The sequence below is a fragment of the Pseudonocardia oceanicola genome (assembly GCF_047200735.1).
Classification (GTDB): Bacteria; Actinomycetota; Actinomycetes; order Mycobacteriales; family Pseudonocardiaceae; genus Pseudonocardia.
Map to the genome: position 1 here is coordinate 55,658 of NZ_JBJZON010000016.1, position 56,386 is coordinate 112,043.

The window sequence follows — 56,386 nt, forward strand, 5'->3', positions numbered from 1 at the left end:
GAGCCGAAGTAGTACGTCGTCGAGGCGAGCGGGAGCCCGGCCCGCTCGGCGACCGCACGGTGCCGGACGGCGTCGAACCCGCCCTCGCGCAGGAGCTCGCCCGCGGCCGCGGCGAGCGCGTGCTTGCGGCGCTCGCCCTTCTCCGTGGTCACGCCCCCAGTCTGCCCGGGCGCGTCCGGGTTCAGAGCCGGGGGCCGAGCGCCTCGGCCAGCGCGGGGACCCGGTCGGCGAAGGGGACACCGCCGGAGTCCGCGGCGCCGCGCGAGGTCACCACCACGGTCCCGCCCGAGGCGGTCGGCGCCTTCGCGGTGGCCCAGCCGACCGCGGTCCCGGTCTGGACGGGCGGCTCGCCGCGCGGGGTGTAGACGACCGTGAACAACCCGGTGAGCGCGGCGTCGGTCACCTCGAGGTTCACCTCGCGGCCGCCGGCCGGCCGGCAGATCATCGTGGTCGGCGCCTCCCGCGCGGCGGCCAGCGCGGGCAACGCCTCGTCGACCAGCGCCCGCAGCTGCGGGTCCTGCGGGTTCACGCAGTCCCCCGCGGCCGGCCCGAGCGGGTCTCCCGGCGGTGCGGCCGCCGCCCGGGGCACCGCCGCGTCCGCGGCCGAGCCGCGGCCGGCCTGCTCCGGCGCCGCCCCGTCGGGAGCCGGGACGGCCTGCAGGGCGCCGGGCACCGGTGCCGCCTCATGGGCCGGGGCCGCCGCCAACGTCAGGGCGCCACCGTCACGGCTGAGCACGACCCCGGTCGCTCCCCCACCGGCCAGCGCGATCACCGCCGCGGCGACACCCCCCGTGACCAGCCTCCGGCGCCGGGCGAGCCGTCGGGAGCCGGCGAGCACGTCCGCGTGGTCGGAGCCGGCCACGGGCGGGTCCTGCACGGCGGCCCGTTCGGCGGCGTCGTCCACTCCCTGCCCTCCCTCCCGACCGTCACCACCCGGACGGTCCGCACGGTGACCACGGTTGCACCCGGGCCCGGAACTCACCCGTCCGGCCCAGCGTCGTGACCTTTCCGTGACCCGGCGGCACCCTACGTGGCAGGAAGTGACAGAATCCCCGCTCGATGCGGACCCCGACGCGACCCCGGCGCCCTGCGGCGAGAGCCGTGACCCCGGCCGTCTCCTCGGCCCGGGCCACGGTGGACAGACCGGGCCCGGACGCCCCGATCGACCTCCGGTCGGACACGGTCACCCGGCCCACCCCCGAGATGCGCGCGGCGATGGCCGACGCCGAGGTGGGCGACGACGTCCTCGACGGCGATCCCACGATGCGCGAGCTGGAGGAGCGGGTCGCCGAGCTCCTCGGCGCCTCCGCCGCGCTGTGGACGCCCAGCGGCTCGATGGGCAACCTCATCGCGCTGATGGCCCACCTGCAGCGGGGCGACTCGTTCCTCGCGCCCCGGGGCGCGCACGTCCTCGACGCCGAGCTGGGCACGGCCGCGTGGCTGGCCGGCGGCATGCCCCAGCCTCTCGAGCACGACGCCGGCCCCGGCGCGGTCTCCGCCGGCGCGGTGCGCCGGGCCGCGGGCACCGCCGGGCCGTACTACACGCTACGCACCCGGCTGCTGTGCCTGGAGAACACGCACAACGCCGCGGGCGGCACGGTCACCCGTCCCGAGGAACACGCCAGGGTCGCCGGAGCGGCCAGGACCGCCGGTCTCGCGGTCCATCTCGACGGGGCGCGCCTCTGGCACGCGGCGGTGAAGCTCGGCGTGCCGCCGGGCGCGCTGACGGTCGGGTCCGACACCGTGCAGGTCTGCCTGTCGAAGGGGCTGGGCGCACCGGTCGGCTCCGTCGTCGCCGGCTCCGTCGAGTTCGTCGAACAGGCCCGGCGGCTGCGCAAGATGCTCGGCGGCGGGGTGCGGCAGGGCGGGGTGCTGGCCGCCGCGGGGCTGGTCGCGCTCGGCCGGATCGACCGGCTGGCCGAGGACCACGCCCGGGCCACCGCGCTCGCGGCCGGCCTGCGCGAGCGCGGCTGGCGGGTGCAGGAGCCCGAGACCAACATCGTCCTGGTCACGGTCGCCGACCTGGCCGGGACGCTGACCCGCTTCGCCGAGGCCGGGGTCCGGGCCAGCGCCATGGCCGGCAAGGTCCGGTTGATGACCCACGCCGAGGTCGGCGACGCCGACGTCAGCGCCGCGCTCGACCGGATCGGTCCGCTGGAGCCTCGTCCGACGAGCGTTCCAGCTCGTCGAGGCGCGCGTTGAGCCGCCGCACCTCGCCGAGGAGCAGGTCGAGCTTCCGCTCGTTCGCGTCGATCTCCTGCTCGGTCCGCTCCGAGGACTGCCGCAGGTGCTCGACGAACCAGCTGGCGATGGACGCGGTCACCACACCGAGCAGCGCGATCCCCGCGATCATGAGCGCGGAGGCCACGATCCGGCCCTCGACCGTCACCGGGTAGCGGTCGCCGTACCCGACGGTGGAGATCGTGGTCAGGGTCCACCAGAGCGCGCCGCCGAAGGTCGTGATGGACGAGTCGGGTGCGTCGCGCTCCGCGTCGAGCACCGCCAGCGACGCCACGAACCCGACCAGGACCACCGTGCCCGCGACGTAGACGGTCACCCGGCCCCGGAAGTCCTCGCGCAGCTGCCGGTTGAGCACGCTGATCACCGTGACGATCCGCAGCACGCGCAGCTGCCGGAACATCGGCAGCAGCAGGACCAGCAGGTCCAGCAGATGGGCCCGGACGAAGCGACCGCGCCGGCGGGCCAGCGCGAGCCGGACGAGATAGTCCGCGCCGAAGATCGCCCAGATCCCGGTCAGCGCGATGTCGATCCTCGTCTCGGTCGTGGCGGTCTTCGTCGTGTCGAGCACGTCCCAGGCGTAGAGGCCGAGGAAGGCGACCGCGAGGCCCGTCAGCGGCCAGTCGAGCCGGCGGTTCCAGCGCGCGATCCGGGGTTCGTCGGCGTAGGGGTCGTGCGGCGCAGCCATCCCGCGCTCACCTCCGTCGTGCCACGAACGGCTGCAACCGCTCGAGCGCCTCGGTGATCGGTTCCGTCGCACCGGCGAAGGACAGCCGCACGTAGCGGTGGCCGTCCACCGGGTCGAAGTCGACGCCCGGGGCGACCGCGATCCCGGTCTCGTCCAGCAGCTCGTAGGTCAGCCGCATCGAGTCGTCGGTGAGGTGCCCGACGTCGGCGTAGACGTAGAACGCCCCGTCGGCCGGCGCGAGCCGCTCGATCCCCAGCGCGGGCAGCCCGCGCAGCAGCAGGTCCCGGTTCACCGCGTAACGCTGCACGTGCGAGTCCGCCTCGGCGTAGGACTCCGGGGTGAACGCGGAGACGGCCGCGTGCTGCGGGAGCGCCGGCGGGCAGACGGTGAGGTTGCCCGCCAGCCGGTCCACCGCCCGCCGCAACCGCTCGGGCACCAGGAGCCAGCCGAGCCGCCAGCCCGTCATGGAGAAGTACTTCGAGAAGGAGTTGACCACGATCGCCTCGCGCGAGGTCTCCCAGGCACACGCCGTCGCCGGCGAGCCCGGATAGCCGATGCCGTGGTAGATCTCGTCGCTCACGAACCGGATCCCGCGCTCCTCGCAGTGCCGCGCGAGCCCGGCCAGCTCCGCCGGGTCCAGCACCGTGCCCGTCGGGTTCGCCGGGCTGGCCACGATCAGGCCCTGCACGGGCTCGTCGAGCTCCTCCAGCATCTCGACCGTCGGCTGGAACCGGGTGGCCGGCCCGCACGGCAGTTCGACGACCTCGCAGCCCAGGGCGGTGAGGATGTTGCGGTAGCAGGGGTATCCGGGGCGGGCCATCGCGACGCGGTCCCCGGCGTCGAACGCGGCGAGGAAGGCGAGCAGGAAGCCGCCGGATCCCGCGGTGGTGACGACGACGTCGTCGGGCTCCACGACGAGGCCGTGGGCGTGCCCGTAGTGGCCGGCGATGCCCGCGCGCAGCTCGGGGATGCCGAGGGCCACGGTGTAACCGAGCACCTCGGTCTCCAGCGCCGCCGCGGCGGCAACCCGCACGGGGGCGGGCGCGGGGGTGGAGGGCTGGCCCGCGGACAGGTTGATCAGGTCACCGCGGGTGCGCTGCCGCTCGCCGGCCGCCGCCCAGACGTCCATGACGTGGAAGGGAGCGATGCCGGACCGCGCCGAGGGGCCGGCGATCCCGGGGTTCACGGAGGTCACGCCCGCGAGCCTACGAAACCCGGACCCGGGGGGGTGCGGGGCGGCACCGCCACTCGTGCCCACGTCCGGCCGGGGACCGTGCGGCCGGACGCGTGGGGAAGCCCGGGCCGGCGCCGGGCGGGTCGTCGGGGGACCCGCCGGGCGCCGGGACGACCGGGCCGGACGGCGGTCAGGGGCGGTCCGCCGCCCGGCCCTCTCGCCGATCAGCTCTCGAACTGGCCCGTCAGCACGCCGACGACGTCGAAGACCTGCTTGTCGGTGGCGGCGACGCTCTCGTCGACGTACTCGAGGGCCGGCTCCAGCGGCGGGGTGCCGTAGGTGACGTTCTCGTCGAGGTAGGCGCCGACCGGCGCCAGCTCGGCCGCCGAGGCCGGCCCGGCGACCGCGAGCATCGCGGCCGGGGCGGCGACGGCGGCGAAGCCGACCTTCGCGAGCGTCGGGCGGGTGGTGCGGGGAGCGTGCGAACCCATGGGATCTCGCTTTCGGGGGGACGGATTCTCTCGGTCCGCCGCGCACGACGACGGGCGCGGCGACGGGGGAACCCTGTCCGCCCGGCCCCTGATGATCAACCCGCGGCGGCCCGCTTTACCCGCTGTTTGCCTGCCGACAACCAGGGCTGAACGGATCGGCCGACGGATCCGAACGGCCTAACCGCAGCTCAGGTGCCGTCCGGCAGGTGGGCCGGATCCGGGAGACGACGAACGCCCGTCGGCAACGGGCGGGCAACCCCTCGGAAACCTGCACCACGGGGGTGTGAAGCGAAGATCACCGGCCGGGGATCGAGATCTCGCCCTTCTCCGCGCGGAGGGCGATGTCGGTGCGATGGTGCGAGCCGGGGAGGTGGATGCCCTCGACCCTCCGGTAGACGTCGGCGCGGGCCGCGGCGAGGTCCGGGCCGGTGCCCACCACGGACAGCACGCGCCCACCCGCCGAGACCACCGCACCGTCGTCGCGCCGCCGGGTGCCCGCGTGCAGGACGCCCTCGGCCTCGGCCCCGGTGACGACGTCGCCGAGCCGCGGCGTGCCGGGGTACCCCTCGGCGGCCACGACGACGGTGACGGCCGCGCCGTCGCTCCACTCGAGTGCGGGATGGTCGGCGAGCGTGCCGGTGGCGACGGCGTGCAGCACCCCGGCGAGCGGGGTGCGCAGCAGGGCCAGCACGACCTGGGTCTCCGGGTCGCCGAAGCGGCAGTTGAACTCGATGACCGCCGGCCCGTTCGAGGTCAGTGCGAGGCCGGCGTAGAGCAGGCCGCTGAAGGGCGTGCCACGCCGCGCGAGCTCGTCGGCGACCGGCTGGACCACCCGCGCGACCAGCTCGTCCACCAGGCCCTCGCCGGCCCACGGCAGCGGCGCGTACGCACCCATGCCGCCGGTGTTGGGCCCGGCGTCGCCGTCGCCGACCCGCTTGAAGTCCTGGGCGGGCACCAGCGGCACCACCGTCGTGCCGTCGACCAGGCAGAACAGGGAGGCCTCCGGGCCGTCCAGGTAGGCCTCGAGCAGCACCGGGTGGCCCTCGTCGAGCAGGTGCATGGCGTGTGCCCGCGCGACGTCCAGGTCCTCGCTGACCACCACACCCTTGCCGGCGGCCAGCCCGTCGTCCTTGACGACGTAGGGCGGGGTGAAGCGGGCCAGCGCGGCGTCGAGGTTCGCGGGGGTGTCCACGACGACCGACGTCGCCGTCGGCACGCCCGCGGCGGCCATGACGTCCTTGGCGAACTGCTTGGAGCCCTCGATGCGGGCGGCCGCGGCACCGGGGCCGAAGACCGGGATGCCCGCCTCGCGGACGGTGTCGGCCACGCCGGCGACGAGCGGCACCTCGGGCCCGATCACCACCAGCCCGGCCGCCCAGTCCCGGGCGAGCGCCACGACGGCGGCGCCGTCGCGGACGTCCAGCCCGTGCTGCTCGGCCACCGCGGCGGTGCCCGCGTTGCCGGGGGCGCAGGCCAGCGCCGTCACCTGGGGGTCCTGCGCCAGGGCGAGGACGAGGGCGTGTTCTCGGGCTCCGCTCCCGACGACCAGTACGCGCACGGGGCACGAGCCTAGGCCGTGTTCGGAAAGTCCTGGTCGATGGGCTTCGTGATCCAGGTCGTGTCCGGCAAGGCGCCGTCCCGGCCGCATGACCCCCCTCACCCGTCCGGGGCGTTCCGGCCGTCCGCGTGGGTAGCCTCGCGAGCCCCCGCCCGGCGTTCACCGGATCGACGCCCGGCGGACGCGTCCCCGACTCCCCCTCCGCGCAGGCTGGCAACGAGCCGTTTCCCCGCGAAAGGACACCTCCCCGTGCCCACCGCGCTGCTCACCGCCCCGGCGACGTACGCCCCCCTCGTCATCGCCCACCGCGGCGCCTCCGGCTACCGGCCCGAGCACACGCTCGCCGGCTACGAGCTGGCCGCCCGGATGGGCGCCGACTACCTCGAACCCGACCTGGTCAGCACGGCCGACGGCGTGCTCGTCGCGCGGCACGAGCCGATGATCGGCGACACCACGGACGTCGCGGCGCACCCGGAGTTCGCCGGCCGGCGCACGGTTCGCCAGATCGACGGGCGCACGGTCGAGGGCTGGTTCGCCGACGACTTCACCCTGGCCGAGCTGCGCACCCTGCGGGCGGTCGAGCGGTTGCCGCACCTGCGCCAGGAGAACACCGTCTACGACGGGCTGTTCACCGTGCCGACCCTCGACGAGATCCTCGAGCTGCGCGCCCGGCTCTCCGCCGAGCTGGGCCGGGAGATCGGCGTCTACCCGGAGACCAAGAACCCCACGTACTTCGCGGGGCGCGGGCTGCCCTGCGAGCCCGCGCTCGTCGCGGCGCTACGTGCGCACGGGCTCGACCGCGCCGACGCGCCGGTGTTCGTGCAGTCCTTCGAGACCGCCAACCTGCGGGCCCTGCACGAGCAGGTCCCGGTGCGGCTCATCCAGCTGCTCGACGACGCGGGGGCCCCCGCCGACCTCGTCGCAGCCGGGGACCCACGCACCTTCACCGACCTCACCCGGCCCGGCGAGCTGGCCGCGATCGCCGAGTACGCCGCGGGCATCGGGCCCGCCAAGGAGCTGGTGATCCCGCCCGACCGCGGGCCGACCACCCTCGTGGCCGACGCCCACGCGGCCGGCCTGCTCGTGCACGCCTTCACGTTCCGCAACGAGAACTCGTTCCTGCCCGACGGGATGCGGCGGGCGGGGCGCGAGGCGGACCACGGCGACGTGTTCGCCGAGTACCGCGCCTTCCACGCGGCGGGCGTCGACGGCGTGTTCACCGACTATCCCGACACCGCGGTGGCGGCGTTCAGCCTCTGAGCTGCCCCAGTATCGCCCCGGTCGTCGCGTCCGGACGCTCCTCGTGCGGGAAGTGCCCCGTCCCGGGCAGGACGTGGTGGGCGAACGGTCCGACGACCCAGCGGGACGAGGCCCGCGCCGTCCGCTCGAGCAGGCAGCGGTCGTCCGCGCCGTGGATCTGCAGGACGGGCACCTCCGCGGGCCGGGCCACGGCGGCGGCGAACCGGCGGCCCTCGGCCCGGAACTGGGAGCGCAGCGCCCAGCGGTAGTACTCCAGACAGCAGTGCGCCACCGTCGAGATCTGCATGGCCTCGCGGTTGCGCCGGGCCGCCTCGGCGAAGTCGGCGGTCCGCACCCAGTCCGGGCCCGACCACGCCCGCATGATCCGCTCGACCCGGGCGCCGTCGTCGGCGCGCAGGGAACGCTCGGGATGCCGCGGGAGCTGGAACCCGAGGGCGTAGCCGGCGGTCGCGCGAAGCTGGCCGCGGGGGTCACGCACCGTGGAGGAGCGGATCGCGAGCGGGTGCGGGGCGTCGACCACGGTGAGCGTGCGGACCAGCCGCGGGTGCAGCGCGGTGAGCGTCCAGGCGATCAGGCCGCCCCAGTCGTGCCCGACGACGTGCGCCTTCGGCTCGCCCGACGCCCGGATCAGGCCCGCGACGTCGCCGGCGAGGGTCCACAGGTCGTAGCCGCGGGGCGGTTTGTCCGAGTCGCCGTAGCCGCGCAGGTCCACCGCCATCGCGCGGAAGCCCCCGGCGGACAGCGCGACCAGCTGATGCCGCCAGGACCACCAGAACTCCGGGAAGCCGTGCAGGAGCACGACGAGCGGGCCGTCGCCGGCCTCCACGGTGTGCAGCCGGATCCCGTTCGCGGACACCGACCCGTGACGCCAGGGGCCGGGGACCCGGACGGACGACGGGTCGGGCCGCGGGCCACCCCGACCCATGCGGCTCAGCGGGCGGTGCCGCCCAGCTGGGGAGCACCGTCGGACTGGGCCCTCCCCCGGTTCTGCAGCACCTCGGCCGTCTCCTTGAGCGAGGAGATGGTGCGCTCCGGCTTGCGGATCTTCTTCACCCGCCGGTAGCCGATCAGCGCCGCCACGCCGGCGGCGAGGAGCATGATGCCGAACACGATGCCGAACGCCGCGGCCCGGTTCAGCCAGATCGACAACAGCTCGCCGATGGCGAAGAAGAAGAAGAACAGGCTGAACAGGGCGATGACCAGCGCGACGATGAAGAAGACGCTGCCCTGCACGCCCTTCTTGACCTCGGTCGTCACCTCGGCCTTGGCGAGCTCCACCTCGGAGCGGATCAGCGTCGAGACGTGCGTGGTGACGTCGCGGACGAGGGCGCCGATCGACTGCTCGCCGGAGCCGGGTGCGGGCTCCTTCGACAGCGGGATCGATGGCAGCACGGGCGGAACGTCCGTGCCGCTGGAGCTGGTCGGGGTGGCCACCGCGGTCCCTCCTGCGTTGTCGAGCGGGTCCTCCGCACCGGCGGGGCCGGTCGGCGAATGGTCATCGTGCCACGGCGACCGGCACCGTGCCTGGGCGGATGCGCGGTCCACGGTGGTCGTCCCCGGATCGTGGCCCGCCGCCCCCGCGGTCACTCCTCGGGGCGGGACCGCAGCCTCTTGACGGCACCGCGGCGGATCTTCGCGTCCACCCGGCGGCGCTGCGAGCCCTTCGTCGGTCGCGTGGGGCGCCGCGCCGGCGGGTCGGCCGCGGTGGCGGCACGCAGCGCCCGGGTGAGCCGTTCGCGGGCCGCCTCGCGGTTGCGGAGCTGGCTGCGGTGCTCGCTCGCGACCACCGTCAACACGCCGTCGACCAGCCGCCCGCCGAGCCGGTCCACAGCCCGTTCCCGCAGGTCGTCGGGCAGGCTGGGGGAGCCCCCGACGTCGAACGACAGCTCCACGCGCGAGTCGGTGGTGTTCACGCCCTGCCCGCCGGGCCCGGAGGAGCGGGAGAACCTCCACCGCAGCTCGCGTGCGGGCACGACGACCCCGCGGCGTACGACCACGCCGCCCTCGAGTTCCCCGCTCTCCGTCACGGAGCCAGCATGACCCATCCGACCGTCGCACGAACGGCACTCTTGTGCGGACCTACCGCACGAACGGCACTCTCGTGCAGCTCACCGCACGAACGGCACCTTTGTGCGGACCTACCGCACGAACGGCACTCTCGTGCGGGTCGGCCGCACGGGAGTGCCGATGGCGTCGGGGTTCAGTCCTCGCCCTCGCCCTCCTTGAGGCCGGTCTGGATCAGGTCCATGACCGCGGAGTCGGCCAGCGTCGAGACGTCACCGACCTCGCGGTTCTCCGCCACGTCCCGCAGCAGGCGGCGCATGATCTTGCCGGAACGGGTCTTCGGCAGCTCGTCCACGACCATGATCTGGCGCGGCTTCGCGATCGGTCCGATCTCCTTCGAGACGTGGTTGCGCAGGGCCGCGATGGCGTCGGCGCCCTTCGCCTCGTCCTGGGCCACGTTCCCGCGCAGGATGACGAACGCGACGATCCCCTGGCCCGTCGTGGGGTCCGACGCGCCGACGACCGCGGCCTCGGCGACCGTCGGGTGCGAGACCAGGGCGGACTCGACCTCGGTGGTCGAGATGCGGTGGCCCGAGACGTTCATCACGTCGTCCACCCGGCCGAGCAGCCAGATCGCGCCGTCCTCGTCATACTTCGCACCGTCGCCGGCGAAGTAGTAGCCCTGCTCGGCGAAACGCGACCAGTAGGTGTCGCGGTAGCGCTCCTCGTCGCCCCAGATGGTGCGCAGCATCGACGGCCACGGCTTGTCCAGCACGAGGTAGCCACCCTGGCCGTGGCCGACCGGCGTGCCGTTCTCGTCGACGATCGCCGCGCCGATGCCGGGCAGCGGGCGCATCGCCGAGCCCGGCTTGGCCGCGGTCACGCCGGGCAGCGGCGAGATCATGATCGCCCCGGTCTCGGTCTGCCACCAGGTGTCCACGATCGGGCAGCGCTCGCCGCCGATGACCTGGCGGTACCACATCCAGGCCTCGGGGTTGATCGGCTCGCCGACGGAGCCCAGGACCGCGAGCGAGGACAGATCGTACTTCTCGGGGATCTCCTTGCCCCACTTCATGAAGGTGCGGATCAGCGTCGGCGCGGTGTAGTAGATCGTGACGCCGTACTTCTGCACGATCTCCCAGTGCCGGCCCTCGTGCGGGGTGTTCGGCGTGCCCTCGTACATCACCGACGTGGCGCCGTTGGCCAGCGGCCCGTACACGATGTAGGAGTGCCCGGTGACCCAGCCGATGTCGGCGGTGCACCAGTACACGCTCTCGCCCGGCTTGTGGTCGAACACCACGTCGTGCGTGTAGGCGGCCTGGGTCAGGAAGCCCCCGGAGGTGTGCAGGATGCCCTTCGGCTTCCCGGTGGTGCCCGAGGTGTAGAGGATGAACAGCGGGTGCTCGGAGTCGAAGTCCTCCGGCGTGTGCCGGTCCGAGGCGGCCTCGACGGCGTCGTGCCACCAGACGTCCCGGCCCTCGGTCCACGGCACGTCGGTCTCGGTGCGCTTGACCACAAGGACGTGCTCGATCGTGGTGCCCTCGACCGCCTGGTCGGTGTTCTCCTTCATCGGCGCGGGCTTGCCGCGGCGGAACTGCCCGTCCGAGGTGATCAGCACCTTGGCCTCGGCGTCCTCGATGCGGGCCTTCAGCGCGCCCGGGGAGAACCCGCCGAACACCACGCTGTGCAGTGCACCCAGCCGGGCGCAGGCCAGCATCGAGAACACGGCCTCGGGGATCATCGGCAGCTGGATCGCGACCCGGTCGCCGGTGCCCACGCCGAGCGCCGCGAGCGCGTTCGCGGCCCGGCAGACCTCGCGCTGCAGGTCGGCGTAGGTGATCGTGCGGGTGTCGCCCGGCTCCCCCTCCCAGTGGAAGGCGACCCGGTCCCCGTTGCCGGCCTCGACGTGCCGGTCCACGCAGTTGTAGGCGACGTTCAGCTTCCCGCCCACGAACCACTTCGCGAACGGGGCCTCCCAGTCCAGCACCCGCTCCCAGCGGGTACCCCAGGCCAGCCGGTCGGCCTGCTCGGCCCAGAAACCCTCACGATCCGCGTCCGCCCGCTCGTACCAGTCCGCCGTGGCGTTGGCCTGCCCCGCGAACTCCTCGCTCGGGGGGAAGCTCCGGCTCTCGGTCGAGAGGTTGTCGAGCGTCGCTCCGGACTCGGCCATCTCTGGTGCCCTCCTCTAGCCGTGGCGCTTCGGCGCACCGGCGCATCCCGCGGTGGCGCGCACGTCACCGAAAACGTAGTGCTCCGAATGCGCCTGCGCACCGTCAGTACGGAGAGGCGATACGGAGGGGCCACCCCCCGGTCGGACGGGAGGCTCCGGTGGCAGCATGGCGCGGTGCCCGCCCGTACGGACCCGCTCGCCCCGCTGATCGAGCTGCCCGGGGTCGCCGACGCCGTCGCCGGTGCCCGCGCAGCCCTCGTCCCGGTGCACAACCACCAGGTCAACCGGCGAGGCTGGCCCGCCACGTCCGCCGAGGCGGCATTGCGCGGGGCGCGGGCGTCCGCGGCGCTCGACGGCGCCCCGCTCACCCCCGCCCGGGAGGACCACGTCACCGATCCGGTGCTGGCGGGCGCGGTCCGCGTGGCCGACGAGGCGACGAAGCTGCTCGCGGTGTGGAAGGGCGCGCCGCTGCAGGCGCTCGCGCGGCTGCACGTGCTGGCGGCGACCGACCTGATCCCGGTCGAGGAGCACGAGGCCCGGCTCGGGCGCCCGCGCGAGGGTGCGTCGGCCCGGCTGGGTCTGCTGGCCGACCTCGTGACGGGCGGGACCTCGGTGCCCGCGCCGGTCGTCGTCGCGGTCGTGCACGGCGAGCTGCTCACGCTGCGCACCTTCGGGACCGCCGACGGCGTCGTCGCCCGGGCGGCGGCCCGGCTCGCCGCGGTCGCGACCGGGTTCGACCCCAAGTCGCTCGCCGTGCCGGAGGTCGGGCACCTGCGCCGTGCGCAGGAGTACCGCGCCGCCGCGGAGGGCTTCGCCGGGGGGACGCCGGAGGGCCTGCGGGAGTGGATCCTGCACTGCTGCCGGGCCTGGGAGGCCGGGGCGCGCGAGGGCATGTCCATCGCCGACGCCCGGGCCTGAGCACCGCCCGACACGTGAAGGGGCGGTGCCCCTCCACCGTGACGGGAAAGGGGCACCGCCCACTCGCACGAGACTCCGGGATCCAGGCGTGCACTACGTGTCGTGCTCCGGCCTCGGCGTCCGGCGTCCCGGTACGCAGGCCCACGACGACATGCCTCCCGCGGCGTGCTGTGCGTGGAGTGCCCGGCGATCGTGCACGGAGCTCCGGGAAGGGGAGCCGTTGCTTCTCTGCCGCCCCGGCCCTGGCCTCTCGAAGGTCCGTGAGGCCATTCGTACCCCGTGGGCGGCACCACATCAAGGGGTTCGCGGAGGTGCACCGGTTCAGCTCCGGAGGGTGGTGATCAACGCCCCGCGACGCGACCCGGACGGCGGATGCGGGCCACGGCGACGTCGTTCAGAATGCCCCCTACCTGCGGAAATCCGCTGCCCCCCACGCGGGTCCGCTGCGCCCACCATCCGGAGCCACCGGCCGCGGCGAGGCCCAGCCCCGCGGCCGCCAGGCCCAGCCCGGCCGCCGCCGCGGCCAGCGCTTGCGCCCGCGGGCGCAAGCGCGAGCGCAGCGAGATCGGCGCCGCGAAGGTCAGCACCGGCCAGCCCCGCTGCTCCGCCTCGCGGCGCAGCGCCCGGTCCGGGTTGACCACCGTCGGGTGCCCGACGACGAGCAGCAGCGGCAGGTCGGTGATCGAGTCCGAGTAGGCCCGGCAGTCGGCGAGGTCGTAGCCGCACTCGGCCGCGATGGCCCGCGCGGCGACCGCCTTCTCCTCGCCGTAGCAGTAGAAGTCGATCTCGCCGGTGTAGCGGCCGTCCCGCACCGCCATGCGCGTGGCCATGCTGCGGTCGGCGCCGACGAGGGCCGCGATCGGCTCCACCACCTCCAGCCCCGACGCGCTGAGCACCACCACCTCGTCGCCCGCGGCGTGGTGCTCGCCGATCAGCTCCGCGGCCTCCGCGTAGATCATCGGCTCGACGATCTCGTGCAGCGTCTCGGCCACGATGGACCGGACCTGGGCGACCTCCCAACCGGTGGCGAGCGCGGTGATGCGGCGGCGCAGCAGGTCCATCGTGTCCGCGTCGGCCCCCGCGAACAGGAGCAGGAGCTGGGCGTACGCGCTGCGCAGCACGGCACGCCGGCTGATCAGGCCCTGCCGCCGGAAGGGCCGGGAGAAGGCGAGCGCGGACGACCCGGCGAGGATCGTCTTGTCGAGGTCGAAGAACGCGGCGGCCCGCCGCGCGGCCCGGGGAGCGGCCGTTCGTGCGGCGGGAGCTGTCGGAGCGGGCACCGGGAGAGCCTCCCAGACCAGGGGCGACCGACCGGAGCGGGCGCCCGTCGGAGCACGCGGCCGGGGCGGGAATGGGGACGGCCTCCGCCAGGGGGGATTGGCGGAGGCCGTCGGGCGGTTCAGCCCCGGGGGGTCGAGCTGAACCCGCTCGGACGCGGTCCGAGCCGACGACAACTGTAACCGCAAGTACGTCCCGGGGCCATGACTGTCTGCCGGGCGTTCGCCCGACGGGCGGAGCGCACCGGGGCACATGCGGCGCGAGGCGGGTCGGCACTCCGCAGGCACGGCCCGCAGGTCCGGCGTGCGCCGCGGAAGAATCTTCGTTCTTCCCGATCCGACCGCCGGACCCGCCCACCGTGGCGACCGCGCCCGCCCACACGCCCCCGCACGATCGTTGCCCCACGCCCCGACGATTTCGCAGCTCGGCGCCCGTCCCGAGCGGATTTGTCCACACCCGACCCCGACGATCCACAGCGGCGCGATCCGGCCGTCCGACCGGCCCCCGAGGCCGCACGCTGGCAACCGGCCCCGAGGGACGGGGGCGGCGGAGGGAGCGTGCGATGGGTGAGCGGACACTGGTGATGGTCGAGGACCCCGACCTCCTCGACGCCGTGCTCCGGCTGGCGGCGGCCGCGGGGTGCGAGGTGCACCGGGCGGCCGACGCGGCGGACGCGCGGCGGCACTGGGCCGTCGCCCCGTTCGTCCTGCTCGACGAGGAGTCGGCCCGGCGGTGCGTGCACGCGGGCCTACCCCGGCGCGCCGACCTGATGCTGGTCGGCGTCGATCGGGCCTCCCTGGAGGCGCTGGAGTGCGCGGTCGCCCTCGGCGCCGAACAGGCCGTCGAGCTGCCCGCGGCCGAGCCGCACCTGGTCGAGCGGCTCGCCGCCGCGGCCGAGCAGGGCGAGGCGACGGGCGTCGGGCGGGTGCTCGCGGTCGTCGGCGGGAAGGGCGGTGCCGGCGCCTCGGTCCTGGCGGCGGCGGTCGCCGTGGTCGCCGCGTCGGCCGGGGACCGCACCCTGCTCGTGGACTGCGATCCGCTCGGTGGCGGGCTGGACCTGGTGCTCGGGGCCGAGGAGGTCACCGGCCTGCGCTGGCCCGAGCTCACGATCACGGACGGGCGCGTTCCCGCCTCGGCCCTGCACGCCGCGCTGCCCGCGCCCGCACTCAGCCGGTCCGGCGCCGAACTCGGCGTGCTGTCCTGCGCGCGGGCCCCGGCCGGGCCGTCCGCGGGCGCCGTCACCGCCGTCCTCGAGGCGGGACGCCGGGCGGGCGAGACCGTGGTGTGCGACGTCCCGCGCTACCCCACGGACGCGGCCGTCGCGGCCCTCGACGCCGCCGACCTGACCGCGCTGCTCGTCCCCGCCGACGTCCGCTCCTGTGCCGCCGCGGGGCGGGTCGCGGCCGTACTGGCCGAGCAGACGCGCGAGATCGGCCTCGTGGTCCGCGGCCCCTCCCCGGGCGGCCTCGCCCCGGCCGACGTCGCCGCAGCGCTCGAACTCCCCCTGCTCGCTGCGATGAAACCCCAGCCCGGGCTGGCGCGGGCCGTCGAACAGGGCGTCCCGCCCGGGCGGCGCCGCGGCCCGCTCGGCACGGCCGCCCGCGAGCTGCTCACCGTGCTGGCCGGGGCCGGCGGGCCGACCCTGCGGCGGGCCTCGTGAACGCGCTGGTCGACCGCGTCCGTACCCGCCTCGCCGAGGACGGGCGGGAGCCGACCCCCGCGGCGGTCGCCGACGCGGTGCGCGCGGAGTCCGGCGGGGTCGCCTCGGACCTCGACGTGCTCGCCGCCCTCCGGGTGCTGCGCGAGGAACTGGTCGGGGCCGGCCCGCTCGACCCGCTGCTGCGCGATCCGCGCACCACGGACGTCCTGGTGTCCGGGGGCGGCACGGTGATGGTGGACCGGGGGGCCGGGCTCGAGCCCGCGGCGGTCCGGCTGCCGGACGAGGCCGCGGTCCGGCGGCTCGCCCAGCGGCTCGCGCTGGCCGCCGGGCGCCGGCTCGACGACGCCAGCCCCTACGTCGACGGCTGGCTGGCGGGCGGCGCCGACGGCGCGGGTGGTTCCGGCACGGCGCGTGGGGTCCGGCTGCACGCGGTGCTCGCCCCCGTCGCGGCCGACGGGACCTGCCTGTCCCTCCGTGTGCTGCGCCCGGCCGCGCACGACCTCGGCTCGCTCGCCCGGCTCGGCACGCTCGAGCCGACCGCGGAACGGCTGCTCAGGGCGGTCGTCCTCGCCCGGCTCGCGGTGCTGGTCTCGGGCGGGACCGGCTCGGGCAAGACCACGCTCCTCGCGGCCCTGCTCGGTGCCGTCGACCCGGCCGAGCGGATCCTCACGGTCGAGGACGCCCAGGAGCTCCGGCCCCGGCACCCGCAGGTCGTCCGGCTCGTCGCGCGGCCGGCGAACATCGAGGGCGCCGGCGGGGTGACCCTGCGCGACCTCCTCCGTCAGGCGCTGCGGATGCGGCCGGACCGCGTCGTCGTGGGCGAGGTGCGCGGCGCCGAGGTCTGCGATCTGCTGTCGGCGTTGAACACCGGGCACGACGGCGGTGCGGGCACCGTGCACGCCAACTCGGTGCGCGAGGTGCCGGCCCGGCTCGAGGCGCTCGCGGCGCTCGGCGGGATGGAGCGGGCCGCCCTGCACAGTCAGCTTGCCGCGGCGGTGCAGGTCGTGCTGCACATGCGGCGCACCCCGGGTGGCCGGGTGCTCGAGGCGGCCGGCGTGCTCGGCCGGGAGGTGACGGCCGGGCGGGGCGAGGTCGTCGTCCGTCCGGTGTGGCAGCGCGGCCGTGGCTGGACCGCCGACCGCGACCACCTGGGCCGACTCCTCGCCGAGCGCGGCGTCCCGGCCCCGTGGGTCGGCCCGTGAGCGCGGCGGTGCCGGTCCTCCTGGCGGCGGCCCTGCTCTGCGCGCCCGGATCGTCGGCGTCGCGTCGGCTGCGGGTCCTGGCCCCGCTGTCCCCCCGGCACGCCCTGGCCGTTCCGCCGCTCCGCCTGCTCGTCGTGCTCGGCGGTGCCGCGCTCGGCCTGGTGCTCGGCGGCCCGGCGGGCGGGATCGCGGGGGCCGCAGCCGCGGAGGTGGCGCGCAGGCGGAGGTCACGGGCCCGGGAGGGGGCGGCGGCCACCGCGGCCGCCGGTGAGCTGGCCGACGCCGTCTCGCGGATCGTCGAGGAGCTGCGCAGCGGGTCGCACCCCGCGGCCGCCCTCGGCGGAGCCCGCTCGGACGGCCCGCTGGCGGCGCAGGCGCTCGCCCCGGCGGCCGCCGCCGCGCGCCTGGGCGACGACGTGCCGGCGGCCCTCGACCGGTGCGCCGCCGGATGCAGCGACCTGGTGGCCACGGAGCTGCGACGCCTCGCCGGGGCCTGGTCGCTGGCCGACCGGCACGGCGCCCCGCTGGCGGATCTGCTGTCCGGCACGCTCGCCGATCTGCGCTGGCGGCTCGCCTTCGCGGCCCGGGTCCGGGCCCGCCTGGCCGGGCCCCGCGCCACCGCCGGCGTGCTGACCGCCCTGCCGCTGCTCGGGCTCGGACTGGGTCACCTGCTCGGCGCCGATCCGCTCCGTGTGCTGCGCGACGGGCTGCTCGGCCAGGCCCTGCTGCTCGTCGGCTCCGGGCTGCTGCTCGCCGGTCTGCTCTGGAGCGACCGGATCGCGGCGGGACCGGTGACCCGATGAGCGCCGCGGTGTCGGCCGAGGACCCGGGACCGGCGGTGGCGCACGCGATCGCGGGATCCGGCGCTCCGCCACACGCGTCGCTCGCCGCCGCGCTGGCGCTCCTCGCGGTCGCGCTGCTCGTGGGTGGCGCCTCGGGTGCCCGGGCCCGACTGGCCGGGGTGATCGGCCGGCCCGCGCCCGCGCCCGGTCCGGCCGTCCCCCTGCGCCGCCGCTGGACCGCGGTGTGCGGGCTGGCCGTGTGCGTCGTGGTCTGGACCACGGCCGGTGGTCCGTCGGCCGGCACGGGCGGAGCGGTCGGCGGTGTCCTGGTCGGCGCGGCAGCCGCAGCGGGCCTGCACCTCCTGGTGACCCGGGCGGCGTCCCGACGGACCCAGCACGCCGACCCCTCCGGGCTCGCGGCGGGCTGGGAGCTCCTGGCCACCTGCCTCGACGCCGGGCTGCCCGTCCCCGCGGCCGCCGAGGCCGCGGCGCTGCGCATCGACGGCGCGGTCGGCGCCGGTCTGCGCCGGGCCGCCGGGCTGGTCGAGCTCGGTTCGGCACCATTCGAGGCGTGGACCGCGGTGGCGGCCGTGCCGGGTCTCGAGGCGTTCGGCCGGGCCGCCGTCCGCTCGGCGGACACGGGCGCGGGCCTGGCCCGGGTGGCGCGGACGGAGGCGGCGCGGCTCCGCGCGGGCCTCACCGATGCCGCCGAGGCGAGGGCGGAGCGCGCCGCCGTGCTGATCGCCGCGCCCCTCGGCGTCTGTTTCCTGCCGGCCTTCCTCGCCCTGGGTATCGCGCCGGTCGTCATCGGCCTCGCCGGGGAGGCGCTGGCGCGATGGTGACCGTCCCCCCCCGCAGCCCGGCCGCCGCCTCGTCCCCCGGTCGAGCGCCGACGGTGTCCGCACGTCGCGGACCCGCGCTCGCGCCGGATCGTCCACGCCCTGTCGCCCGACTCCCTGTAGCCCGCGAACCGAGGAGGACCGATGTCCCTGCCCGCCCCCTTCCTGCCCACCCCCTTCCCGCCCATCTCCGCCCCGCCCGCTCCCGAACCGCGCCACGACGGCCACCCCGGGCCCCGCCACGAGGTGCACCTCCGCTCCTCGGTCACTCGCATCGGGCGCCGGCTCGCCGCCCTCCTCCGCGCCGCCGCAGCCCGGCTGACCTCCGACGACCGCGGCATGTCGACGGTGGAGTACGCGATCGGCACGCTGGCCGCGGCGGCGTTCGCCGCGGTGCTCTACACCGTCATCAGCGGCGACTCGATCGTCACGGCGCTGACGCAGCTCGTGCAGCGCGCGCTGTCGGTCACGTTCTGATGTGTCGGGCCGAGCGTGGTGCGGTCACCGTCGAGGCGGCGATCGCGCTGGGCGCGCTCACCCTCGTCGTCCTCGCCGCGCTCGGCGCCGTGGCCACGGTCGCCGCCGCGGTCCGCTGCACCGACGCCGCCCGCGAACTCGTCCGGCTCGCCGCACGGGGGGAGGCCGACCGCGGGCGGGCCGTGGCCGCCGCACTGGCTCCGAGCGGCGCGGCGATCGAGCTGACCGTGGCCGGCGCGGAGGTGCGGGCCGTCGTCCGGGCAGCGCCGGTCGGGCCACTGCCGCTCCGGGTCAGCGGGCACGCCGTCGGTGCCGTCGAACCCGGTGCGATCGCCGGGCCGGGGGCGGGCTTGTGAACGCCCGAGGAGCACGACGCCGCCACCCGGGACCGCACGGCGGTGCGACGCAGGGCTCCGCAGAACCTCGCCCGGCGCCACCGCACGGCGCACATCTGCGTCCCGTGCCCCCTCGCGCCACCTCCCCACGCACCACACCGTCACGGGACCGGGGTTCCGCGACCGTGTGGGCGGCGTTCGCCGCGGTCGCGCTCCTGGCGGTCACCGCGTTCCTCCTCGACGTCGGCGGCGCGGTGCTGGCCCGCCACCGGGCGGAGGCGTCCGCCGACCTCGCGGCACTCGCCGCCGCGGGCGACCCGGTCCAGGGCGAGGAGGTCGCGTGCGCCGCGGCGCACCGGGTCACCGACGGGACGGGTGCCGAGCTCACCCGGTGCACCCTCGACGGCTGGCATGCGCTCGTCGAGTTGCAGGTACGGCGTCCGTGGGCGCTCCTCGCCCCACCTGCGGCGACGGGCCGTGCGCACGCCGGGCCCGTCCCCGACGGAGCGACGGATCCGCCGACCGCCGACCCCGCCGAACCCGTTCCCACCCGGTCGGTTCCGGAGCCACCAGGGACGATCCGGTGAACGGTCGCGGGAGCCCGGTGAACGGTGTCTCGTGTCCGGTCACGGCCACCCGCAGCCGCGCGGGTGACGGCGGCCCGTCGGTCGACTCCGACACCCGCGCTCGTCGTGGCGCCGGAACCGATCGGCGACCGCGTCTGGCGGGCCCCCGCGCCGACCGGGCCTACTGAACACGGCACGGCGGGGTCGACACGCAGGGCGGTCGGCGCCACCAGCCACCGGCACGCTCCCCAGACCGCGGTGGGACCGAGGCGCTCCGTCGCTGACCCCCGTACGGACCCACCGCTCGCGGGCCGCCGCCGGCCGGCCCGGCCCCCGACGGGCCGGCCGGCGGCGGCCGTCGACTCCTCCCACGCGGCTGCCGTGGGCTCCACCCGCGGGCCGGCAGTCGATCCCGCCCGCGGGGTCGCTCACCCGGCCGGGTGCCGGGCCAGTGCGCCGGTCACCAGGTCCAGCACGCGGACGGCGCCGGCCTTGTCCAGCGGGTTGTTCCCGTTGCCGCACTTGGGCGACTGCACGCACGAGGGGCATCCGGTGCGGCAGCCGCAGTTCCGGATCGCCTCCCGGGTCGCCCGCAGCCAGCGACCGAGCACGGCGTGTCCCCGCTCGGCCAGGCCGGCACCGCCGGGATGGCCGTCGTGCACGAACACGGTCGGCAGCCCGGTGTCCGGGTGCAGCGCCGTGGACAGTCCGCCGATGTCCCACCGGTCACAGATTGCGAAGAGGGGCAGCAGGCCGATCGCGGCGTGTTCGGCCGCGTGCAGCGCGCCGGGGAGCCGGGCGGGGTCGAGCCCGGCCTCGGCCAGCACCGTCTCGTCGATCGTGTACCAGACCGCGCGGGTCTCGAGGGTCTGCGCGGGCATGTCCAGCGGGACGGTCCCGAGCACGGTGCCGCTCGGGGTGCGGCGCTGGTAGCCGACGACCTGGCTGGTCACCCGGACGTCGCCGAAGGACACCGAGACCGGGCCGTGGTCGCCGTGGGCGCGTACGGCGACGATCTCGACGTCCGAGTTCGACCGCGCGTCGGTACGCCAGTCGGGTTCCTCCTGGTGCACGAGCGCGACACCGGCGTCGAGGTCCAGCTCGTCGACCACGTAGCTCTCGCCGCGGTGCAGGTAGAGCGCGCCGGGGTGCGCGGTCCCGGGGGCGGAGGCGCCGTCGACCGTGCCGAGCATCCGCCCTGTCCCGGTCTCCACCAGCGCAACCTGACCCAACCCGGAGCCGCGGATGTCGACGGAGGCGGCGGGCTGCTCCCGGGTGGTCGGCCAGAACCACCCCGCCGGCCGCCGGCGGAGCACGCCGTCCTCGACCAGCTCGGCGAGCACCTCCTCCGCGACCACGCCGCCGAAGACGGTCGCGACGTCGTCCTCGGTGAGCGGCAGCTCGGCCGCGGCGCACACGAGCTGGGGCGCCAGCACGTACGGGTTGCCGGGGTCCAGCACGCAGCTCTCCACGGGAGCGCCGATGAGGGCGCGGGGATGGTGCACGAGGTAGGTGTCCATCGGGTCGTCCCGCGCCACGAGCACCACCAGCGCCTCGTCGGCGGCGCGTCCCGCGCGCCCGGCCTGCTGCCAGAAGGACGCCCGGGTGCCGGGGAAGCCGGCCACGACCACGGCGTCGAGCCCCGCGATGTCGACGCCCAGCTCGAGGGCGTTGGTCGTGGCCACCCCGAGCAGCTCGCCCCGCATCAGGTCGCTCTCCAGGGCCCGCCGCTCCTCGGGCAGGTAACCGCCCCGGTACGCCGAGATCCGCGGCACCAGCTCCGGGTCGACGTCGGCGACGAGCCGCTGGGCGCCGAGGGCGGTGACCTCGGCCCCCCGCCGGGAACGCACGAAGGCGAGGCTCCGGGCGCCCTCGAGCACGAGGTCCGCCAGCATCCGGGAGGACTCGGTCGAGGCGGGCCGGCGGACCGGGGCCCCGTTCTCGCCGCTCAGCTCGGGCAGCAGCGGCGGTTCCCACAGCGCGACCGTCCGGCCCGCGCTGGGCGAGGCGTCCTCGGTCACGGCGCGGACCTCGCGCCCGGTCAACCGGCCGGCGAACTCGGCTGGACGGGCCACGGTCGCGGAGGCGAGCACGATCGTGGGCCGCGCCCCGTACCGGCGGGCGATCCGCAGCAGACGGCGTAGCAGGAGCGCGACGTGCGAGCCGAAGACGCCGCGGTAGGTGTGGCACTCGTCCACGACCACGAACGCGAGGCGGCGCAGGAAGCCCGCCCAGCGCCCGTGCCGGGGCAGCACCGAGCGGTGCAGCATGTCCGGGTTGCTGAAGATCCAGCGCGCGTGCCGGCGAGCCCAGTCCCGCTCGTCCAGCGGGGTGTCCCCGTCGAGCGCGGCGGGCCGGACGTCGGGCAGGTCGAGCTCGCGCAGGGCGCGGAGCTGGTCGGCGGCGAGGGCCTTCGTCGGGGACAGGTACAGCGCCGTCGTGCGCGGCTCGGCGACCAGCCGCGACAGCACCGGCAGCTGGTAGACGAGGGATTTGCCCGAGGCCGTCCCGGTGGCGACCACGACGTCCCGACCCGCGTGGGCCAGCTCCGCCCCCTCGGCCTGGTGGCTCCACGGTCGGGTCACGCCCGCGCGGCGGAACGCCTCGACCACCTCGGGCGGCGCCCAGTCCGGCCAGTCGACGGCGCGCCCGGGTCGGGGCGGCAGGCGGACGGCGTGCCGCAGCGGGTTCACCGCCTCCGCCGGGTCGGACCCGTCCTCGGGATCCGGGACCGGCTCGGCCGGCAGCACCCCGTCCGGCCCGAGCTCGACGACGGGCACGTCCGTCTCGACACCGGACCCCGCGAGGACCCGGTGCAGCAGCTCCAGTCCGCGCGCGGACCGGGGGCCCGGAGCCGGGTCGGCCCGGGGCGCCGGCGAGGCGGCCGGGTCCGGCGGCCCCTCGACGAGCACCGGCCCGTCCGCCCACCCGATCGCCTGGTCACGCATACCGTCGAGGCTCGCACATCGCCCCGACGGTTCCGCGCACCCGCCCGCCCGGACGTCGCGAGCCGGGCGGCGGGAGGGGGCTCCCCCCTCCCCGGGATCGGCGTCGAATCCTGCGGCGAGCACACCGCCCGCCGCGGAGGCCACCGCGTCGAGCTCGTCCCGCACCTGTGCCCGGCCCCCGCGCGCGGCTGGATGCTGAGCACGGCGACCACGAACCTCTCCCCGGGACCGAGCAGACCGGCGCTGTGCAGCTGGTAGCGGCCCGGAGAAGCAGCACATCCAGCCCTGCTCGGCCACGGCGTCGACCTCGGCCCCGACGCCGGGCGCGGGCAGCCCGAGGTCCCGGGCGAACCCGCCCCGGGCCACCGCGGGCGCCGTGCCGGCTCCGGCGGCCATGACCGCACGGGTCCCGCCACCGCTCCCGCGCACGTCGGACACCGCAGGCGTCGCCGGCGGGCTCAGCAGCACGGGGACGATCGCCAGGGCGGCCGCCGCGGCCGCGACACCGCTCCGGGGGCGACGCGGTCTCCGACGTCGGTGCCCCGAGGCTCGACCGGTCCGGCCGGTTGGGCCATTCGGTGCCCTGTGTTCTCGATCACCTCACCCGACGGCGAGCAGGGGTGGTGTGGATCTCACGTGGGACATCGGACACACTCGTACACTGCACGCGCCCGTCACACCGACGTGACGGCGCATGCGCTCGACGCCAGGGACGCCGTCGGAACGCGAGCCGGCCGGATCGGTCTCCCTGGCGCACACCGACGCAACAGGAGGACGGATGTCCGTGCCCGCTGTGGGCCTCGAGCTCGGCTCGGGCGATCGCGTCGTCGTCGGCGTGGTCGCCGTCGTCGCGCTCGCGGCCCTGGCCATCGGCTACATGCTGCTCCGGGAGGTGCTGGCCGCCGGCCAGGGCACCAAGCGGATGCAGGAGATCGGAGAGGCGGTCCAGGAAGGCGCCCAGGCGTACCTGAAACGACAGTTCAGAACGCTCGGCGTCTTCGTCGTCGTCGTCTTCCTGTTGTTGCTGGCCCTGCCCGCGGACGACCTGGGCGAACGGATCGGCCGGTCGATCTTCTTCGTGATCGGCGCGGTCTTCTCCGCCACGATCGGCTACACCGGCATGTGGCTCGCCACCCGCGCGAACATCCGCGTGGCCGCGGCCTCGCGGGAGCCGGGCGGTCGGGAGAAGGCCACCCGGATCGCGTTCCGCACCGGTGGTGTCGTCGGCATGTTCACCGTCGGCCTGGGGCTGTTCGGCGCGGCCCTGGTCGTCCTGGTCTACGCCGGCCAGGCGCCCAAGGTGCTCGAGGGCTTCGGCTTCGGGGCGGCGCTGCTGGCGATGTTCATGCGGGTCGGCGGCGGCATCTTCACCAAGGCCGCCGACGTCGGCGCGGACCTGGTCGGCAAGGTCGAGCAGGGCATCCCGGAGGACGACCCGCGCAACGCGGCGACGATCGCGGACAACGTGGGTGACAACGTCGGCGACTGCGCCGGCATGGCGGCCGACCTCTTCGAGTCCTACGCGGTCATGCTGGTCGCGGCGCTGATCCTCGGCTCGGCGGCGTTCGGCCTGCAGGGCCTGCTGTTCCCGCTGATCATCCCGGCCATCGGCGTGATCACGGCGGTCATGGGTGTCTACGTCACCCGGGCCCGCCAGGGCGAGAACACCCTCAAGGCGATCAACCGCAGCTTCTACATCTCGGCGGTCTTCGCCGGCGTGCTGTCGATCGTGGCGGCATTCGTCTACCTGCCCGGCAGCTTCACCGACCTGACCAACCCGACGGACGCCTCCGTCACCACGCTGACCCAGGACCCGCGGATCATCGCGTCGGTCGCGGTGGTCATCGGCATCGTGCTCGCGGGCGTCATCCTCTGGCTGACCGGCTACTTCACCGGCACCGAGGACAAGCCGGTGCAGGACGTCGGGCGCTCGTCGCTGACCGGCGCCGCCACCGTCATCCTGTCCGGCATCTCGATCGGCTTCGAGTCCGCGGTCTACACGGCGCTCGTGATCAGCGCCGCCGTCTACGGGGCGTTCCTGCTGTCCGGCTCCATCGTCGTCGCGCTGTTCGCCGTGGCCCTGGCGGGCACCGGGCTGCTGACCACCGTCGGCGTCATCGTCGCGATGGACACCTTCGGCCCGGTCTCCGACAACGCCCAGGGCATCGCGGAGATGTCCGGCGACGTCGAGGGCGAGGGCGTCGACATCCTGACCGAGCTCGACGCGGTCGGGAACACCACGAAGGCGATCACCAAGGGCATCGCGATCGCCACGGCGGTGCTGGCCGCGACGGCCCTGTTCGGCTCCTACCGGGACGCCATCACCCAGGCGCTCGCGAAGGCGGGCACGGCCGTCGAGAACGCCGGCTCGTCCTTCGCCTTCGAGGTGTTCAGCCCGAACACGCTGGTCGGCGTGGTGATCGGCGCGGCCGTCGTGTTCATGTTCTCCGGGCTGGCGGTCAACGCCGTGACCCGGGCCGCGGGCGCGGTCGTCTACGAGGTGCGGCGCCAGTTCGCCAGCAAGCCGGGGATCATGGACGGCACGGACCGGCCGGAGTACGGCCGGGTCGTCGACATCTGCACCCGGGACTCGCTGCGCGAGCTCGCCACCCCCGGCCTCCTGGCGATCTTCGCCCCGATCGCCGTCGGCTTCGGCCTCGGGGTCGGGCCGCTGGCCGGCTACCTCGCGGGTGCGATCGCCACCGGCACGCTGATGGCGATCTTCCTCGCCAACTCGGGCGGGGCCTGGGACAACGCCAAGAAGCTCGTCGAGGACGGCAACCACGGCGGGAAGGGCTCCGACGCCCACGAGGCGACGGTCATCGGCGACACCGTCGGCGACCCGTTCAAGGACACCGCGGGCCCGGCCATCAACCCGTTGATCAAGGTCATGAACCTGGTCTCGGTGCTGATCGCGCCGGCGGTCGTCGTCTTCACGGTCGGCGACAGCGCCTCGGCCCCGATCCGGATCGCGATCGCGGTCGTCGCGGTGCTCATCATCGTCGCCGCGGTGACCGTGTCGAAGCGCCGCACGTCGTCGATCCAGGAGACGCCGGCGGACAGCCCCGTCGCCTGACCCGGGCACCCGGCCGCGCCGCCGGGGCCGATCGGAGCGGTCCGGTCGGCCGTGCGCCGGGCCCTCTCGGCGATCCAGGAGGCCGCTCGTCCCCTTCCGGGGGCGGGCGGCCTCCCTACGTCCGCGGCAGGCTCGCTACCGTCTCAGCGCCCGTACGGGCCGACGGCACGGACCGCGCCGAGGTGGAGGACGGATGAGGATGCGTACCAGCGCCGCCCGGCGGCGGGCCGCGGCAGTGGCCGCGGTCGCGACCGGGCTGCTGCTCGCCGGCTGCGGCGGCGCGAGCGAGCAGGAGACGGTCGACTGGACCGACGGCCTGTGCAGCACCTACGCCACGTTCCGCGAGGCGGCGATCGTCGGTCCGCAGGCGGCGCCCGACCTTCCCTCGCAGGCCCGCGCCCTCTCCACCTACCTCGGCGACACGGTGGCGGCGCTGGACGAGGCACTGGCCGATCTCGACGGGCTCGGCGCCTCGCCGGTCTCCGGCGGCGACGAGGCCGTGACCCGGTTCCGCGACCAGCTCAGCAGCTACCGCTCGGCCTTCCGCCAGGCCCGGTCGCAGGTCGACGCCCTGGACCCGGGGTCCCCGACGCTGCAGCAGGACATCGAGGGCGCGGTCACGCCGGTGCTGCAGCTGCAGGACACGACCCGGGACCCGCTGGCAGGGCTGGACCCCGCCGTCACCGCCGCGGCGACGAAGGCGCCCGCCTGCCAGAGCCTCGGCAGCCCCGCGCCCGACGGCTGAGCAGGGCCGGGGCCGCCGGCTCGCGTACTGTCGGTCCCCGGTTCCGCTCCCCCGATCACAGGAGGCTCCCCGTGCCTCGCCCGTCCCGGCTCGCCGTCGCCGTGGTGCTCGGCGGGCTGCTGTCCGTCAGCGGCTGCGCGACCGTCGTCGCGGGCACCCCGACCGCCGATCCGGCGCCGCGCCCGGCGACCGGCCGCGGGGCCGACCCGGTCGCCTGGGTCGACAAGGTCTGCGGCGCGGTCCTGACCTACACCACGCCGGTGCTCTCCCAGCCGGCCTTCGAGGGCGCCGACCTGCCCACGATCAAGCAGCGGCTCTCGGACTACCTCGGCGCGAGCCAGGACGGGCTCCAGCAGAGTCGCGACCAGCTCGCCGAGGTCGGCCCCTCGCCCGTCGGCGGGGGCGACGAGACCGTCGCGCGGATCTCCGCGGGCCTGGAGAAGCTGCAGAACGACATCGGCGCCGCGAAGGCGAAGGTCGACGCCGCCGACCCGGCGAACGTCGACGCCTTCCGCGCGGCCCTCGACGAGACCAACACCAACCTCCAGCAGCTCACGGCCCCCGACGCGCTCGGCGACCTCACGACCTCCCCGCGCCTCGACAAGGCCGCCCAGCAGGCCGGCAACTGCACGAAGCTGGCCGAGATCCCGGGCGGCGCACCCCGGTAGCCGCCCGTCGCGTGTCGCCGCGGCGCGTCGGCTCCCGGTCGGGCGAACCCGGCGCGCCGCTCGTCCGGCCTCGAACGCATGTTCTAGGGTGCGAGACGTGTCCCAGCTCTCGCTGTTCTCCGCGGACGCCCGGCCGCCGCGGCTCGGCGATCTCGCCGGGCTGCTGTGCGGGCCGGCCCGGATCACCCGCTTCGGTGCCGGGGACACCGCGCGGATCAGCCTGCTCGTGGCCGACGCGGGGCGGGCGGCCGCCGTGCGGGCCGCGGCCGCGCCGTTCGGCATCCCGTTCGAGCTCGGCGAGCGGTCCTGCGCAGGCCGGGAGCTGCGCACCGCCTACCGCCGCGACCTCGCCGGCCTCGCCCGCACCTGGACGGGCCGGGACCGCCGCAAGACCGTGCCGGCGGAGTTCCAGCTCGACGGGACCGCGCTGCGGCTCTGGGTGCTGGCCTGCGGGCGCGCGGACGGGCGCGGGGGTTACGTCCTGCCGCTCGACGGCAGCGCCCCCGGCACCCACGACGCCCTGGTCGCCGCCACGACCCGGCTGGGTCTGCCACCGGCCCGGATCGAGCTCCCGCCGTGTGCCGCCTGCCGGGAACGCGCCGCCGTCGGGACGGGGGCCGGCGCGGAGGGAGCGGCCGCCGAGGAGGGGGCCGGCGAGGAGGGGGCCGAGACGACCTCCGCGGCGGAGGCCGGTCCGACGACCGGGTCCGCCGACCCGGTGGGCGTCCTGCCCGCACCTCCCCGCACCACGCCGTCGCCACGCCCTCCCCGGCCCACCACGGCCCTGCCGCTCACGGACGGCACCTCGGCCCTCGACCTGCCCGCGGCGGAGCCGGACGCGACCGCGGCGCACTGCCGCACCCACCACCTCGCCCTCGTCCCGTCCGCCGCGCCGGAATCGTCGACCGCGCCGGAATGTCCGGCGGCCGGACCGGCGTTACGAATCACAGGAGCACGGCGGCTGCAGCGCCTGGTCGAGCTGGTCGGTCCCGCGCCCGACGCGGTGGACCCCGCCGGATGGCCCAGGCACTGGGGTCGAGCCGGGGCTTGACCCTCGGGCTACGCTCCCCCGGTCGATCCGCCGCCGCGACGCGGTGTGACGGATGCGACATCCTCGGTCGATGTGCGACCGTGGCGGCGGGGGACGGCCGTGGGGCAATACTGTCGGCCCCGGGTCGAAGGGGAGTGAGCGTGATGACCGGAGGTAACGGCCCGGCTCGCCACCCCGAACGAGACGCCCGGAAGTCGGACGCGGACCGGTGCGTGACCGGCGAGGCGGCCGGAGGGATGGAGTAGGACCAACGTGGCAACCCGAACGACGAGCACCGACACCGACGCGCCTGCCGAGGGCAACGGCACGGCCGCCGGCACCCGCACGCGCCGTGGCGCAGCCGGCGGGGGGCGCCGCAACGGGAACGGCACGACCACGTCCGCGGGTGGGCGGGTGCGCCGCCTGGTGATCGTCGAGTCGGCGACCAAGGCCAAGAAGATCCAGCCGTACCTGGGCAACGACTACGTCGTCGAGGCGTCGGTGGGGCACATCCGCGACCTGCCGCGCGGGGCGGCGGACGTCCCGGCGAAGTACAAGGGCGAGTCGTGGGCCCGGCTGGGCGTGGACGTCGACAACGAGTTCCACCCCCTCTACATCGTCACGCCGGAGAAGCGGTCCAAGGTCTCCGAGCTCAAGGACCTGCTGAAGGACGCCGACGAGCTCCTCCTCGCCACGGACCCCGACCGCGAGGGCGAGGCCATCGCCTGGCACCTGCTCGAGACCCTGCGCCCCAAGGTCCCGGTGCGCCGGATGGTGTTCCACGAGATCACCGAGCCGGCCATCCGCGCCGCGGCCGAGAACACCCGCGAGCTCGACCAGGACCTGGTCGACGCGCAGGAGACCCGGCGGATCCTCGACCGGCTCTACGGCTACGAGGTCTCCCCCGTGCTGTGGAAGAAGGTCATGCCGAAGCTCTCGGCGGGCCGCGTGCAGTCGGTGGCCACCCGGTTGGTCGTGCAGCGCGAGCGGGAGCGGATGGCGTTCGTGTCCGCGGGCTACTGGGACATCGCCGCGACGATGGACGCCGGGGCGGACGCCACCCCGAGCCAGTTCGCCTCGCGGCTCCTCTCGGTCGACGGCAGCCGGGTCGCCACCGGCCGGGACTTCGGGCCGGACGGCAGGCTCAAGGGCTCGGACCGGAGCAACGCCGACGTCACCGTCCTCGACGAGGCGAGCGCCCGCCGGCTGGCGGAGAACCTCGAGGGCCGCGACCTGGCCGTCACGTCGGTCGAGTCCAAGCCCTACACCCGCAAGCCGTACGCGCCGTTCATGACGTCGACGCTCCAGCAGGAGGCGGGCCGCAAGCTGCGCTTCTCCGCCGAGCGGACCATGCGCAGCGCGCAGCGGCTGTACGAGAACGGCTACATCACCTACATGCGTACGGACTCGACCACGCTGTCGCAGTCCGCGATCGAGGCCGCCCGGGCGCAGGCCCGCGAGCTGTACGGCGACTCCTACGTCCCGTCGGCGCCGCGGCAGTACACGCGCAAGGTGAAGAACGCGCAGGAGGCCCACGAGGCCATCCGGCCGGCGGGCGACACGTTCCGCACGCCCGGGGAGATCGCCCGCGAGGTCGACGGGGACGACTTCCGGCTCTACGAGCTGATCTGGCAGCGCACGGTCGCCTCCCAGATGGCGGACGCGCGCGGTACCACGGTCTCGATCCGGATCACCGGCTCCGCCGCCACCGGCGAGGAGGTCGTGTTCGCCTCCTCGGGCCGGACGATCACGTTCCCCGGCTTCCTGCGGGCCTACGTCGAGACCGTCGAGGAGGGCACCGGCGGCCAGGCGGACGACGCCGAGTCCCGGCTGCCGAACCTCACCGAGGGCCAGGCCCTCGTCGCCACGGAGCTGAACCCCGAGGGGCACACGACGAACCCGCCGGCCCGGTTCACCGAGCCGAGCCTGATCAAGCAGCTCGAGGAGCTGGGGATCGGGCGGCCGTCGACGTACGTGTCGATCATCAAGACGATCCAGGACCGCGGGTACGTCTGGAAGAAGGGCTCGGCGCTGGTCCCGTCATGGGTGGCGTTCTCCGTGGTCGGACTGCTGGAGCACCACTTCGGCCGGCTCGTCGACTACGACTTCACCGCCGCGATGGAGGACGAGCTCGACGCCATCTCGTCGGGCAACCTGACCCGCAACGCCTGGCTGAACGGGTTCTACTTCGGCGACGGTGCGGGCTCGGAGGGCTCGGTGGCGCGGGCGGGCGGGCTGAAGAAGCTCGTCGGCGTGAACCTCGAGGAGATCGACGCCCGCGAGATCAACTCGATCCCGCTGTTCACCGACTCGCAGGGGCGCGAGGCCGTGGTGCGGGTCGGGCGGTACGGGCCGTACATGGAGCGCCCGACCGGCGAGGTCGACGCCGAGGGCAAGCCCAAGACCCAGCGCGCCAACCTGCCCGAGGACCTGCCGCCGGACGAGCTCACCGAGGAGATCGCCGAGAAGCTGTTCTCGGTGCCGCAGGAGGGCCGCTCGCTCGGGACGGACCCGGTGACCGGGCACGAGATCGTCGCCAAGGAGGGGCGGTTCGGGCCGTACGTCACCGAGATCCTGCCCGAGGACACCCCGAAGAAGACGAAGCCGCGCACCGGCTCGCTCTTCAAGGACATGTCCCTGGAGACGATCACCCTCGACGACGCGCTCAAGCTGCTCTCGCTGCCGCGCCTGGTCGGCACCGACCCGGAGTCCGGGGAGGAGATCACTGCGCAGAACGGCCGCTACGGGCCCTACCTCAAGAAGGGCACCGACTCTCGCTCGTTGACCAGCGAGGACCAGCTGTTCACCGTCACGCTCGACGAGGCGGTGGAGATCTACAAGCAGCCCAAGCAGCGCGGCCGGCGCACCGCCGCCGCCACCCCGCCGTTGCGTGAGCTGGGCGAGGACCCCTCGACCGGCAAGAAGATGGTGATCAAGGACGGCCGGTTCGGCCCCTATGTCACCGACGGTGAGACCAATGCCTCGCTGCGCAAGGGCGACTCGGTCGAGCAGGTCACGGACGAGCGCGCCTCCGAGCTGCTCGCCGAGCGGCGCGCCAAGGCACCCGCCAGGAAGCGGACGCCCGCGAAGAAGACCACGGCCAGGAAGGCCCCGGCGAAGCGGAAGGCCCCGGCCGAGTGACCCCGTGAGCGGCGACAGCCGCTCACGGGAGCATCGCCGCTCACGACGTCGGCGGGCCGGGCCCGACGTCGACGGGAGCCGCGCGCCGGGTTGGCGGGATCTTTGCGGGAAGCGGCCTCTCTGCCACTTCTGGCGGGAACCGGCGCGGGGGAAACTTCCTGCCGTGGTCGCAACCCTGGTGTTCCTGTCCCTGATCACCCTGCTCGGTGTCGCCGTCGTGCGGGCGCACCGGGACCCGCTCCGCCGCTTCCGGATGGAGCAGTTCCGGGTCGCGATCCCCGCCCTGGGCATCCAGCCGGAGGACCGGCCCCGGATGCCCGAGGACCTGCCCGCGCTGCCCGAGGGGCCCGCGGACACGGGGAGCGGGATCCGGACGTGAGATCCGGCGGACGGGCCGCCGCAGGCCTCCGGGTCAGGCGAGCAGCGACCTCACCGCGGCGGAGAGGCGCTTGCCGTCGGCGCGGCCCTCGGCGGCGGCCTGCGCCTTCTTCATGACCTGCCCCATCTGGCGGGGGCCGGGCTTCTCGCCGGTCTCGGCCTCGACATCGGCCACGGCCTGCCGCGCGAGGGCGGTGAGCTCGTCGTCGCCGAGCTGCTGCGGCAGGTAGCGGGCCAGGACCTCGCCCTCGGCCCGCTCCTGCGCGGCGAGCTCCTCGCGCCCGGCCGCGGAGAAGGCCTCGGCGGACTCGGCCCGCTTCTTGGCCTCCTTGCGGATCACGGCGAGCACCTCGTCGTCGGACAGCTCCCGCTGGGCCTCGCCCGCGACCTCGGCGTTGCCGATCGCGGTCAGGGTCATCCGCAGGGTGCCCTTCACCAGCTCGTCGCGGGCCTTCATCGCCGCGGTGAGGTCCGCGCGCAGCTGCTCCTTGAGGGTGCTCACGGGCGTGACGCTAGTCGACCGTGCCGGGCCCGTACCCTGGGATCCGTGAACAGCCTCGCTCGCCTGGCCATCGGCGCCGTCAGCACCGGCGCCGCCGGCATCGCCTACGCGGCCGGGTACGAGCGACGTCGCTGGACGCTGCGCGAGGAGACGGTGCCGGTCCTGCCCGAGGGCAGCCGGCCGCTGACGATCCTGCACGTCTCGGACCTGCACCTCACGCCGGGGCAGGAGAGCAAGAAGCGCTGGGTCGCCGAGCTGGCCGCGCTGGACCCGGACGTCGTCGTCGACACCGGGGACAACCTGGGACACCCGCGCGCCGTCCCGGGCGTACTGGCCGCGCTCGGACCGCTGCTGGAGAAGCCGGGACTGTTCGTGTTCGGCAGCAACGACTACTTCGGCCCCACCCCGAAGAACCCGGCCCGCTACCTGCGCAGCTCGGACCGCCGGATCCACGGCGAGCCGCTGCCGTGGCGGGACCTGCGGGCGGCGTTCGTCGAGCGCGGGTGGCAGGACGCCACGCACCAGCGGATCTTCCTGGACGTCGACGGCCGGCGGATCGGCGTCGTCGGGGTCGACGACCCGCACCTGTCGCTGGACCGCTACGACAGCGTCTCCGGCCCGATGACCGCCGACCTGCGGCTCGGGCTGACCCACTCCCCCGAGCCCCGGGTGCTCGACGGGATGGCGGCCGACGGTGTCGACCTCGTCCTGGCCGGCCACACGCACGGCGGGCAGCTGCGCCTGCCCGGGTACGGCGCGCTCGTGACCAACTGCGGGATCGACCGCTCGCGGGCCCGCGGCGCGTCCCGGTGGGGCGCGCACACCTGGCTGCACGTCTCGGCCGGGATGGGCACCTCGCCCTACGCACCGGTGCGCTTCGCGTGCCCGCCGGAGGCCAGCCTGCTGACCCTCGTGCCCCGCCCGGCCACCCCCGACGCCGCACGGACCACCCCTGCGCAGGCCGCCGGAACCGTCGGGTAGAGTTCACCACGGCTCGCAGGGAGATCGCGGGCCCTCGGGGTGTGGCGCAGCTTGGTAGCGCGCTTCGTTCGGGACGAAGAGGTCGCAGGTTCAAATCCTGTCACCCCGACCAGAAGTCGAAGGCCCAGGTCGACAGACCTGGGCCTTCCTCGTTCTCGAGGTTCGGGCACCGGCGCCGGATCGGTGTGTCGACGCCCTCGCCGAACGCCGCCCTCACACGGCCTCGGTACGGCGCCGCTCGGCGCGCGCGGCCCGACCCTGCGCCACGCCGGCTCGACGGTCAGCGGTAGACGACGTCGACCTGGGTGAAGGCGCCCAGCTCGTGGTCGGCGACGAAGTACTCGTGGTCCCGGCGCAGCCGGGCGGCGGCCTCCTCGGCGAACCGCAACACGTCGTCGACGAACAGCTCCCGGCAGCCGATGGCGTCGAGGATCGCCGGCTCGACGTCGTAGTCGACGTTGCCGGTCTCGTCGGACAGGGCGTGCGTGTGCGCGAGCACCCGGCCGCAGATGGTGGCGTAGTCCTTCCACCCGCGCGTCGACAGCGACTTCATGCTGATGTCGTCGCGGTAGGGCGCGCGCTCCCGCGCCATGAAGCTCTCCCCGTCGATCCGGGCGCTGCCGTAGAAGACGTCGCCGTTGACCAGGTGCACCCGCTGGGCGTGCCGGATCCGGTCGCCGCGGCCGTCGACCTCGTAACCCGACGGCGGCACCAGGCCGTCGAGCGCGGAGTTGCGGGCCCGCTTGAACTCGAGCAGCAGGTCGTCGGTCCCGTCGGCGCGGGGTCCCTCGAGCAGCACGAAGTAGCGGGTGAGCCCGAGCGAGGCCGTCCCCGCCCCGTGCCGTTCGGCGACGTCCTTGACCCTCATCCGGCCGGCGCGTTCGGGTACCGGCACCTCGTTGTCGGTGACGTAGCGGTCGACGATCTCCTGGAACTCCGCGCGGCGGCTGCTCATCGGGACGAGTTCGCGGCTGGTGCGGAAACCGGTGCGGCCCTCGTCCAGCAGGTCGCCGAGCCACTCGGCGCGGGTGGTACCGAGGCTGTCGGCGATCAGCTCGGCGATCAGCGGCGGGGCGTTGTCCAGCCGCAGCTGCTCGGTCTCCTCGCGGCCGTCGGCGGCGTAGCCGGCGATCCCCTCCGCGTACCCGCGGACGAACCGCTCGGCGATGGCCCGCTGCTTCCTGGCGCCGTGGCCGCCCTTCTCCTCCGCCGCGAGCAGGAAGCCCACCGATCCGCGCTTGAGGTCCCAGGTGAACGGCGCGTAGAAGGCGTCGTCGAAGTCGTTGACGCCGAAGATCGGCACGTTGTCCGCGCTCGGCATCACGCCGAAGTTGCCCGGGTGGACGTCACCGAGACACAGCACCGTGGGCACCCGGGCGTCCTCGCCGACCAGGTCGCGGTAGAAGAGCAGGTTGGTGCCGCGGAAGAAGTGGAAGACCGACCGGGCCAGCTTGTCGAACTTGGCCCGGGCGTCGAGGTCGCCGCTGGCGATGCGGTTCTCGTGGTCCTCCCGCACGGTCTCCCGCACGTGCATCCGCCGGTCGTTGCCGGTGAGCATCCGCGGCACGAGCACCATCTCGCCGTGCGCGCGTGCCTCCGCCAGTGTGCTGAAGGCGTCGACGCGGGAGCCCACGATCCGACCGTCACCGCGTCGGGTCCGGTCGGGAGCGCTCGCCGAGGCGCCGTTCGGCGCGTCGCCGGACCCGTTCCTCCCGTCGGACGCCCCGAGGGCCTCGCGGAGCTTCTTGGTCATCGATGATCGCCCGGGGACGTCCTGCTCGCGGGCACGGCGGAGGAGTTCGGTACGGCCGGCCGAATCGAGGTCCACGTCCATGCGCGTGGGCTACCGCCGGGAACCGCGCCTCGAAACGCTCGTCATCGAATCGTCAGGTACCGCGATCCGCGCACGCCGTCGGCGGCCGGCCCGATCCGGCCCGGGAACGACGGCGGTCCGGGCGGGCACCGGGCTCGCCCGGACCGGCGTTCCTCACCCGAGGGCGTCGGCGGGGGTGAACTTCTCGCGGTGGATGTGCCGCGGGGCCATGCGGCGGCGCTTGAAGGCCTTCACCCCCGCCTCGACCATCGCGGGCGGGCCGCAGAGCCAGCCCGACCAGCCGCGGGCGCTGGGGACGTCCGCGACGAAGGCGTCCGTCGGGAAGCCCGAGCGGTGCTCCGCCGCGGGCTCGTCGGAGAGCACCGGCACGAACCGGAAGTTCGGGTGCTCCTCGGCGAGCTCGCCGAAGCGGTCGCCGTCGTAGAGGTCCGCCGTCGCCCGGACCCCGTGGTAGAGCAGCACCTCGCGCGCGGGGTGGCGGGCCAGCGCGGTGCGGGCGATCCCGACGAGCGGGGCGAGGCCGGTGCCGCCGCCGACGAGGACCATCGGGCCGCCGTCGTCGTCGGGCTCCGGCGGGAGGTGGAAGTCACCGAGCGGGCCGGTCGCGGTCACCTCGTCGCCGACGGCGAGGCCGTCGAAGAGCCACCCGTCGGTCGCCACCCCGCCCGGCACCCGCCGGACGTGCAGCTCCAGCACCTTGTCCTCGTCGGCGATGTTGGCCAGCGAGTACTGCCGCCGCGCCCCCGACCCGGGGACGACGAGCTCGACGTACTGCCCCGCGGAGAAGGCCAGCGGCTCCGGGAGCCCGAGCAGCACCCGCCGGGTGTCGCGGGCGATGTCCGCGACCTCCAGCACCGTCGCCGCCAGGTCCCGCAACGGGTGGGTGGCCCGGTCGCCGGCCCCGCCCACCTCGACGTCGGACACCGGACGGGCCTGGCACGCCAGCGCCATGCCGGCCGCCCGCTCCTCGGCGGTGAGGGTGTCGAACGGCGAGTCGCGATGGTCGACCTCCCCACCGACGACCGGCAGCTTGCAGGTGCCACAGGTCCCCTGGTTGCAGGAGTTCGGCATCCACAGCCCGGCGCGCAGGCAGGCGTCGAGCAGGCTCTGGTCGGCGGCGCACTCGACCCGGCGACCGCCGACGGTCACCGCGTAGCCCATCTCAGACCTCCCAGGTGACGTGCAGGCTCGTCGGTCCGCGGAAGCCCCAGCCCCAGAACTCCACGCCCTCGCCGGTGTCGCGCTCGAGGTTCGGGATCGCCTCGAACAGCTCCTCCAGCGCGATCCGCATGACGTGGTTGGCGAAGTAGATGCCGGCGCACGCGTGGCTGCCGGCGCCGAAGGCCAGGTGCGGCAGCGGCGGGCGGTGCAGGTCGTAGGTCGAGGGCGCCTCGTAGACGCCCGTGTCGTGGTTCGCCGAGCCGTAGGACAGCATCACCGGGGTGCTCGCGGGGACGTCGACGCCGGCGACGGTGACCGGCTTCGTCGAGATGCGCGCGGTGGCCGACCAGATCGGTGAGGTCCAGCGCATGCCCTCGGAGATCGCGCGCGGGATGAGCACCGGGTCGTCGACGACCTGCTCGAGCTGCTCGGGCCGGCTGAAGAGGCCGACGAGCGTGGAGGCCATGCCGTGGCCGGGCTCCTGCATCGCGCCGAGCAGGTAGACGTAGATCGTCGGGTAGATGTACTCCCGGTCACGGGTCTGCCCGGCCGGCATGCCGTCGTGCAGCCAGTGCGAGATCGCGCTGTCGTCGGGCTCCACGATCCACCGGTCGATCAGCGGGTCGACGATCGCGCGGATCTCGGCCTTCGCCTCGTCACCCTCGCGGAAGCCCTCGGGGTGGGCGAACTCGCCGTCCTCGGTCATCGCGGCGTTGGTGAACGAGCGGTTCAGCTTGGCGAACCACTCACGCAGCTTGTCCGAGTCGACCGACTGCAGACCGAGGAGGTCGCCGAGGGACCGCACGCTGACCGGCTCGCAGAACTGCGAGACCAGCTCGGCGCGCCCGTCGTTCTCGAACTGCTCCAGGTAGCGGCGGGCGATCGGCCGGACCAGGTCGTCGATCCAGCGGTCCACCTCGACGGGCTGCAGCGCGGGCTCGACCATCGACCGCAGGTCGGCGTGGACGTCGCCGTTCACGCCGATGATCGCGGGGTGTCCGAAGGTGCGGCCACCGGCCGGGGTGATCACGCCCTCGAAGTGCGGGCTGGTCGCGACCTCGCGGCACACCTCGGCGGTGGAGGCGACGTACGAGCCGAGCACCGGCACGTACGCCAGCGGCGCCTCGGCCCGCAGCCGCTCGTAGGCCTTGTACGGGTTGCGCTCGAGCTCGGTCATGGTGACCTCGTCGAGCCAGGACAGATCGGGCTTCTCGGTGGTCGTCATCGACCGTCTCCTCCACAGCGTCGTCCGGGGACGGAACGGGAAGGTAGGTCGCGACGACGAGTCCGGCGACACTCCTCGCGCGGGTCCGGTACGGATCGCGCGGCGGGTTCGTGAGGACGCTCTCAGGTACGCTCGCCGCATGTCCGCACGGCGTCGTGCAGCTCCCCGGGACTGGGACCAGGCGTCCCGGGCGGTGGCGCAGGCGTACTTCCCGCACGAGCTGCAGCTGCTCGGCGGCGGCCGGGAGCCGCGCCTCACGCTGCGCACGCTCGATCTCGGCGCCGTGCTCGTCGGACACGTGGGCTGGGGCGCCGACGTCCGGATCGCGTGCGACTACCCGGGCTCGTACGAGATCAACCTGCCGCTGACCGGGCACCTGGAGAGCCGCGGCCGGCACGGGCCGCTCGTCTCGCTGCCGGGGCAGGCCACGGTCTTCCGCGCCGACACGCCCTCGCTGATCAGCCACTGGGACAGCACCTGCACCGTCCTGGGCGTGAAGTTCGACCAGGCCTGGCTCGACCGGGAGGCCGAACGCGTACTGGGCGCGGACCGGGTGACGGTCCGGAGCCTGCTGCCGGACCAGATGGATCTGGGGGCCGGGCCGGGCCGGGCGTGGCGCCAGCTCGTCGGGAGCCTGGCCGCGCACCTGCACGATCCCGAGCTGTTCGGCGGCTGCGGCCCGGTGAAGGACCAGCTGGCCGGGGCGATCGCCGCCGGCTTCCTGCTGGCGAGCTGCCCCGGTGCGGGCACCGGGTCGCCGGCGCGGCCGCGCACCGTCGGCCGCGTGGTGGACCAGTTGCACGACGACCCGGACCGGGCCTGGACCGCCGGCGAGATGGCGGCCGTGGCGGGCACCAGCGTGCGGCGGCTGCAGGAGGGCTTCCGGGAGTGGGTCGGCTGTACGCCGACGGAGTACCTCACGGGTGTCCGGCTGCAGCGCGCCCGCGCCGACCTGCTCGCCGACCCCACGCTGACCACGAGCGAGGCGGCCGCACGGTGGGGTTTCTCCAGCGCGAGCCGCTTCGCCGCCGCCTACCGCCGCCGGTACGGGCACCCGCCCTCACAGGCCCGCGCCTAGCTCGCCGGTCTCCAGCAGCGTCTTCAGGTCGGCGAGCAGCCGCGGCCAGGCCTGCGCCACCATCTCGGCGACCCGGCTGCCGGGATCGAAGTCGTCGTGCACGACCGTCAGCCTGACGACGTCGCCCTCCGGCTCGATCTCGAAGGCCACGCGCGACCGCCGCTCGGCCGCGATGCGGGCGAGGGTCTCCTCCTCGATCCCCGCGGCCGCCGCCCACTCCGGCGTGAAGGTGTGCCAGGTGTAGGCGAGCCGGCGCGGCGGGTCCGCCTCCAGCACGACCTGCTCGGGGTCGACGGTCTCGCGGCCGTTCTCCTCCCAGACCATCGGGGCGCCCCTGCGCCACTCGGTCCGGAAGGCCACGCCCCAGTACCGGCGGGTGAAGGCCGGGTCGGTGAGGGCCTCCCACAGGCGTTCGGGCGTGGTCCGCACGTACGTGGTGTAGGTGAACTCGGTCGAGGACACGGGTGCTCCCTCCAGCGCCGCCCGCAGGTCGGCGACGGCCCGCACGCGCTCCCGGGCGTACCGGCCGATCCAGCGCTCGGCGATCAGATCGATGGGTGCGGCGTCGAGGTGGTGCAGCTTCTCGCGCCCCCGGCGCCGGGTCGTGACGAGGCCGGCGGCCTCCAGCACCGCGAGGTGCTTGGCCACGGCCTGCCTGCTCATGTCGAGCCCCGCGCACAGCTCGCGCAGGGTCTGCCCGTTGCGCAGCCGCAGGCGGTCCAGGAGCGCGCGGCGGTGCGGGTCGGCGAGCGCCCGGAACACCTCGTCCATCCCACCTCCTCGGGCAACCTGGAGGTTGCCTTTTATAGGCAACTCAGTGGTTGCCTGTCAAGCGCGAAGAAGGGGCGGACCCGATGGGCCCGCCCCCTTCGAGTCGCTGGTCAGCTCTTCTCGGCCAGCTCCTTCTCGTACTTCGCGGTCATGTGATCGACGGCGGCGAGCTGGGTCGCGGCGTGCGTCTCGCGAGTGTCGTGGGCACGGTCCTTCGCGGCGAGCGTGCTCTGCGCCTGGCCCTGGAAGTGCGGGAAGACCTGCTGGGCGATGAGCTCGTAGGAGCGCTTGGTGGCCTCCGGGTTGGCCCAGTCGTGCCCCATCAGCAGCATGGCGCCGAAGCCGCCGTTGCTCTGGTCCCACAGCCGCTGGACCTGCGCGCGGGCGTCCTCGACGGTGCCGATCGCGCCGATCCCGGCCTCGTTGACGAAGTCGATCATGCCCTTGATGTCCGTCGAGTCGCCGACGTCCATCTGCGGGAACGCGGCGACCTTCTGGAAGTAGTTGAACCAGGGCACGATGCCGAACTCGACGTCGCGGTACGCCTGCTCCTTGGTCTCGGCGATGTGCATCAGTCCCACGAGCCGCCAGCCCGAGCGGTCCGGCGTCGGCTGGCCGAAGTGCGCGGCCCGCTCCTCGACGACGTTCCAGTGGTGGGCCAGGGCGTCGAACCCGTCCTGGGTGAGCGTGGCACCGATGGACAGCAGCCCCGTGCCGTGCCGGCCGGCGAGCCGCGGGCCGGTCGGCGAGGCGACCGCGGCGACGGCGATGTCGAACCGCGGGTCGGTGAACGGGCGCAGCTGCAGCTGGGCGTCGACCAGGGTGTGCGTCTTCGTGGTCTGTGTGACGGACTCGCCGCGCAGCAGCCGCATGATGATGTCGATGTTGACGTCGAGCAGCTCGCGGGTGTCGGTCGGGTTCAGCCCGATCATCGCCGAGTCCGTCGGCAGCGAGCCGGGGCCGACGCCCAGCATGGTCCGGCCCCGGGTCAGGTGGTCGAGCATGACCATGCGGTCGGCCACCCACAGCGGGTTGTGGTAAGCGATCGAGGTCACACCGGTGCCGAGCCTGATGTTCCGGGTGCGCTCGGCCGCGGCCGCGATGAAGATCTCGGGCGAGGCGATGATCTCGCTGCCCGCGGAGTGGTGCTCGCCGATCCAGGCCTCGTCGTAGCCGAGCCGGTCCAGGTGCGTGACGAAGTCGAGGTCGCGCTGCAGGGCGAGCGTCGGGTTCTGCCCGGGCACGTGGAAGGGGGCGAGGAAGGTGCCGAACCGCAGTCGGGTCACGGGTTGCTCCTGATCGTCGTCGATCCTCACTGCTCGCACCGCGCAGGGAGGCGCGGGGAGGGGCGCTCCCGATGGTGCGGTGCGTCACGCGCCGCACCGTGTCCGAAAACCGGACACCCGGGCGACGGTGACGCTGCGTCCACGACACGTGGGGTCCGCGGAAACTCACACGGGCGCTCGGCGGTGCGCGTCCCGCCGCGCAGGCCGTCGATGTCGCCCGGAGTGACCGACACGATGGACACCCGTTCCAGACGGGTGTCTTGATCGTCCACTAGGGTCGCCGCCCATGGGACATCGCGAGGACCTGCTGGACGGCGCCGCCGACTGCCTGTACGAGAAGGGCTTCGGCCGGACGACCGCGCGGGACGTCGTCGCCGTCTCCGGTACCAACCTCGCCTCGATCGGCTACCACTTCGGTTCCAAGGATGCCCTGCTCACGGAGGCCGCGGTGCGCGGCGCGGCCGAGTGGGAGCAGGCCCTCGACCGCGCGCTCGCCGGGGTCGACCCGACCGCCTCGCCGGACGATCGGGTGGCCCAGACCTGGTCCGCCGTAGTGAACCTGTTCACCCGCGAGCGCCGCCTGTGGGTCACCTACGTCGAGTCGCTCGCCGAGTCCGCCCGCTCGCCCCGGTTGCACGACGCGCTGGTGGGCGCCCAGCGCCGGATCCGCGAGGAGCTGGCCTCGATGTTCCACGCCCTGCCGGACGACCCGGCCGAGGCCGACCGTCGCACCCGCGTCCTGGGCGGCTTCTACCAGGCCCTGCTCACCGGGCTCATGGTGCAGTGGGTCGTCGACCCGGAGGACGCCCCCGCGGGGGCGGACGTCGCCGAGGCGATCGGGATGCTCGTCGGCTCACCGGAGCTGGCCGCCCACTGAGCGGGTCACGGCTCCCGCGGGCGCCCGATACCGAAGGCGTAGAGCACCCCGAGCGCGGCCAGCGGCGGCAGCCCGGTCCACAGGAACCACGGGTAGAGCAGCTCACCGGTGGTGATCGAGACGATCCCCCACGCGACCAGGTTCACCACGGCGATCGTGGTGAAGATGATCGTGAGGACCCGCATCGCCGTGCCGCCGCCGGTGTCCGCGAAGACCCGCCGGCGGGCACCCGCCTCGGGCAACCGCGCCGGGGCCGCGGGCAGGTCCCGGAGCAGCCGGTCCAGTTCCCCGCGCGTCCTCGCCTCCCACACGCCCCGCGAACGGGTGTCGTACTCGCCGAGATCCAGCAGGCCCTCGCCCTGTGCCCACTGCAGGTGCCGCGCGGCCCGGGCCCGGTCGGCGTCGGAGACACGCATGTCCTCGGGGCGCACCGGCTCGTTCACGCCCCCATCGTGCCCGTCCGGGAACTGTGACGGATCAGGGATCGCCCGGATGCGCGGCGGCGACCATGCTGTGCGCATGACGGGCCCCACCTCCACGGACCCCCGCTCCCCCACCCCCGGCACGGCCGCCTTCGACCACCTCCCCCGGCACGACGCCGTCGCCGCCCTGCTCTCCGTCTGCTCCTCCCCGGCGTGGGCCGAGGCCGTGGCGGACGGCCGGCCCTACCACCGGCTCGACGCCCTCCTCGCCGCCGCCGACGACCGGCTCGCCCGCCTCGACGGCGCCGGGATCGCCGACGCACTGGCCGGCCACCCCCGCATCGGCGAGCGGGCCATCCACTCCGCCACCTCGGCCCGCGAGCAGGCCGGGATGTCCGACGCGTCGGACGAGGTCCGGGCCGCGATGGCGGAGGCCAACGCCGAGTACGAACGTCGGTTCGGGCACGTCTACCTCGTGTGCGCCTCCGGTCGCGGTGCCGACGAGCTGCTGGGCGTGCTGCGCGAACGGCTGGGCAACACCGCGGGGGAGGAGACCCGGCGCACCCGCACCGAGCTGGCCGCGATCAACCGCCTGCGGCTCACCGGGCTCATCGTGCAGGATCGGTGAGGTGAGTACGGCACCCTCCGGCCATCCCGTCGCCCCGATCCCCGAGCGGCTGTTCACGGACGAGCGTGAGCAGCGCTGGCGCGCCCGGTTCACCGCGGTGCGCATGTCCCGGCCCGCCTGGGCGCTCGACGCACCGGACCGCAGCGTGTACTCGTCGAACTCCAGCGGCACCACGCAGGTGCACACCTGGGACCGCAGCACCGGCCTGCACCGGCAGGTCACCGACCGACCCGCCGGCACCCACTTCGCCACCCTCCCGCCGGACGGCGAGAACGTCTGGTGGTTCGCCGACACGGACGGGGACGAGTTCGGCCACTGGGTCGCCGAGCCCTTCGCCGGCCTTCCCGCGGGCGACGAGCCCGCGAACCCGCTGCCCGGTGTCGAGGACGGCTACCCGGCCGGCCTGGACATCGGCCGTGACCTGGTGGCCGTCGGCACCTCGACGGACGACGGGACCACGATCTGGCTGCACCGCCGCGGGTCCGGCGAGCCCGCGACCAGGATCTACCACCACGCCGAGGACGCCGGCGTCGGCGGCCTGTCCGAGGACGAGACACTGGTCGCGATCAGCCACTCGGAGCACGGGGACTCCCGGCACCCCGCCCTGCGGGTGATGACGGTCGACGGGGAGCTCGTCGCCGAGAGGTCCGACGGCCCGGGCAAGGGCCTGAGCCCGATCGCCTTCGCCCCCGTCCGCGGCGACCAGCGGCTGCTGGTCGGCCACGAGCGCCGCGGCCGCGAGGAGCTGCTGATCTGGGACATCACCACCGACACCGAGACCGAGCTCGACCTGGGCCTGCCCGGCGAGGTCGACGCGGACTTCTACCCGGATGCCTCCGCGCTGCTGGTCTGGCACACGCACGCCGCCCGCACCCGGCTGCACCGCTACGAGCTGGCCACCGGCGAGCTCGTCGAGCTGGCCGTCGCGCCGGGCTGCATCGGGTCGGCCGACGTCCGGCCGGACGGGACGGTCGAGTACTCCAGCTCGTCGGCCGCGACGCCGTCGGCGGTGCGGGCGCTGCACCCGGACGGCACGGACCGCCGACTGCTGACGCCGTCCGGCGAGCCCGCGCCCGAGTCCGTCCCGGTGGAGGACCTGTGGGCCGAGGGCCCCGGCGGCACGGTCCACGCGCTCGTCGCGCGCCCGGCGCCCTCTCCCGCCCGGCCCGACGGTCCGTTCCCGGCGGTGTTCGCCCTGCACGGCGGCCCGCACGCCGCCGACGAGGACCGGTTCTCCGCGGCCCGCGCGGCGTGGGTCGACGCCGGGTTCGCCGTGGTCGAGGTCAACTACCGCGGCTCGACGGGCTACGGCTCGGCCTGGCGGGACGCGATCGAGGGCCGGCCGGGCCTGACCGAGCTGGAGGACGTCGCCGCGGTGCACGACGCCGTCGTCGCCGCCGGGCTCGCGGATCCCGCCCGCACGGTCGTGGAGGGGTGGTCGTGGGGCGGCTACCTGGCCCTGCTCGCCGCCGGCACCCAGCCCGGGCGCTGGGCCGCGGTGCTCGCGGGTGTCCCGGTGGCGGACTACCTCGCCGCCTACGCCGACGAGATGGAGCAGTTGCGGGCCTTCGACCGGGCCCTCTTCGGTGGGTCACCCGAGGAGGTGCCGGAGCGCTACCGGCTCGCGTCACCGCTGACCTACGTCGACGAGGTGCGCGCCCCGGTGCTCGTGCTGGCCGGGGAGAACGACCCCCGCTGCCCGATCCGCCAGATCGACAACTACCTCGACGCCCTGGGCGGGCGCGGTGACCTGCCCTACGAGGTCGCGCGGTTCGACGCCGGGCACGGCTCGCTCGTCGTCGCCGAGACCCTGCGGCACGTGGCCACGGAGATCGACTTCGCCCGTCGCGCGCTGGAGAGGATCACAGTGGCACGCACATAGGCGTCATGCCCGCGTAGCGCTCCCGTAACGTGCCGCGGCCACGATGAGGTCGAATCGGCAAGGAGGCGGTCACGGTGGCGCTCTGGCGCGTGCACGTGGAGCTGGAGGATCGGCCCGGCCGGCTCGGTGAGCTGGCGACCGCGGTCGGCCGCTCCGGGGGCAACATCCTCTCGCTGCACGTGGTGGGGGAACCGGCCGACGACGGGTCGGTCACGGACGAGTTGCTGGTCAAGGTCCCGGAGGGGATCGAACCCGCGAGCATGGTCGCGGCGGTCGAGCAGGCCGGGATCCCGTGCACCCTGCTCGTCCGGGCGGACGCGACCGAGCTGGCCGACACCGCCACCACCGCGCTGGCCCTGGCCCGGATGGTCGCGGCCGATCCCGGCAGCGCGCCCCAGGCCGTCGCCACCCTCCTGCGGGCGCGGATCGTGGAGCCCGGCGGGCGCGCCCGCGGGCATGTCCACACGCTGCGGGTCGGTACCGCGCAGGTGCACCTCGGCCGGTCCTGGCCGTTCACCGCCACCGAGCTCTCCCGTGCCGCGGCGCTGCTGGAGCTCGCGGCCCAGCTCTCGCTCACCGGCGCGCCCGCGCAGCCGGTCGGGCGGGTGGACCCGATCCTGGTACTGGTCGACGGGTCCGAGGTCCGGGTGCGCAGCGCGACCCCGACCGACCTCCCACTGGTCGCGGCCCTGCACGCCCGCTGCTCCCCGGAGACGCGCAGCGCCCGGTTCCTCTCCGCCTCGCCACGGCTCGACCCCGACGAGCTGGACACGCTCGTCGGTGCGCCGCACACCGCCTTCGCCGCCGGGGCCCAGCGCACGATCCTCGCCCTCACCACGGACGGCGGCAGCGCGGTCGGGATGGTCAACGTCGAGCGCACCACGGCGGCCGCCGCCTCGTTCGCCGTGGTCGTGGAGGACGCCTGGCAGGAGCGCGGGCTGGGCACCGCCCTGGTCCGGCGCGCCGCCGAGGTGGCCGCCGAGCAGGGCGGCGAGGAACTCGTCGCGACGACCCACACCCAGAACATGCGGGTGGTGAAGCTGCTGCGCCGGGCCGGGCTGCGGCCCACGGCGGGGATCAGCGGCGGGATGCTGCACGTCCGTGCCGCGCTGAGCCCGATCGTCACCCGCGTCGGGTAGTCACCGGGGCGGCCCTCACCGCTCGGGAGCGGCTCGGAGCAGGTCGAGCACCTTCTCCGGCGGGCGGCCCACCACGGCCCGGTCGCCGACGATCACGATCGGTCGCTCGAGGAGGATCGGATGCGTGGCCAGCGCGTCGAGCAGGGTGTCCCGGTCCGCGTCGGCGAGCCCCAGCTCCGTGTACGGCTTCTCCCCCGTCCGCACGATCGCCCGCGGGTCCTCCGTGCCGAGCTGCGCGAGCACCTGCTCGAGGGCGGCGCGGTCGGGCGCGTCCTCGAGGTACCGGACGACGGCCGGGTCGATGCCGCGCTCGGCGAGCAGCGCGAGCGCGCCGCGGCTCTTCGAGCAGCGCGGGTTGTGCCAGATCGTGACGGCGTCCTGATTCGTCGAGGAGTCCCGCGGCCCGGCGTCGGTCATGCGCCGAGCCTAGTGCGGTGACCGCTCCTAGATTGGGCGGCATGACGCCTCCGACCACCGGAGTGCTGGTCTTCGACGGTCGCTGCGGGTTCTGCACCCGCGCCATCGGCTGGCTGCGCCTGCTCGACCGGGACGCGCGGATCACCACGCTCCCCTACCAGCAGGCGGGCGCCCCGGACCGGGCCGGTGCGACGGTCGCCGCCTGCGCCGCCGAGGTCCACTTCGCCGCCGACGGCCGGACGCTCACCGGCGCGGCCGCGGTCGCCGCGGCCCTGGCGGTGGCCCTGCGCACCGACCTGCCCGAGCGGGTCTACTCCCGGACCGCGCCCGTGCAGGACCGGGTGTACGCGTGGGTCGCCCGGCACCGCGGCCGCCTGCCCGGCATCACGCCCTGGTGCGAGCGGTACCCCGACCTGTGCGGGCCGAATACGAGCGCCTGACGTGCGTGAGCCCTGGCGGGGACCCGACGGGAGCGTGTGCTGACGGGGCCCCCGCGCCCCACCTGAAACCACGCTGAGTGAGCATCCCGCCCGCGGTTCGCGCTCGGGCACACTGGTGAACGATGAACGACCCGACCAGCCCCGCCGACCTCGCCCCCCGCCCCGGGCGAGGCCTGTGATGAGTGCTCCTCCCGAGCAGCCCACCGAACGCATCCCGGTCGTCCCGCCGCCCCCGCCCCGTCCCGCCGGTGGTGGTGGCGGTGGCCGGCCCCCGCGCCGCGGCCTGGCAGGGCGGGTCGCCGGGGCCCTCGCCCTGGCCGCGGTCGCGTCCGTCTTCCTCGTGCCGGACCTGTGGTTCGGGCTGGACCGCTGGAGCCCCTTCACCCAGCTGATCGCCTTCCGGCCCGTCCTGGTGGCGGCGCTGGCCGTGGTCGTGGTGGTGCTGGGCCTGGTCACGCTCGTGATGCGGCGGGCCTGGCCCTTCCCCGTCGCGATGCTGGCGGTGCTCGCCCTGGGCGCCGCCATGCTGGCCCCGCGCCTGGTCGCCGATCCGCTGCCCACGGGCGGCGAGAGGCTGACGGTGCTGTCGTTCAACGTCTACACCGGGGACGCGGACGTCGACGCCCTCGCCGAGACCATCCGCCGGGAACGGCCGGACGTCGTCGCCCTGCCGGAGGCGGGTGAGCGGTACCGCGAGCGGCTGCAGCCGCTCGTCGAGGATCTCGGGTACGTGAGCCGGGCCTCGGTCGGCGAGCGCTCCCAGGACGTCAACGGGGTGGTCGCGCTCGTCTCCCCGCGCTTCGGCGACGTCGACTTCAGGGTGGGGAAGATCTCCGAGGACTCCCCGTTCCCCTACGTCGAGGTGTCCGGCGGCGAGATGGGCGACCTGACCTTCGTCGCCTTCCACTCCGTGGCGCCCACCGCGGGCTCGGTCGCGCAGTGGCGGATCGACCTCGCCGGCGCGGGCGAGTGGTGCCGCACCGGGGAACCCACGGTCGTCGCCGGCGACTTCAACGCCACACTCGACCACTCGGTGCTGCGCGACGCCATGGCGGACTGCGGCGACGCCGCCTCCCAGCGGGGCTCCGCGCTCGTCGCCACCTGGCCGACCTCGATGCCGCGGTGGCTGGGCTCCGAGATCGACCACGTCTTCTCCAGCAGCGGCACCGCCGAGTCCTTCGAGGTGCTGGACCTACCCGGCAGTGACCACCGGGCCGTTCTCACCACCCTGCGCCTGTGAGGACCGCGTCCGGTGCGCCGACCACGCGGCGCCGGCGGCCTACTCCGGGTCGGTGCCGTCGCCGACCCGGACCTCCTCGAGTGCGAAGGACTCGATGTCGAGGACGAAGCCGCGGACCCGGGTCTCCGGGTGCAGGAACGGGTCGTGGCGCAGCTGCCGGATCCCACGGCGGACGCTCACGAACGGGTCCCGGAAGGCGTGGGTCCGCCACGGGGGCCGCATCCCGGTCTCCTCCGCGAGTCCCTCGCTGTAGTCCTCGTCGCTGAAGGTCGCCAGGCCGCAGCCGCTGTGCTGCACGAGCAGCACATCGCGCGTGTCGAGCTTGCGCTGGCTGATCGACAGCGAGCGGACGATGTCGTCGGTGACCACGCCGCCCGCGTTCCGCAGGACGTGGGCCTCACCCAGCTTCATGCCGAACAACGCGAACACGTCGATCCGCGAGTCCATGCACGTGACAACGGCGACGTGCAGGGAAGGAGGTACCGCCAGGCCCTCGGCGTTGGCCGCGGCGAGACGCCCTCCGCCCGCCTCGTAGCGCTGCATCAGCTCGTCGTAGCTCACCCGGTCAATCAACCATGTCCGGGACCGGGAGGCAGCATCAGCGCGCGGAGAGCACCACCACATTCGGGTGCTTCCCACCCCGGACCGACGCGCCTCGCCGCCGAACCTGCACGAACGGCACTCTTGTGCGGTAGGTCCGCACGAACGGCACTTTTGTGCGATCCCGTCGGCCCCTGTACGCACGAACGGCACTTTTGTGCGGACCCACCGCACAAAAGTGCCGTTCGTGCACTCAGGAAGCGGGATCACACCTGGTCGGCGATGGTCTCCGCGATCTCGTAGGTGTTCAGCGCGGCGCCCTTGCGCAGGTTGTCGCCGCACACGAACAGCTCGAGCGTGTTCGGGAAGTCCAGCGCCTGCCGCACCCGGCCGACGTGCGTCGGGTCCTGGCCGACGACGGCGGCGGGCGTGGGCCACACACCGGCCGCCGGGTCGTCGTCGAGCACGATCGTGGGCTGGGCGGACAGCACCTTGTGCGCGGCCTCGACCGTGACCTCGCGCGCGAAGGTGGCGTGCACCGCCAGCGCGTGCGTGGTCACCACGGGAACGCGCGCGCAGGTGGCCGAGACCCGCAGGTCCGGGATGCCCAGGATCTTGCGGGACTCGTTGCGGACCTTCAGCTCCTCGGACGACCAGCCGTCGTCCTTGAGCGAGCCCGCCCACGGCACCACGTTGAGCGCCAACGGGGCCGGGAAGGGCGAGTCGTCCCCGAGGTCCGCGACCGCGGAGGCCACGTCGCCCGAGCGGGAGCCCAGGTCCTTGCCCGCCACCGCGGACAGCTCGGCCTGCAGCCGGTCGATGCCGGGCTGCCCGGCGCCCGACGCGGCCTGGTAGGAGGCCACGACCAGCGCCTCGAGCCCGAACTCACGGTGCAGCGCGCCCATCGCGGCCATCATCGACAGCGTGGTGCAGTTGGGGTTCGCGATGATCCCCTTCGGCCGGCGCGCGGCGGCCTCGGCGTTGACCTCGGGCACCACGAGCGGCACCTCGGGATCCATCCGGAAGGCGCCGGAGTTGTCGACGGCGACGGCCCCGCGGGAGGCCGCGATCGGCGCCCACTCGGCGGAGACCTCGTCCGGGACGTCGAACAGGGCGATGTCGACGCCGTCGAACACCTCGGGCGCGAGGGCCTGCACGGTGACGTCCGCACCCCGGACCCTCAGCACCTTCCCCGCGGAGCGCGGCGAGGCGATCAGCCGGACCTCGCCCCACGGCACGGACGCGCGGGCGTCGATGATCTCGATCATGGTGGTGCCGACGGCACCGGTGGCCCCGACGATCGCGAGGACGGGACCTGCGGCGTTCTCGGCCATGTCAGCGCCCCGTCCCGGCCGCGACGACGGCCTCTTCCTCGGAGTCCAGCTCGAACGCGGCGTGCAGGGCGCGCACCGCGTCGTCGAGCTGGTCGGACTTGCAGATCACCGAGATCCGGATCTCCGACGTGTTCATCGTCTCGATGTTGATCCCGGCGTCGGAGAGGGCCTCGCAGAACTTGGCCGTGACGCCGGGGTGGTTGCGCATGCCGGCGCCGACCAGCGAGACCTTGCCGACCTCGTTGTCGTAGATCACCTCGGCGTAGCCGATCTGCTCCTTGGACTTCTCCAGCGCCGCGACGGCGGCGGGCCCGGCCGCGCGGGGCAGGGTGAAGGTGATGTCGGTCTTCTTGTCCGACGCGTTGGAGATGTTCTGCAGCACCATGTCGATGTTGATCTCGGCGTCGGCCACGACGCGGAAGATCCGGGCGGCCATGCCGGGGGTGTCCGGCACGCCCGTGACGGTGATCTTGCCCTCGGACCGGTCGTGCGCCACCCCGGTGATGATGGGGTTCTCCAACGGAATCTCCTCGATCGAGCCGGCGACGAGCGTGCCGGGCTTCTCGTTGTACGAGCTGCGGACGCGCAGCGGGACGTTGTAGCGGCGGGCGTACTCCACGGCCCGCAGGTGCAGCACCTTCGCGCCGCACGCGGCCAGCTCGAGCATCTCCTCGTAGGTGACGGTCTCGAGGTGCCGGGCCTTCGGTGCGATGCGTGGGTCGGCGGAGAACACGCCGTCGACGTCCGTGTAGATCTCGCAGACGTCCGCGTCCAGCGCCGCCGCCAGCGCGACGGCGGTGGTGTCCGAGCCGCCGCGGCCCAGCGTGGTGATGTCCTTGGAGTCCTCGTTCATCCCCTGGAAGCCCGCGACCAGCACGATCTGCCCCTCGGCCAGCGCGCTGCGCAGCCGGTGCGGGTTCACCTCGACGATCCGCGCGTCGCCGTGCCTCGAGGTGGTGAGCATCCCGGCCTGCGAGCCGGTGAACGAGCGGGCCTCCGCCCCCAGCGAGTGGATCGCCATCGCGACGAGCGCGTTCGAGATCCGCTCGCCCGCGGTGAGCAGCATGTCCATCTCGCGCGGCGGCGGGGCGCCGGTGGAGACCTGCTCGGCGAGGTCCGTCAACTCGTCCGTCGTGTCGCCCATCGCGGACACGACGACGACGACGTCGTGACCCTCCTTGCGGGTGCGGACGATGCGCTCGGCGACCTTCTTGATCCGCTCCGCGCTCTCGACCGACGATCCGCCGTACTTCTGCACGACGAGGGCCACTCCGACCTCCTGTCCGGCGCCGGTCCGGCGCCCTGGTCCTCCGCCTCGGGGCGTGTTCGGGTCGCTCCCGGGCGCTGGTCGGAAGTCGAGGGTACCGGCTGCGACGTGCAGGGTTAACCTGTTTGACCGACACCACAGAGGCCCACGCCACGTTTGAGCCCCGGACCTCCGGGGCACCGCGCGCGGATCGGGAGGGAACCACCCGGTCGGGGGTGGGAGTACCCGCGGTGCCCGGCAGGAGATCATGGGCCGATGAGCGCGGCGGGTGGCGACGACGGGGGCGCGGGGGTGGTCCGGGGGCGCATCGCGGGCCCCGTGCCCGACGCCCTGCCGGCCGAGGTGTCCCTCGCCGGGAGCCCGACCGAACCGCTCGCGGCGGTCCGGGCTCGCCGGGTCCCGGCGTGGCCGGTGCTCGGGCGCGTCCTGCTCCCGGCGGGGTTGTTCCTCGGCGTCCGGCTGGTCGGGATCGTGGTGCTCGCCATGGTCGCGACCCGGCAGGGCACCCGGCTCGGCGAGGAGCTCGGTTCGTGGGACGGGCAGTGGTTCCTCGGCCTGGCCCAGGGCGGCGGCTACGACGGCGTGCCCGCCGCGCTGAGCGACGCCTACGGCCGGCGCAGCGGCGAGACGCCGCTGGCGTTCTTCCCCGGCTACCCGGTCACGGTCGCCGTCGTCCGGTTCCTCACCGGCCTTCCCGTGCTGCCCGCGGCGCTCGTCGCGACCACCCTGGCCGGGATCGTGGCCGCGCACGGGGTGGCGAAGCTGGGCGAACTGGTCCCCGGTGGGTCGCGCCACGTCGGCCTGGTGCTGGTCGTGCTGTTCGCCGGCATGCCGATGGCGGTCGTGTTCTCCATGGCCTACTCCGAGGCGCTGTTCTGTGCGGCCGCCGCCTGGTCGCTGGTGTTCCTGCTGCGCCGGCAGTGGATCGCGGCCGGGCTGGCGGCGACCGCCGCCGGGCTGGTCCGGCCGACCGCCGCGGCGCTGGTCGCGGCGGTGGGGCTGGCCGCGCTCGTCGCCGTCGGCACGCGGCGGGACGGGTGGCGGCCGTGGCTGGGCGGCCCGCTCGCGGCCGCCGGGCTGCTGGCCTACCTCGGCTACGTCGCGACCCGCACGGGCTCGCTCACCGGGTGGTTCGCCCTGCAGCAGCGCGGCTGGGACTCGCGCTTCGACGGCGGCCGGGCCACCACGTCGTTCGCGGTGACCGCGCTGGCCGACGGCCGCTCGGTCATGGAGGTCGCGACCGTCGGCATCCTGCTCGGGGCCCTCACGCTGCTCGCGGTCTCCGTCGCGCAGGCCGTGCGGGGACGGATGCCGTGGCCGCTCGTCGTCTACGCGGCCGCCGTGGTCGTGATGGACGTGGGCAGCAACGGACTGATGGGTTCCAAGGCGCGGCTGCTGGTCCCCGCGTTCACCCTGCTGCTGCCGGTCGCGCTGGGCCTGGCCCGGCGCAGGCCCGGCACGCGGGTGTCCGTGCTGGTGGCGGTGGTCCTGGTCTCGGGCTGGTTCGGGGCGTACGCGCTGGCCGGCTGGCCCCACGCGATCTGAGCGGAACCGCTCGCCGACCCGCGCGCCGCACGGGCTCCGCGCCCGACTGGCGGCCGTCGGCCGCGGACGACTTCCTCGAACGGCTCCGCCGCATCGGGCTCGGCCGCACGACGGGGGTGACGCTGCGGCGAGCCTCAGCCGATCCGGCGGATCAACCGGGTGACGACGGCCGTGATGGCCCCCCAGATGATCGCGGCGGTGCCGTAGTTCAGGACCACCGCGAGCTTCGGCTCCGCGGGCAGGAACAGGTTCCCGAGCCCGAGGTTGAAGTACTCCGCCAGGTCGCTGACGAAGACCGTGAAGCCGTTCTCCGGGTTCGCGTCGAGCAGGGTCAGCACGATGTGGATCACCAGGACCGCCACGATCAGCATCCCGGCGATCCGGACCAGGGAGGCCAGCAGGCCTGCCCCGCGACGCACGGTCGTTCCCACCGCCATAGTGTTCCCCTCCCACAGCCCGAGTCGTGCGCATCCTCTCAGACCGGGGGCCGTTCGGCCGGGTCGACGCGCACCCCATCGGGTGGCCCGCCGTCCCGGAGTGTGGCCGGGGTCATCGCGAGGGGGGTCGGGGTTGCCGTGGCCCCCCGGCGGGGGGTTACAGTCGTCTCCATGGCGCGCCTGCTCCTTCGCCGCCGCGGCGGGGTCTGACCGACCGGCCCCTCGTCGCGGGTTCTGGCGTGCCGCCGGTCGACATCTCCCGGTAGCACCTCCAGAAGGAGCACGATCCCCGTGTCCATGTCGCCCGACGCCTACACCACCTCCTCGGCCAGCAGGATCCGCACGCCCTCCGTACCGGCGCCCGCGGACCAGCCCGTGTGGAACCCGCAGAAGGGCTCCCATATGCCGATCGGGCGGTACAAGCCGTTCCACGAGCTGGTGGAGCCGGTCTCGCTGCCCGATCGCACCTGGCCCTCCACGCGGATCACGAAGGCCCCGCTGTGGTGCGCGGTCGACCTCCGCGACGGCAACCAGGCCCTGATCGACCCGATGAGCCCCACGCGCAAGCGCCGCATGTTCGACCTGCTGGTCCGCATGGGCTACAAGGAGATCGAGGTCGGCTTCCCGGCCGCGAGCCAGACCGACTTCGACTTCGTCCGCGAGATCATCGAGCAGGACGCGATCCCGGAGGACGTCCGGATCCAGGTGCTCACCCAGGCCCGGCCGGAGCTGATCGAGCGCACCTTCCAGGCCTGCGAGGGCGCGCCGAGCGCCGTGGTGCACCTGTACAACTCCACCTCGGTGCTGCAGCGCCGCGTGGTGTTCCGCTCCGACCGCGCCGGCATCACCAAGATCGCCACGGACGGCGCGGAGCTGGTCCAGCAGTTCGGTGAGAAGTACCCGGACACGGACTGGCGCTTCCAGTACTCGCCGGAGTCCTACACCGGCACCGAGCTGGAGTACGCGGTCGAGGTGTGCAACGCCGTCAGCGAGATCTGGCGGCCCACGCCCGAGGACCCGATGATCGTCAACCTCCCGGCGACCGTCGAGATGGCCACCCCGAACGTCTACGCCGACAGCATCGAGTGGATGCACCGCAACCTGGCCCGGCGCGAGGGCATCATCCTGTCCCTGCACCCGCACAACGACCGGGGCACCGGCGTGGCCGCCGCCGAGCTGGGCTACCAGGCCGGCGCCGACCGCATCGAGGGCTGCCTGTTCGGCAACGGCGAGCGCACCGGCAACGTCGACCTGGTCACCCTGGGCATGAACCTGTTCACCCAGGGCATCGACCCGCAGATCGACTTCTCCGACATCGACGAGATCCGTCGGACCGTCGAGTACTGCAACCAGCTGCCGGTGCACGAGCGGCACCCGTGGGGCGGCGACCTGGTCTACACCGCCTTCTCCGGCAGCCACCAGGACGCGATCAACAAGGGCTTCGACGCCATGCGGGCCGAGGCCGCCGAGGCCGGGCGCCCGGTCGACGAGCACCCGTGGGAGGTGCCGTACCTGCCGGTCGACCCGAAGGACATCGGCCGCACCTACGAGGCCGTGATCCGGGTGAACTCGCAGTCCGGCAAGGGCGGCGTCGCCTACATCATGAAGACCGAGCACCAGCTGGACCTGCCGCGCCGGCTGCAGATGGAGTTCTCGAAGGTCGTCCAGGAGGTCACCGACTCCGAGGGCGGCGAGGTCTCGCCCAAGGAGATGCGCGACGTCTTCGAGACCGAGTACCTGACCCGCGAGACCCCGCTCAAGCTGATCCGGCACCGGCTGACCAGCGACGGCGAGGGCCGGGACGAGATCGTCGCGACCGTGCGCGTCGAGAGCGAGCTGCACGAGATCGCCGGCAGCGGCAACGGCCCGCTCGCCGCGTTCGTCGACGCGCTGGCCGGCATCGGGTTCGACGTCCGCGTCCTCGACTACCACGAGCACGCGATGGGCGGCGGCGACGACGCCCGCGCGGCGGCCTACGTCGAGTGCGCCATCGAGGACACCGTGCTCTGGGGCGTCGGGATCGACTCCTCGATCGTGGCGGCCTCGTTCAAGGCGCTCGTCTCCGCGATCAACCGCGCCCTGCGCTGACGACGCGGCGAGGGCACGCGCCGGCCCCCGTGCGATCCACGCGCGGGCCGGCGCCCCGCTCCCGGTACGGCTCCGACCGAGCCCGCCCACGCTCAGCGGGCTCACAGCGGCCGATGCGGCGGATCAGGGTCGATCCCCTACCGTCGTGACCGTGCCGTTACCGGTCGCCCCGCTCACCGCGTACCTGTTCCTGCTGGTCTGGTCGGCGGTGCCGTTCGCCCCCGCCGAACCGGTGCTGCTCGCCGGCGGCGCCGTCGCTGGTGCCGGGGGCCTCGTCCTTCCCGTCACGATCCTGGCTGCGGCCGCCGGCTCGCTGGCCAGCGACCTGGCGAAGTACGCGCTGGGCCGCGCGGCCGGGCCCGCCGTGCGCCTGCGAGCCCACCCCGCTGCGCCCCGCCGAGCAGCACGAGGAGCCCTGTCCGCTCGCCGCCTGATCGTTCGTGCCCGGTCGGCGCCGGGACGGTCGCCGGCGAAGGTCGACGCGCCGTCGACGCTCGAGGACCTCTGCACCGACCCGGTGCACCTGCGAGCCGGTCCACGGTGGACGTCCTGTCAGGACGCCTCGAACTCGCCCGCCTTCACGCCCGCCACGAACGCCGCCCACTCCTCGCGGGTGAACTCGAGCGGGCCCAGCTCGGAGTTCTTGGTGTCCCGCACCAGGAACGTGCCGCCGGGGGTGCGCCCGACCTCCACGCAGCTTCCGCGGTTGCAGAAGCTGCTGGTTCGAAACTCGATCACGACCCGCCCCCTCGCGCAATGTTGCGCGCACCGTAGCGGGCGATCAGTTCTGCGCTGTCACGGGGTGTCAGCGACACCCCGGCGACGTCGTCGAAGATCTTCGTGTAGAGCTCCACATCGGACGGAGCCTCGAGGTACGTGTCGCCCGCACTGCCCTCGATGTGGACCACGTCCCCCGCGAGCTCGTCCGCGAAGCGCAGCACGGTGAACTGACCGGCGAGCGCCCTGTGCATCCCGGTCTCGAACGGAAGCACCTGGATCGAGACGTTCGGCAGGTTCCCGAGCTCGAGCAGGTGCTCGGCCTGCTGGGCCATCACGTCGGCTCCGCCGACCAACCTGCAGAGCACGCTCTCGTCCATGACCGCGCACACGCGAAGCGGGGCCTCCGCGCGCCGCATCGCATGCGCGCGCCGCATCCGGAGCTGCACCAGAAGCTCGATCTCGGAGTCCGAGTGGCTCGGCAGCAGCGCCCGCATGAGGGCCCGGGCATAGCGCTCGGTCTGCAGCAGCCCGAGCAGCACCGTGTTGTCGAACGTGCACACTTCGACGGCCTCGGTCTCCAGTGCGGCGAATCGCGCGGGAGCGTCGAGCACGAACCGCTCGGGGTGCACCCCCTCGGTGATCGGCTCCCACCACCCCTGCGTCCGGCTCTCGCGGACCAGCCGGCGGAGCATGTCCTGCTCGGCGTCCGACGCCACCCCGTAGATCCGGATCAGCTCGTTGACGTCCGGCAGCTTGGGGATGCCCTTGCCCGTCTCCAGCCTGCTGATCTTGGACGTGGAGCAGGTCATCCGCTCGGCGACCTCGTCGAGAGTCATGTCCGCGTTGAGCCGGAGCCGCCGCAGCTCCGCCCCGAGCCGCCGGCGCGGCCCCGCCGGCCCCTGCGCTGGTGTCATCTCCCCCACCGTCCCGGGATCACCCTGCAAAG

The 56,386-nt window shown here is 74.5% G+C and carries 52 protein-coding genes and 1 tRNA gene (1 of these 53 only partly in view); 27 read left to right on the forward strand and 26 right to left on the reverse strand.

Annotated elements, in window-relative coordinates; genetic code table 11:
- Both ACL02T_RS21660 and ACL02T_RS21665 read right to left on the reverse strand, forming a co-directional pair.
- Positions 1-152 carry the 5' portion of a TetR/AcrR family transcriptional regulator gene (locus ACL02T_RS21660; protein WP_412832556.1) on the reverse strand. 406 nt of this gene lie to the left of the window's left edge, so only the first 152 of its 558 coding nucleotides appear in the window; its start codon is at positions 150-152; its stop codon lies off the left edge, out of view.
- Between the two features lie 29 nt (positions 153-181).
- On the reverse strand, positions 182-904 hold the full coding sequence (locus tag ACL02T_RS21665; RefSeq protein WP_412832557.1) for a hypothetical protein: 723 nt from the start codon (positions 902-904) through the stop codon (positions 182-184).
- A 197-nt stretch (positions 905-1,101) separates the two neighbouring features.
- Between ACL02T_RS21665 and ACL02T_RS21670 the strand changes: the two genes are divergently transcribed.
- Positions 1,102-2,202 (forward strand): threonine aldolase family protein, encoded by a 1,101-nt coding sequence (locus ACL02T_RS21670; RefSeq protein WP_412832558.1) that lies wholly within the window; start codon positions 1,102-1,104, stop codon positions 2,200-2,202.
- Here the strand turns inward: ACL02T_RS21670 and ACL02T_RS21675 are convergent.
- From ACL02T_RS21675 to purD, 4 genes are all read right to left on the reverse strand, one after another.
- Positions 2,126-2,926: a potassium channel family protein gene (locus tag ACL02T_RS21675; RefSeq protein WP_412832559.1), complete on the reverse strand. Its 801-nt coding sequence runs from the start codon at positions 2,924-2,926 to the stop codon at positions 2,126-2,128. The two genes, ACL02T_RS21670 and ACL02T_RS21675, sit on opposite strands and share 77 nt — an antisense overlap.
- A gap of 7 nt (positions 2,927-2,933) precedes the next feature.
- Positions 2,934-4,055, reverse strand: coding sequence for a pyridoxal phosphate-dependent aminotransferase (locus ACL02T_RS21680; RefSeq protein ID WP_412832670.1), 1,122 nt, complete (start codon positions 4,053-4,055; stop codon positions 2,934-2,936).
- Positions 4,056-4,324: 269 nt separating this feature from the next.
- The gene (locus ACL02T_RS21685; RefSeq protein WP_412832560.1) at positions 4,325-4,591 is read right to left on the reverse strand and encodes a hypothetical protein; all 267 of its coding nucleotides are present in this window, start codon (positions 4,589-4,591) and stop codon (positions 4,325-4,327) included.
- A gap of 295 nt (positions 4,592-4,886) precedes the next feature.
- Positions 4,887-6,149 carry a phosphoribosylamine--glycine ligase gene (gene purD / locus ACL02T_RS21690; protein WP_412832561.1) on the reverse strand — a complete coding sequence of 421 codons (1,263 nt, stop codon included), beginning with the start codon at positions 6,147-6,149 and terminating at the stop codon, positions 4,887-4,889.
- Between the two features lie 249 nt (positions 6,150-6,398).
- Here purD and ACL02T_RS21695 point away from each other — a divergent pair, with 249 nt between their 5' ends.
- Positions 6,399-7,409, forward strand: a complete 1,011-nt coding sequence (locus ACL02T_RS21695; RefSeq protein ID WP_412832562.1) for a glycerophosphodiester phosphodiesterase — start codon at positions 6,399-6,401, stop codon at positions 7,407-7,409.
- On the opposite strand, the gene ACL02T_RS21700 is transcribed toward ACL02T_RS21695, so the two are convergent.
- The 4 genes from ACL02T_RS21700 to acs all read right to left on the reverse strand — a co-directional run bounded on the left by ACL02T_RS21700 (position 7,399) and on the right by acs (position 11,583).
- Positions 7,399-8,334, reverse strand: a complete 936-nt coding sequence (locus ACL02T_RS21700) for an alpha/beta fold hydrolase (RefSeq protein ID WP_412832563.1) — start codon at positions 8,332-8,334, stop codon at positions 7,399-7,401. The genes ACL02T_RS21695 and ACL02T_RS21700 overlap by 11 nt on opposite strands.
- A gap of 5 nt (positions 8,335-8,339) precedes the next feature.
- On the reverse strand, positions 8,340-8,843 hold the full coding sequence (locus tag ACL02T_RS21705; protein ID WP_412832564.1) for a phage holin family protein: 504 nt from the start codon (positions 8,841-8,843) through the stop codon (positions 8,340-8,342).
- Positions 8,844-8,992: 149 nt separating this feature from the next.
- Positions 8,993-9,436 (reverse strand): alternative ribosome rescue aminoacyl-tRNA hydrolase ArfB, encoded by a 444-nt coding sequence (gene arfB, locus ACL02T_RS21710; RefSeq protein ID WP_412832565.1) that lies wholly within the window; start codon positions 9,434-9,436, stop codon positions 8,993-8,995.
- Positions 9,437-9,609: 173 nt separating this feature from the next.
- Entirely contained in the window at positions 9,610-11,583 is a 1,974-nt protein-coding gene (gene acs / locus ACL02T_RS21715) for an acetate--CoA ligase (RefSeq protein ID WP_412832566.1), read from the reverse strand.
- A 174-nt stretch (positions 11,584-11,757) separates the two neighbouring features.
- On the opposite strand from acs, the gene ACL02T_RS21720 reads away from it, so the two are divergent.
- Entirely contained in the window at positions 11,758-12,501 is a 744-nt protein-coding gene (locus ACL02T_RS21720; RefSeq protein WP_412832567.1) for an oxidoreductase, read from the forward strand.
- A 341-nt stretch (positions 12,502-12,842) separates the two neighbouring features.
- Here the strand turns inward: ACL02T_RS21720 and ACL02T_RS21725 are convergent, their stop codons facing one another.
- Positions 12,843-13,781 (reverse strand): HAD family hydrolase, encoded by a 939-nt coding sequence (locus ACL02T_RS21725; RefSeq protein ID WP_412832568.1) that lies wholly within the window; start codon positions 13,779-13,781, stop codon positions 12,843-12,845.
- Between the two features lie 560 nt (positions 13,782-14,341).
- Here ACL02T_RS21725 and ssd point away from each other — a divergent pair.
- From ssd to ACL02T_RS21760, 7 genes are all read left to right on the forward strand, one after another.
- Complete coding sequence (gene ssd, locus ACL02T_RS21730; protein WP_412832569.1) at positions 14,342-15,439, forward strand: septum site-determining protein Ssd; 1,098 nt, start codon at positions 14,342-14,344, stop codon at positions 15,437-15,439.
- Positions 15,436-16,641, forward strand: a complete 1,206-nt coding sequence (locus ACL02T_RS21735) for a TadA family conjugal transfer-associated ATPase (protein WP_412832570.1) — start codon at positions 15,436-15,438, stop codon at positions 16,639-16,641. Before ssd ends, ACL02T_RS21735 begins: the two co-directional genes overlap by 4 nt.
- Positions 16,638-17,444, forward strand: a complete 807-nt coding sequence (locus ACL02T_RS21740) for a type II secretion system F family protein (RefSeq protein ID WP_412832571.1) — start codon at positions 16,638-16,640, stop codon at positions 17,442-17,444. The genes ACL02T_RS21735 and ACL02T_RS21740 overlap by 4 nt, the downstream gene beginning before the upstream one ends.
- Positions 17,441-18,265: a type II secretion system F family protein gene (locus tag ACL02T_RS21745; RefSeq protein WP_412832572.1), complete on the forward strand. Its 825-nt coding sequence runs from the start codon at positions 17,441-17,443 to the stop codon at positions 18,263-18,265. The genes ACL02T_RS21740 and ACL02T_RS21745 overlap by 4 nt, the downstream gene beginning before the upstream one ends.
- 141 nt (positions 18,266-18,406) lie before the next feature.
- Complete coding sequence (locus ACL02T_RS21750; protein WP_412832573.1) at positions 18,407-18,739, forward strand: DUF4244 domain-containing protein; 333 nt, start codon at positions 18,407-18,409, stop codon at positions 18,737-18,739.
- The gene (locus tag ACL02T_RS21755) at positions 18,739-19,095 is read left to right on the forward strand and encodes a TadE family type IV pilus minor pilin (RefSeq protein WP_412832574.1); all 357 of its coding nucleotides are present in this window, start codon (positions 18,739-18,741) and stop codon (positions 19,093-19,095) included. Before ACL02T_RS21750 ends, ACL02T_RS21755 begins: the two co-directional genes overlap by 1 nt.
- A 104-nt stretch (positions 19,096-19,199) precedes the next feature.
- On the forward strand, positions 19,200-19,661 hold the full coding sequence (locus ACL02T_RS21760) for an Rv3654c family TadE-like protein (RefSeq protein ID WP_412832575.1): 462 nt from the start codon (positions 19,200-19,202) through the stop codon (positions 19,659-19,661).
- Positions 19,662-20,068: 407 nt separating this feature from the next.
- On the opposite strand, the gene ACL02T_RS21765 is transcribed toward ACL02T_RS21760, so the two are convergent.
- On the reverse strand, positions 20,069-22,588 hold the full coding sequence (locus ACL02T_RS21765) for a DEAD/DEAH box helicase (protein ID WP_412832576.1): 2,520 nt from the start codon (positions 22,586-22,588) through the stop codon (positions 20,069-20,071).
- Positions 22,589-23,366: 778 nt separating this feature from the next.
- Between ACL02T_RS21765 and ACL02T_RS21770 the strand changes: the two genes are divergently transcribed.
- From ACL02T_RS21770 to ACL02T_RS21795, 6 genes are all read left to right on the forward strand, one after another.
- Positions 23,367-25,664 (forward strand): sodium-translocating pyrophosphatase, encoded by a 2,298-nt coding sequence (locus ACL02T_RS21770; RefSeq protein ID WP_412832577.1) that lies wholly within the window; start codon positions 23,367-23,369, stop codon positions 25,662-25,664.
- 193 nt (positions 25,665-25,857) lie between these two features.
- Positions 25,858-26,409 (forward strand): hypothetical protein, encoded by a 552-nt coding sequence (locus tag ACL02T_RS21775; protein ID WP_412832578.1) that lies wholly within the window; start codon positions 25,858-25,860, stop codon positions 26,407-26,409.
- A 71-nt stretch (positions 26,410-26,480) separates the two neighbouring features.
- Positions 26,481-27,077: a hypothetical protein gene (locus ACL02T_RS21780; protein ID WP_412832579.1), complete on the forward strand. Its 597-nt coding sequence runs from the start codon at positions 26,481-26,483 to the stop codon at positions 27,075-27,077.
- Between the two features lie 97 nt (positions 27,078-27,174).
- Positions 27,175-28,128 carry a hypothetical protein gene (locus tag ACL02T_RS21785; RefSeq protein ID WP_412832580.1) on the forward strand — a complete coding sequence of 318 codons (954 nt, stop codon included), beginning with the start codon at positions 27,175-27,177 and terminating at the stop codon, positions 28,126-28,128.
- 393 nt (positions 28,129-28,521) lie between these two features.
- The gene (topA, locus tag ACL02T_RS21790; RefSeq protein ID WP_503129100.1) at positions 28,522-31,248 is read left to right on the forward strand and encodes a type I DNA topoisomerase; all 2,727 of its coding nucleotides are present in this window, start codon (positions 28,522-28,524) and stop codon (positions 31,246-31,248) included.
- 163 nt (positions 31,249-31,411) lie between these two features.
- On the forward strand, positions 31,412-31,627 hold the full coding sequence (locus tag ACL02T_RS21795; RefSeq protein WP_412832582.1) for a hypothetical protein: 216 nt from the start codon (positions 31,412-31,414) through the stop codon (positions 31,625-31,627).
- Positions 31,628-31,660: 33 nt separating this feature from the next.
- On the opposite strand, the gene ACL02T_RS21800 is transcribed toward ACL02T_RS21795, so the two are convergent.
- On the reverse strand, positions 31,661-32,128 hold the full coding sequence (locus ACL02T_RS21800) for a GatB/YqeY domain-containing protein (RefSeq protein WP_412832583.1): 468 nt from the start codon (positions 32,126-32,128) through the stop codon (positions 31,661-31,663).
- A 45-nt stretch (positions 32,129-32,173) separates the two neighbouring features.
- Here ACL02T_RS21800 and ACL02T_RS21805 point away from each other — a divergent pair, with 45 nt between their 5' ends.
- Positions 32,174-33,109, forward strand: a complete 936-nt coding sequence (locus ACL02T_RS21805; RefSeq protein WP_412832584.1) for a metallophosphoesterase — start codon at positions 32,174-32,176, stop codon at positions 33,107-33,109.
- A 35-nt stretch (positions 33,110-33,144) separates the two neighbouring features.
- Positions 33,145-33,221, forward strand: a tRNA-Pro gene (locus ACL02T_RS21810).
- A gap of 168 nt (positions 33,222-33,389) precedes the next feature.
- Here the strand turns inward: ACL02T_RS21810 and ACL02T_RS21815 are convergent.
- The 3 genes from ACL02T_RS21815 to ACL02T_RS21825 all read right to left on the reverse strand — a co-directional run bounded on the left by ACL02T_RS21815 (position 33,390) and on the right by ACL02T_RS21825 (position 37,329).
- Positions 33,390-34,943, reverse strand: coding sequence for a DUF2252 domain-containing protein (locus ACL02T_RS21815; RefSeq protein ID WP_412832585.1), 1,554 nt, complete (start codon positions 34,941-34,943; stop codon positions 33,390-33,392).
- A 153-nt stretch (positions 34,944-35,096) separates the two neighbouring features.
- Positions 35,097-36,104 (reverse strand): 2Fe-2S iron-sulfur cluster-binding protein, encoded by a 1,008-nt coding sequence (locus ACL02T_RS21820; RefSeq protein ID WP_412832586.1) that lies wholly within the window; start codon positions 36,102-36,104, stop codon positions 35,097-35,099.
- Position 36,105: 1 nt separating this feature from the next.
- On the reverse strand, positions 36,106-37,329 hold the full coding sequence (locus tag ACL02T_RS21825) for a cytochrome P450 (protein ID WP_412832587.1): 1,224 nt from the start codon (positions 37,327-37,329) through the stop codon (positions 36,106-36,108).
- A gap of 139 nt (positions 37,330-37,468) precedes the next feature.
- Here ACL02T_RS21825 and ACL02T_RS21830 point away from each other — a divergent pair, with 139 nt between their 5' ends.
- Positions 37,469-38,407, forward strand: coding sequence for an AraC family transcriptional regulator (locus ACL02T_RS21830; protein WP_412832588.1), 939 nt, complete (start codon positions 37,469-37,471; stop codon positions 38,405-38,407).
- Here the strand turns inward: ACL02T_RS21830 and ACL02T_RS21835 are convergent.
- Together ACL02T_RS21835 and ACL02T_RS21840 are read right to left on the reverse strand one after the other, a co-directional pair.
- Positions 38,390-39,178 (reverse strand): ArsR/SmtB family transcription factor, encoded by a 789-nt coding sequence (locus ACL02T_RS21835; RefSeq protein WP_412832589.1) that lies wholly within the window; start codon positions 39,176-39,178, stop codon positions 38,390-38,392. The genes ACL02T_RS21830 and ACL02T_RS21835 overlap by 18 nt on opposite strands.
- A gap of 110 nt (positions 39,179-39,288) precedes the next feature.
- Positions 39,289-40,464, reverse strand: a complete 1,176-nt coding sequence (locus ACL02T_RS21840; RefSeq protein WP_412832590.1) for an LLM class flavin-dependent oxidoreductase — start codon at positions 40,462-40,464, stop codon at positions 39,289-39,291.
- A gap of 286 nt (positions 40,465-40,750) precedes the next feature.
- Here ACL02T_RS21840 and ACL02T_RS21845 point away from each other — a divergent pair, with 286 nt between their 5' ends.
- Positions 40,751-41,341 (forward strand): TetR/AcrR family transcriptional regulator, encoded by a 591-nt coding sequence (locus ACL02T_RS21845; protein ID WP_412832591.1) that lies wholly within the window; start codon positions 40,751-40,753, stop codon positions 41,339-41,341.
- A gap of 5 nt (positions 41,342-41,346) precedes the next feature.
- Here ACL02T_RS21845 and ACL02T_RS21850 read toward each other — a convergent pair whose 3' ends face one another.
- Entirely contained in the window at positions 41,347-41,784 is a 438-nt protein-coding gene (locus ACL02T_RS21850; RefSeq protein ID WP_412832592.1) for a DUF1707 SHOCT-like domain-containing protein, read from the reverse strand.
- Between the two features lie 76 nt (positions 41,785-41,860).
- On the opposite strand from ACL02T_RS21850, the gene uraD reads away from it, so the two are divergent.
- The 3 genes from uraD to ACL02T_RS21865 all read left to right on the forward strand — a co-directional run bounded on the left by uraD (position 41,861) and on the right by ACL02T_RS21865 (position 45,412).
- Positions 41,861-42,391: a 2-oxo-4-hydroxy-4-carboxy-5-ureidoimidazoline decarboxylase gene (gene uraD / locus ACL02T_RS21855; protein WP_412832593.1), complete on the forward strand. Its 531-nt coding sequence runs from the start codon at positions 41,861-41,863 to the stop codon at positions 42,389-42,391.
- A gap of 1 nt (position 42,392) precedes the next feature.
- Positions 42,393-44,273, forward strand: a complete 1,881-nt coding sequence (locus ACL02T_RS21860) for a S9 family peptidase (protein ID WP_412832594.1) — start codon at positions 42,393-42,395, stop codon at positions 44,271-44,273.
- A 74-nt stretch (positions 44,274-44,347) separates the two neighbouring features.
- Complete coding sequence (locus ACL02T_RS21865) at positions 44,348-45,412, forward strand: GNAT family N-acetyltransferase (protein ID WP_412832595.1); 1,065 nt, start codon at positions 44,348-44,350, stop codon at positions 45,410-45,412.
- Positions 45,413-45,427: 15 nt separating this feature from the next.
- Here ACL02T_RS21865 and arsC read toward each other — a convergent pair whose 3' ends face one another.
- A complete protein-coding gene (arsC, locus tag ACL02T_RS21870; RefSeq protein WP_412832596.1) occupies positions 45,428-45,829 on the reverse strand; it encodes an arsenate reductase (glutaredoxin) in 402 nt (133 codons plus the stop codon).
- Between the two features lie 41 nt (positions 45,830-45,870).
- On the opposite strand from arsC, the gene ACL02T_RS21875 reads away from it, so the two are divergent.
- Together ACL02T_RS21875 and ACL02T_RS21880 are read left to right on the forward strand one after the other, a co-directional pair.
- Positions 45,871-46,269, forward strand: coding sequence for a DCC1-like thiol-disulfide oxidoreductase family protein (locus tag ACL02T_RS21875; RefSeq protein WP_412832597.1), 399 nt, complete (start codon positions 45,871-45,873; stop codon positions 46,267-46,269).
- 178 nt (positions 46,270-46,447) lie between these two features.
- Positions 46,448-47,509 carry an endonuclease/exonuclease/phosphatase family protein gene (locus tag ACL02T_RS21880; RefSeq protein WP_412832598.1) on the forward strand — a complete coding sequence of 354 codons (1,062 nt, stop codon included), beginning with the start codon at positions 46,448-46,450 and terminating at the stop codon, positions 47,507-47,509.
- 39 nt (positions 47,510-47,548) lie between these two features.
- Here ACL02T_RS21880 and ACL02T_RS21885 read toward each other — a convergent pair whose 3' ends face one another.
- From ACL02T_RS21885 to ACL02T_RS21895, 3 genes are all read right to left on the reverse strand, one after another.
- Complete coding sequence (locus ACL02T_RS21885; RefSeq protein ID WP_412832599.1) at positions 47,549-48,070, reverse strand: beta-class carbonic anhydrase; 522 nt, start codon at positions 48,068-48,070, stop codon at positions 47,549-47,551.
- Positions 48,071-48,315: 245 nt separating this feature from the next.
- Positions 48,316-49,383, reverse strand: coding sequence for an aspartate-semialdehyde dehydrogenase (locus ACL02T_RS21890; protein WP_412832600.1), 1,068 nt, complete (start codon positions 49,381-49,383; stop codon positions 48,316-48,318).
- 1 nt (position 49,384) lies between these two features.
- Positions 49,385-50,653, reverse strand: a complete 1,269-nt coding sequence (locus ACL02T_RS21895) for an aspartate kinase (protein WP_412832601.1) — start codon at positions 50,651-50,653, stop codon at positions 49,385-49,387.
- A 252-nt stretch (positions 50,654-50,905) separates the two neighbouring features.
- Here ACL02T_RS21895 and ACL02T_RS21900 point away from each other — a divergent pair, with 252 nt between their 5' ends.
- Positions 50,906-52,195, forward strand: a complete 1,290-nt coding sequence (locus tag ACL02T_RS21900; protein ID WP_412832602.1) for a hypothetical protein — start codon at positions 50,906-50,908, stop codon at positions 52,193-52,195.
- 134 nt (positions 52,196-52,329) lie between these two features.
- Here ACL02T_RS21900 and ACL02T_RS21905 read toward each other — a convergent pair whose 3' ends face one another.
- Complete coding sequence (locus tag ACL02T_RS21905; protein ID WP_412832603.1) at positions 52,330-52,632, reverse strand: hypothetical protein; 303 nt, start codon at positions 52,630-52,632, stop codon at positions 52,330-52,332.
- Positions 52,633-52,929: 297 nt separating this feature from the next.
- Between ACL02T_RS21905 and leuA the strand changes: the two genes are divergently transcribed.
- A complete protein-coding gene (gene leuA, locus ACL02T_RS21910) occupies positions 52,930-54,720 on the forward strand; it encodes a 2-isopropylmalate synthase (RefSeq protein ID WP_412832671.1) in 1,791 nt (596 codons plus the stop codon).
- 552 nt (positions 54,721-55,272) lie between these two features.
- Here leuA and ACL02T_RS21915 read toward each other — a convergent pair.
- Together ACL02T_RS21915 and ACL02T_RS21920 are read right to left on the reverse strand one after the other, a co-directional pair.
- On the reverse strand, positions 55,273-55,458 hold the full coding sequence (locus ACL02T_RS21915) for a DUF397 domain-containing protein (RefSeq protein ID WP_412832604.1): 186 nt from the start codon (positions 55,456-55,458) through the stop codon (positions 55,273-55,275).
- Entirely contained in the window at positions 55,455-56,354 is a 900-nt protein-coding gene (locus tag ACL02T_RS21920) for a helix-turn-helix domain-containing protein (protein WP_412832605.1), read from the reverse strand. The genes ACL02T_RS21915 and ACL02T_RS21920 overlap by 4 nt, the downstream gene beginning before the upstream one ends.
- Positions 56,355-56,386: the final 32 nt, after the last annotated feature.

Coding starts and splice junctions, on each gene's coding strand:
- ACL02T_RS21675 (WP_412832559.1), bottom strand. CDS start 2,926: ATGGCTGCGCCGCACGACCCCTACGCCGACGAACCCCGGATCGCGCGC.
- ACL02T_RS21680 (WP_412832670.1), bottom strand. CDS start 4,055: ATGGACGTCTGGGCGGCGGCCGGCGAGCGGCAGCGCACCCGCGGTGAC.
- ACL02T_RS21685 (WP_412832560.1), bottom strand. CDS start 4,591: ATGGGTTCGCACGCTCCCCGCACCACCCGCCCGACGCTCGCGAAGGTC.
- ACL02T_RS21700 (WP_412832563.1), bottom strand. CDS start 8,334: ATGGGTCGGGGTGGCCCGCGGCCCGACCCGTCGTCCGTCCGGGTCCCC.
- acs (WP_412832566.1), bottom strand. CDS start 11,583: ATGGCCGAGTCCGGAGCGACGCTCGACAACCTCTCGACCGAGAGCCGG.
- ssd (WP_412832569.1), top strand. CDS start 14,342: ATGGGTGAGCGGACACTGGTGATGGTCGAGGACCCCGACCTCCTCGAC.
- ACL02T_RS21745 (WP_412832572.1), top strand. CDS start 17,441: ATGAGCGCCGCGGTGTCGGCCGAGGACCCGGGACCGGCGGTGGCGCAC.
- ACL02T_RS21750 (WP_412832573.1), top strand. CDS start 18,407: ATGTCCCTGCCCGCCCCCTTCCTGCCCACCCCCTTCCCGCCCATCTCC.
- ACL02T_RS21755 (WP_412832574.1), top strand. CDS start 18,739: ATGTGTCGGGCCGAGCGTGGTGCGGTCACCGTCGAGGCGGCGATCGCG.
- ACL02T_RS21765 (WP_412832576.1), bottom strand. CDS start 22,588: ATGCGTGACCAGGCGATCGGGTGGGCGGACGGGCCGGTGCTCGTCGAG.
- ACL02T_RS21770 (WP_412832577.1), top strand. CDS start 23,367: ATGTCCGTGCCCGCTGTGGGCCTCGAGCTCGGCTCGGGCGATCGCGTC.
- ACL02T_RS21775 (WP_412832578.1), top strand. CDS start 25,858: ATGAGGATGCGTACCAGCGCCGCCCGGCGGCGGGCCGCGGCAGTGGCC.
- ACL02T_RS21815 (WP_412832585.1), bottom strand. CDS start 34,943: ATGGACGTGGACCTCGATTCGGCCGGCCGTACCGAACTCCTCCGCCGT.
- ACL02T_RS21820 (WP_412832586.1), bottom strand. CDS start 36,104: ATGGGCTACGCGGTGACCGTCGGCGGTCGCCGGGTCGAGTGCGCCGCC.
- ACL02T_RS21825 (WP_412832587.1), bottom strand. CDS start 37,329: ATGACGACCACCGAGAAGCCCGATCTGTCCTGGCTCGACGAGGTCACC.
- ACL02T_RS21830 (WP_412832588.1), top strand. CDS start 37,469: ATGTCCGCACGGCGTCGTGCAGCTCCCCGGGACTGGGACCAGGCGTCC.
- ACL02T_RS21835 (WP_412832589.1), bottom strand. CDS start 39,178: ATGGACGAGGTGTTCCGGGCGCTCGCCGACCCGCACCGCCGCGCGCTC.
- ACL02T_RS21845 (WP_412832591.1), top strand. CDS start 40,751: ATGGGACATCGCGAGGACCTGCTGGACGGCGCCGCCGACTGCCTGTAC.
- uraD (WP_412832593.1), top strand. CDS start 41,861: ATGACGGGCCCCACCTCCACGGACCCCCGCTCCCCCACCCCCGGCACG.
- arsC (WP_412832596.1), bottom strand. CDS start 45,829: ATGACCGACGCCGGGCCGCGGGACTCCTCGACGAATCAGGACGCCGTC.
- ACL02T_RS21875 (WP_412832597.1), top strand. CDS start 45,871: ATGACGCCTCCGACCACCGGAGTGCTGGTCTTCGACGGTCGCTGCGGG.
- ACL02T_RS21880 (WP_412832598.1), top strand. CDS start 46,448: ATGAGTGCTCCTCCCGAGCAGCCCACCGAACGCATCCCGGTCGTCCCG.
- ACL02T_RS21890 (WP_412832600.1), bottom strand. CDS start 49,383: ATGGCCGAGAACGCCGCAGGTCCCGTCCTCGCGATCGTCGGGGCCACC.
- ACL02T_RS21900 (WP_412832602.1), top strand. CDS start 50,906: ATGAGCGCGGCGGGTGGCGACGACGGGGGCGCGGGGGTGGTCCGGGGG.
- ACL02T_RS21905 (WP_412832603.1), bottom strand. CDS start 52,632: ATGGCGGTGGGAACGACCGTGCGTCGCGGGGCAGGCCTGCTGGCCTCC.
- leuA (WP_412832671.1), top strand. CDS start 52,930: ATGTCGCCCGACGCCTACACCACCTCCTCGGCCAGCAGGATCCGCACG.
- ACL02T_RS21920 (WP_412832605.1), bottom strand. CDS start 56,354: ATGACACCAGCGCAGGGGCCGGCGGGGCCGCGCCGGCGGCTCGGGGCG.